The organism is Micromonospora sp. NBC_00821 (assembly GCF_036347035.1).
Classification (GTDB): Bacteria; Actinomycetota; Actinomycetes; order Mycobacteriales; family Micromonosporaceae; genus Micromonospora; species Micromonospora hortensis.
This window is the reverse complement of sequence record NZ_CP108880.1, coordinates 6,394,619-6,451,470: the sequence shown is the minus strand read 5'-3', so window position 1 is coordinate 6,451,470 and position 56,852 is coordinate 6,394,619. Positions and strand designations below refer to the sequence as shown.

General features: G+C 72.0%; 49 protein-coding genes and 2 tRNA genes (2 of these 51 running past the window's edge). 29 read left to right on the top strand and 22 right to left on the bottom strand.

The features are described 5' to 3' along the window. From OHB44_RS29575 to OHB44_RS29545, 7 genes are all read left to right on the top strand, one after another. On the top strand, positions 1-138 hold the end of the coding sequence (locus OHB44_RS29575; RefSeq protein WP_238686737.1) for a TIGR00730 family Rossman fold protein. Its footprint begins 717 nt before the window's first position; the window shows 138 of its 855 coding nt (coding positions 718-855); its start codon lies beyond the left edge, outside the window; it ends in the stop codon at positions 136-138. Further along, a complete protein-coding gene (locus OHB44_RS29570; RefSeq protein ID WP_112675715.1) occupies positions 138-683 on the top strand; it encodes a TIGR00730 family Rossman fold protein in 546 nt (181 codons plus the stop codon). The genes OHB44_RS29575 and OHB44_RS29570 overlap by 1 nt, the downstream gene beginning before the upstream one ends. Positions 684-881: 198 nt before the next feature. After that, positions 882-4,415 carry an ATP-dependent helicase gene (locus tag OHB44_RS29565; protein WP_330438922.1) on the top strand — a complete coding sequence of 1,178 codons (3,534 nt, stop codon included), beginning with the start codon at positions 882-884 and terminating at the stop codon, positions 4,413-4,415. Positions 4,416-4,562: 147 nt separating this feature from the next. Next, positions 4,563-8,069 (top strand): ATP-dependent helicase, encoded by a 3,507-nt coding sequence (locus OHB44_RS29560; protein ID WP_330438921.1) that lies wholly within the window; start codon positions 4,563-4,565, stop codon positions 8,067-8,069. Positions 8,070-8,295: 226 nt separating this feature from the next. After that, complete coding sequence (gene cspE / locus OHB44_RS29555; RefSeq protein WP_007464836.1) at positions 8,296-8,499, top strand: transcription antiterminator/RNA stability regulator CspE; 204 nt, start codon at positions 8,296-8,298, stop codon at positions 8,497-8,499. 224 nt (positions 8,500-8,723) lie between these two features. Next, positions 8,724-10,037, top strand: coding sequence for a DEAD/DEAH box helicase (locus OHB44_RS29550; RefSeq protein ID WP_330438920.1), 1,314 nt, complete (start codon positions 8,724-8,726; stop codon positions 10,035-10,037). 245 nt (positions 10,038-10,282) lie between these two features. Beyond that, positions 10,283-10,483 carry a hypothetical protein gene (locus OHB44_RS29545; RefSeq protein ID WP_238687469.1) on the top strand — a complete coding sequence of 67 codons (201 nt, stop codon included), beginning with the start codon at positions 10,283-10,285 and terminating at the stop codon, positions 10,481-10,483. Positions 10,484-10,704: 221 nt separating this feature from the next. Here the strand turns inward: OHB44_RS29545 and OHB44_RS29540 are convergent, their stop codons facing one another. Genes OHB44_RS29540 through OHB44_RS29525 form a run of 4 tightly spaced genes read right to left on the bottom strand, consistent with a single transcriptional unit; the run spans position 10,705 to position 13,855 of the window. Continuing rightward, positions 10,705-11,142 carry an RrF2 family transcriptional regulator gene (locus OHB44_RS29540; protein WP_238687468.1) on the bottom strand — a complete coding sequence of 146 codons (438 nt, stop codon included), beginning with the start codon at positions 11,140-11,142 and terminating at the stop codon, positions 10,705-10,707. 1 nt (position 11,143) lies between these two features. Continuing rightward, positions 11,144-12,028, bottom strand: a complete 885-nt coding sequence (locus OHB44_RS29535; RefSeq protein ID WP_266304479.1) for an ABC transporter permease — start codon at positions 12,026-12,028, stop codon at positions 11,144-11,146. Continuing rightward, positions 12,018-12,794: an ABC transporter ATP-binding protein gene (locus OHB44_RS29530; RefSeq protein WP_266304480.1), complete on the bottom strand. Its 777-nt coding sequence runs from the start codon at positions 12,792-12,794 to the stop codon at positions 12,018-12,020. Before OHB44_RS29530 ends, OHB44_RS29535 begins: the two co-directional genes overlap by 11 nt. Beyond that, complete coding sequence (locus OHB44_RS29525; protein ID WP_266304481.1) at positions 12,791-13,855, bottom strand: ABC transporter substrate-binding protein; 1,065 nt, start codon at positions 13,853-13,855, stop codon at positions 12,791-12,793. Before OHB44_RS29525 ends, OHB44_RS29530 begins: the two co-directional genes overlap by 4 nt. Positions 13,856-14,028: 173 nt before the next feature. Here OHB44_RS29525 and OHB44_RS29520 point away from each other — a divergent pair, with 173 nt between their 5' ends. The 4 genes from OHB44_RS29520 to nudC all read left to right on the top strand — a co-directional run bounded on the left by OHB44_RS29520 (position 14,029) and on the right by nudC (position 18,891). After that, on the top strand, positions 14,029-15,144 hold the full coding sequence (locus OHB44_RS29520) for an LLM class flavin-dependent oxidoreductase (protein WP_266304482.1): 1,116 nt from the start codon (positions 14,029-14,031) through the stop codon (positions 15,142-15,144). 10 nt (positions 15,145-15,154) lie between these two features. Then, entirely contained in the window at positions 15,155-16,465 is a 1,311-nt protein-coding gene (locus OHB44_RS29515; protein ID WP_238687463.1) for a M16 family metallopeptidase, read from the top strand. 55 nt (positions 16,466-16,520) lie between these two features. Further along, positions 16,521-17,864: a M16 family metallopeptidase gene (locus tag OHB44_RS29510; protein WP_238687462.1), complete on the top strand. Its 1,344-nt coding sequence runs from the start codon at positions 16,521-16,523 to the stop codon at positions 17,862-17,864. Between the two features lie 67 nt (positions 17,865-17,931). Then, positions 17,932-18,891, top strand: coding sequence for an NAD(+) diphosphatase (nudC, locus tag OHB44_RS29505; RefSeq protein ID WP_330438919.1), 960 nt, complete (start codon positions 17,932-17,934; stop codon positions 18,889-18,891). Positions 18,892-19,018: 127 nt separating this feature from the next. Here nudC and OHB44_RS29500 read toward each other — a convergent pair whose 3' ends face one another. The 3 genes from OHB44_RS29500 to OHB44_RS29490 all read right to left on the bottom strand — a co-directional run bounded on the left by OHB44_RS29500 (position 19,019) and on the right by OHB44_RS29490 (position 20,802). Further along, on the bottom strand, positions 19,019-19,294 hold the full coding sequence (locus OHB44_RS29500) for a hypothetical protein (RefSeq protein ID WP_330438918.1): 276 nt from the start codon (positions 19,292-19,294) through the stop codon (positions 19,019-19,021). Positions 19,295-19,507: 213 nt separating this feature from the next. Continuing rightward, complete coding sequence (locus OHB44_RS29495) at positions 19,508-19,747, bottom strand: DUF397 domain-containing protein (RefSeq protein WP_112583698.1); 240 nt, start codon at positions 19,745-19,747, stop codon at positions 19,508-19,510. Positions 19,748-19,821: 74 nt separating this feature from the next. Continuing rightward, positions 19,822-20,802, bottom strand: coding sequence for a helix-turn-helix domain-containing protein (locus tag OHB44_RS29490; protein WP_238687460.1), 981 nt, complete (start codon positions 20,800-20,802; stop codon positions 19,822-19,824). 213 nt (positions 20,803-21,015) lie between these two features. Between OHB44_RS29490 and OHB44_RS29485 the strand changes: the two genes are divergently transcribed. After that, complete coding sequence (locus tag OHB44_RS29485) at positions 21,016-22,383, top strand: MFS transporter (protein WP_266304485.1); 1,368 nt, start codon at positions 21,016-21,018, stop codon at positions 22,381-22,383. On the opposite strand, the gene OHB44_RS29480 is transcribed toward OHB44_RS29485, so the two are convergent. Then, a complete protein-coding gene (locus tag OHB44_RS29480; protein WP_112681335.1) occupies positions 22,373-22,615 on the bottom strand; it encodes a mycoredoxin in 243 nt (80 codons plus the stop codon). The two genes, OHB44_RS29485 and OHB44_RS29480, sit on opposite strands and share 11 nt — an antisense overlap. A gap of 92 nt (positions 22,616-22,707) precedes the next feature. On the opposite strand from OHB44_RS29480, the gene OHB44_RS29475 reads away from it, so the two are divergent. From OHB44_RS29475 to OHB44_RS29465, 3 genes are all read left to right on the top strand, one after another. Then, positions 22,708-24,873: an ATP-dependent DNA helicase UvrD2 gene (locus tag OHB44_RS29475; protein WP_238687458.1), complete on the top strand. Its 2,166-nt coding sequence runs from the start codon at positions 22,708-22,710 to the stop codon at positions 24,871-24,873. 155 nt (positions 24,874-25,028) lie between these two features. Further along, positions 25,029-25,244, top strand: coding sequence for a hypothetical protein (locus OHB44_RS29470; protein WP_181518366.1), 216 nt, complete (start codon positions 25,029-25,031; stop codon positions 25,242-25,244). A 130-nt stretch (positions 25,245-25,374) separates the two neighbouring features. Next, positions 25,375-25,740 (top strand): WhiB family transcriptional regulator, encoded by a 366-nt coding sequence (locus tag OHB44_RS29465; protein WP_030490434.1) that lies wholly within the window; start codon positions 25,375-25,377, stop codon positions 25,738-25,740. A gap of 338 nt (positions 25,741-26,078) precedes the next feature. Here OHB44_RS29465 and OHB44_RS29460 read toward each other — a convergent pair whose 3' ends face one another. The 3 genes from OHB44_RS29460 to OHB44_RS29450 form a co-directional block, all read right to left on the bottom strand. Continuing rightward, entirely contained in the window at positions 26,079-27,425 is a 1,347-nt protein-coding gene (locus tag OHB44_RS29460; protein ID WP_266304486.1) for an ABC1 kinase family protein, read from the bottom strand. Continuing rightward, positions 27,422-28,534: a TOMM precursor leader peptide-binding protein gene (locus OHB44_RS29455; RefSeq protein WP_266304487.1), complete on the bottom strand. Its 1,113-nt coding sequence runs from the start codon at positions 28,532-28,534 to the stop codon at positions 27,422-27,424. The genes OHB44_RS29460 and OHB44_RS29455 overlap by 4 nt, the downstream gene beginning before the upstream one ends. 220 nt (positions 28,535-28,754) lie before the next feature. Beyond that, positions 28,755-28,925, bottom strand: a complete 171-nt coding sequence (locus OHB44_RS29450; protein ID WP_167457767.1) for a DUF5679 domain-containing protein — start codon at positions 28,923-28,925, stop codon at positions 28,755-28,757. A 513-nt stretch (positions 28,926-29,438) separates the two neighbouring features. Here OHB44_RS29450 and OHB44_RS29445 point away from each other — a divergent pair. Together OHB44_RS29445 and OHB44_RS29440 are read left to right on the top strand one after the other, a co-directional pair. Beyond that, positions 29,439-29,972 (top strand): M48 metallopeptidase family protein, encoded by a 534-nt coding sequence (locus tag OHB44_RS29445; RefSeq protein ID WP_266304488.1) that lies wholly within the window; start codon positions 29,439-29,441, stop codon positions 29,970-29,972. 337 nt (positions 29,973-30,309) lie between these two features. Continuing rightward, a complete protein-coding gene (locus OHB44_RS29440) occupies positions 30,310-30,918 on the top strand; it encodes a hypothetical protein (protein ID WP_091406135.1) in 609 nt (202 codons plus the stop codon). Between the two features lie 81 nt (positions 30,919-30,999). Here OHB44_RS29440 and OHB44_RS29435 read toward each other — a convergent pair whose 3' ends face one another. Beyond that, on the bottom strand, positions 31,000-32,334 hold the full coding sequence (locus tag OHB44_RS29435) for a zinc-dependent metalloprotease (protein ID WP_238687454.1): 1,335 nt from the start codon (positions 32,332-32,334) through the stop codon (positions 31,000-31,002). A 115-nt stretch (positions 32,335-32,449) separates the two neighbouring features. Here OHB44_RS29435 and OHB44_RS29430 point away from each other — a divergent pair, with 115 nt between their 5' ends. The 6 genes from OHB44_RS29430 to OHB44_RS29405 all read left to right on the top strand — a co-directional run bounded on the left by OHB44_RS29430 (position 32,450) and on the right by OHB44_RS29405 (position 38,555). Further along, on the top strand, positions 32,450-33,463 hold the full coding sequence (locus OHB44_RS29430) for a YlbL family protein (RefSeq protein ID WP_238687453.1): 1,014 nt from the start codon (positions 32,450-32,452) through the stop codon (positions 33,461-33,463). Positions 33,464-33,559: 96 nt separating this feature from the next. After that, positions 33,560-36,544 (top strand): UPF0182 family membrane protein, encoded by a 2,985-nt coding sequence (locus tag OHB44_RS29425; protein WP_330438917.1) that lies wholly within the window; start codon positions 33,560-33,562, stop codon positions 36,542-36,544. 191 nt (positions 36,545-36,735) lie between these two features. Beyond that, entirely contained in the window at positions 36,736-37,245 is a 510-nt protein-coding gene (locus OHB44_RS29420; protein WP_238687451.1) for a SigE family RNA polymerase sigma factor, read from the top strand. Continuing rightward, a complete protein-coding gene (locus tag OHB44_RS29415) occupies positions 37,235-38,173 on the top strand; it encodes a hypothetical protein (RefSeq protein ID WP_330438916.1) in 939 nt (312 codons plus the stop codon). The genes OHB44_RS29420 and OHB44_RS29415 overlap by 11 nt, the downstream gene beginning before the upstream one ends. Before the next feature lie 88 nt (positions 38,174-38,261). Continuing rightward, positions 38,262-38,335: transfer RNA gene (locus tag OHB44_RS29410), tRNA-Met, on the top strand. 143 nt (positions 38,336-38,478) lie between these two features. Continuing rightward, a tRNA-Met gene (locus OHB44_RS29405) sits at positions 38,479-38,555 on the top strand. Positions 38,556-38,672: 117 nt separating this feature from the next. Here the strand turns inward: OHB44_RS29405 and OHB44_RS29400 are convergent. Then, positions 38,673-42,446, bottom strand: a complete 3,774-nt coding sequence (locus OHB44_RS29400; RefSeq protein WP_330438915.1) for a S8 family serine peptidase — start codon at positions 42,444-42,446, stop codon at positions 38,673-38,675. Positions 42,447-42,609: 163 nt separating this feature from the next. Between OHB44_RS29400 and OHB44_RS29395 the strand changes: the two genes are divergently transcribed. Then, complete coding sequence (locus OHB44_RS29395; RefSeq protein ID WP_030336617.1) at positions 42,610-42,858, top strand: hypothetical protein; 249 nt, start codon at positions 42,610-42,612, stop codon at positions 42,856-42,858. Between the two features lie 58 nt (positions 42,859-42,916). On the opposite strand, the gene OHB44_RS29390 is transcribed toward OHB44_RS29395, so the two are convergent. After that, on the bottom strand, positions 42,917-44,236 hold the full coding sequence (locus OHB44_RS29390; RefSeq protein WP_266304493.1) for an ABC transporter substrate-binding protein: 1,320 nt from the start codon (positions 44,234-44,236) through the stop codon (positions 42,917-42,919). Positions 44,237-44,374: 138 nt separating this feature from the next. Between OHB44_RS29390 and OHB44_RS29385 the strand changes: the two genes are divergently transcribed. Then, a complete protein-coding gene (locus OHB44_RS29385) occupies positions 44,375-45,208 on the top strand; it encodes a phosphoribosylaminoimidazolesuccinocarboxamide synthase (RefSeq protein ID WP_238687447.1) in 834 nt (277 codons plus the stop codon). Positions 45,209-45,223: 15 nt separating this feature from the next. Here the strand turns inward: OHB44_RS29385 and glpK are convergent, their stop codons facing one another. Further along, positions 45,224-46,708, bottom strand: a complete 1,485-nt coding sequence (glpK, locus tag OHB44_RS29380) for a glycerol kinase GlpK (protein ID WP_330438914.1) — start codon at positions 46,706-46,708, stop codon at positions 45,224-45,226. Between the two features lie 101 nt (positions 46,709-46,809). Here glpK and OHB44_RS29375 point away from each other — a divergent pair, with 101 nt between their 5' ends. After that, positions 46,810-47,748 (top strand): ribose-phosphate diphosphokinase, encoded by a 939-nt coding sequence (locus OHB44_RS29375; protein WP_238687445.1) that lies wholly within the window; start codon positions 46,810-46,812, stop codon positions 47,746-47,748. A 120-nt stretch (positions 47,749-47,868) separates the two neighbouring features. On the opposite strand, the gene OHB44_RS29370 is transcribed toward OHB44_RS29375, so the two are convergent. Then, positions 47,869-48,324: an ATP-binding protein gene (locus OHB44_RS29370; RefSeq protein ID WP_238687444.1), complete on the bottom strand. Its 456-nt coding sequence runs from the start codon at positions 48,322-48,324 to the stop codon at positions 47,869-47,871. A 119-nt stretch (positions 48,325-48,443) separates the two neighbouring features. Between OHB44_RS29370 and macS the strand changes: the two genes are divergently transcribed. Together macS and OHB44_RS29360 are read left to right on the top strand one after the other, a co-directional pair. Next, entirely contained in the window at positions 48,444-49,568 is a 1,125-nt protein-coding gene (gene macS, locus OHB44_RS29365) for a MacS family sensor histidine kinase (RefSeq protein ID WP_238687443.1), read from the top strand. 23 nt (positions 49,569-49,591) lie between these two features. Further along, positions 49,592-50,245, top strand: a complete 654-nt coding sequence (locus tag OHB44_RS29360; RefSeq protein ID WP_196924633.1) for a response regulator — start codon at positions 49,592-49,594, stop codon at positions 50,243-50,245. A gap of 7 nt (positions 50,246-50,252) precedes the next feature. On the opposite strand, the gene OHB44_RS29355 is transcribed toward OHB44_RS29360, so the two are convergent. The 3 genes from OHB44_RS29355 to OHB44_RS29345 form a co-directional block, all read right to left on the bottom strand. Further along, positions 50,253-50,825 carry a DUF5709 domain-containing protein gene (locus OHB44_RS29355; protein ID WP_091406114.1) on the bottom strand — a complete coding sequence of 191 codons (573 nt, stop codon included), beginning with the start codon at positions 50,823-50,825 and terminating at the stop codon, positions 50,253-50,255. Positions 50,826-50,913: 88 nt separating this feature from the next. Next, positions 50,914-51,705 carry an ATP-binding protein gene (locus OHB44_RS29350; RefSeq protein ID WP_330438913.1) on the bottom strand — a complete coding sequence of 264 codons (792 nt, stop codon included), beginning with the start codon at positions 51,703-51,705 and terminating at the stop codon, positions 50,914-50,916. After that, positions 51,705-52,703 carry an SDR family oxidoreductase gene (locus tag OHB44_RS29345; protein WP_330438912.1) on the bottom strand — a complete coding sequence of 333 codons (999 nt, stop codon included), beginning with the start codon at positions 52,701-52,703 and terminating at the stop codon, positions 51,705-51,707. The genes OHB44_RS29350 and OHB44_RS29345 overlap by 1 nt, the downstream gene beginning before the upstream one ends. 224 nt (positions 52,704-52,927) lie before the next feature. Between OHB44_RS29345 and OHB44_RS29340 the strand changes: the two genes are divergently transcribed. After that, on the top strand, positions 52,928-54,127 hold the full coding sequence (locus OHB44_RS29340) for a glycosyltransferase (protein WP_238687440.1): 1,200 nt from the start codon (positions 52,928-52,930) through the stop codon (positions 54,125-54,127). 34 nt (positions 54,128-54,161) lie between these two features. On the opposite strand, the gene OHB44_RS29335 is transcribed toward OHB44_RS29340, so the two are convergent. The 3 genes in view from OHB44_RS29335 to rsgA are tightly spaced (at most 59 nt apart) and all read right to left on the bottom strand, a layout consistent with a single transcriptional unit that may run on beyond the window. Beyond that, positions 54,162-55,016, bottom strand: coding sequence for a hypothetical protein (locus OHB44_RS29335; protein ID WP_238687482.1), 855 nt, complete (start codon positions 55,014-55,016; stop codon positions 54,162-54,164). Positions 55,017-55,075: 59 nt separating this feature from the next. Further along, entirely contained in the window at positions 55,076-55,894 is an 819-nt protein-coding gene (gene hisN, locus OHB44_RS29330) for a histidinol-phosphatase (RefSeq protein WP_266304497.1), read from the bottom strand. A gap of 28 nt (positions 55,895-55,922) precedes the next feature. After that, positions 55,923-56,852, bottom strand: the 3' portion of a protein-coding gene (gene rsgA / locus OHB44_RS29325; protein WP_210784616.1) for a ribosome small subunit-dependent GTPase A. The gene runs 147 nt beyond the window's last position; the window shows 930 of its 1,077 coding nt (coding positions 148-1,077); its start codon lies off the right edge, out of view — the gene reads right to left on this strand; its stop codon occupies positions 55,923-55,925.

Here is a 56,852-nt window from a genome sequence, read left to right as displayed (position 1 = left end):
GTCAGCGAGGCGGTCCGGTACATCGTCGAATCGGAGGCCGCGCTCTCCGCCGAGCAGGAGGCCGTTCGCGAGGAGGCTGTCGCGCGCACCGGCGCAGACCAGCAGGCCGCCGCCGAGCAGGCTCGGGACCACGACTGATGGCGGCGATCTGCGTCTTCTGTGCCTCCTCTCGTACCCTCGATCAGCGCTGGTTGGACCTGGCCGCCGAGACCGGCGCGGAGCTGGCCCGGCGCGGGCACACGCTGGTCAGCGGTGGTGGCTGCGTCGGCATGATGGGCGCGCTGGCGGACGGCGCCCGATCCGCCGGTGGGCGCACCGTCGGCGTGATCCCGCAGTCGCTGGTCGATCTGGAGGTCGCCGACCTGGCCTCGGACGAGCTGCTGGTGACCGACTCGATGGCCAGCCGCAAGACCTTGATGATCGACAAGTCGGATGCCTTCCTCACCCTGCCCGGCGGGCTGGGCACCCTGGACGAGTTGTTCGAGGTCTGGACCACCGCCACCCTCGCCCTGCACACCAAGCCGATGGTGCTGATCGACACCGACGGGTTCTACCGCCCCCTGCTGGACTGGCTCGACGCGCTGGCCGACCAGACCTTCCTCAAGCCCGCCGGCCGCGACCTCCTGACGGTCACCACCACCGTCACCGAGGCCCTCGACGTCCTGGAATCCCACCTGACCTGACCACCCCACCCCACCCCACCCCACCCCACCCCACCGCATCCCGGGCCGGTCCCGGCCCGCTCGCGGTGATCATGAAGTTAGCGACGTCGCTCTCGGCGTGTCGCGCCGCTAACTTCATGATCGACGGGGGTGGATGTTGGGGTGAGGGGGAGTGGGTGGGGACTGGGTGGTGTCGTATGGGTCTGATGGGATGAGCTGATGCAGGCGTACCGGTTGGTGCGGCGGCCCGAGAGGCCGGCGCGGGGGGACGGGGCGACGCCTGACACCGCCTCCGGGCCCGCCAGCGGCGGCACGTCCGGGGGCGGCGTCGGCACGTCGAGTCGGTCCGATGGTGTGGCCGGGCCCGAGCTGGTCGTCGGCGACGGCTGGCGGGCCGACCCGGTGCAGGCCGAGGTGGTCGGGCACACCGACGGGCCGATGCTCGTGCTCGGCGGCCCGGGCACCGGCAAGACCAGCACGCTGGTCGAGGCGGTCGCCGCCCGGGTGGCCGAGGGGGTCGACCCCGAACGGATCCTGGTGCTGACCTTCGGCCGCCGAGGCGCCACCGCGCTGCGACAGCGCATCGAGGCCCGGATCGCGCAGGACGGCCACCGGGTGCTGCGCGAGCCGTTGGTTCGCACCTTCCCGGCGTACGCCTTCGGGTTGCTCCGCCGCGCCGCCGCCGAGCGGGGTGAACCGTCGCCCCGGCTGCTCACCGGCCCCGAGCAGGATCTGATCATCCGTGAGCTGCTGGACGTGGTGGGCGAGGAGCCCGAGGACGACCCGGTCGGCTGGCCCACCGACCTGCGTCCCGCCCTGCGCACCCGGGCGTTCGCCGGCCAACTGCGCGACCTGCTCATGCGCGCCGCCGAGCGCGGCGTGGGCCCGATGGACCTGGCCCGGCTGGGTGAGAGGCTCGGTCGCGCCGACTGGCCGGCCGCCGCCCGCTTCCTGCGGGAGTACGTCGCAGTGCTCGCGCTGCGCGACGTCAGCAACCGGGGCTCCATCGCGTACGACCCGGCGGAGCTGGTCCGGGCAACCACCGGGCTGCTGCGCGACGACGAGGAGTTGCTGGCCGCCGAGCGTCGTCGGCTCGCGTACGTCTACCTCGACGAGTTGGCCGACACCGACCCCGCCCAACTGGAGCTGCTCTCGGTCATCGCCGGCGGTGGCAAGTCGCTTGTCGCGTTCGCCGACCCGGATTCCTCCACGTACGCCTTCCGGGGCGCCGACCCGGCCGGGGTGGCGACGTTCCCGCACCGGTTCCGGACGGCATCCGGCGCGCCGGCCGCGCAGGTGCTGCTGACCACGTCGTACCGGGCCGGGCCGGGTCTGCTCGCGGCGATCGCCCGGCTGGGTCGGCGGCTGCGGGGCCCGGCCGCGCACCGTCGGCTGCACCCCCTGCCGGACGCGCCGCCCGGCGTGGTCGAGGTGCACACCTTCCGCTCGGCGACCAGCGAGGCCGCCTGGCTGGCCCACGCGCTGCGCTCGGCCCACCTGCTCGACGGCGTGCCGTGGTCACGGATGGCGGTGCTGGTGCGGTCCACAGCGTTGCAGCTGCCCACCCTGCGACGGGCGCTGCACGCTGCCGGCGTACCCACTGTGGTGCACGGTGAGGATCTGCCCCTGCACCTGCAACCGGCGGTCGCGCCGCTGCTGCTCCTGCTGCGCTGCGCGCTGGAGCCGGAGAGACTCGACGAGGAGGCCGCCGTCGCGCTGCTGCACTCGCCGCTCGGCGGGGCCGACCCGCTGGCCGAGCGACGGCTGCGGCAGGGCCTGCGGGCGCTCGCCCTGGCCGGCGGTGACCGACGGCCCTCCGGGGAGCTGATCGTCGAGGCCCTGCAGGATCCGGAGGAGCTAGCCGGCATCGAGCGGCGCTGGGCGGAGCCGGCGCAGGCGGTGGCCGGGCTGCTGGCCATCGCCCGCGAAGCCGCCGCCCGGCCGGGTGCGACCGCCGAGGACGTGCTCTGGGCCGTCTGGCACGCCAGTGGTCTCGCCGAGCGGTGGGCCGGCGCGATCAACCAGGGGCGTCCGGAGGCCGGCGAGGGCGACCTGGCCCGGCGTCGACGGGCCGAGGCTGCCGACCGCGACCTGGACGCCGTGCTGGTCCTCTTCGACGCGGCGGCCCGGTTCACCGACCGGCTGCCCGGCGCGCGTACCGAGGTCTTCCTCGACCACGTGCTCGCCCAGGACCTGCCGGCCGACACCATCGCCCCGACCGCCGACCGGGGTGCGGCGGTACGCCTGCTCACCGCGCACGCCGCGAAGGGCCTGGAATGGGACCTGGTGGCGGTGGCCGGTGTGCAGGAGGGCATCTGGCCGGACCTGCGGCTGCGCGGCAGCCTGCTGGGCTCCGAGCGCCTGGTCGACGTGCTGGCCGGCCGGTCGGTCGACGGGGCCACAGCGGCGAACGTGGTGGGTCAGACCTCGGCGTTGCTGGACGAGGAGCGTCGACTCTTCCACGTCGCCATCAGTCGGGCCCGGCACCGGCTGCTGGTCAGCGCCGTGGCGTCGGCCGCCGTCGGCGGCGACGACCACGAGGAGCAACCCAGCCGGTTCCTGCACGAGCTGGGCCCGAGCACACCGCCACCGACCCCGCCGAGCACGCCACCGACCCCGCCGAGCACGCCCGGCCCGCCGCCCGGTCCCCGCACCGAGCCGTCCTCCGGCGGCAACGGGGGTGCTGCGGCGAGTGAGACCGGTGACGAGGAGTCGGGCCGTCCCGGAGCACTGCCGGTGACCCGTCCACCACGGGCGCTCACCCTGCCGGCGTTGGTGGCGGAACTGCGTACCGCCATCACCGACCCGGCGGCTCCGGCGGCCCGGCGGCGCGCCGCGGCGGCCGAGTTGGCCCGGCTCGCCGCCGCCGGGGTGCCCGGCGCGCACCCCGACGATTGGTGGGGGTTGCGGGTGCTCTCCGACGACCGGCCGCTCGTCGACGACGGCGACGCGGTGCGGGTCACCCCGTCGGCCATGGAGAGTGCGCTGCGGTGCAGCCTGCGCTGGCTGCTGGAACGGCACGGCGGCAGCGGCCCGACCAGCACCGCGCAGGGGGTGGGCAACCTGGTGCACGCCGCCGCGATGCTCGCCGAGGACGCCAGCGCCGACCGGGGCGCGCTGCTCGACTACGTGGCCGCCCGGTTCGACGCGATCGAGCTGGCGGCCCGCTGGATGGCCGGGCCGGAGCGGGAACGCGCCGAGGCGATGGTCGACAAGCTGCTGCGCTGGCTGGCCACCAACCCGCGCAGGTTGCTCGCCATCGAGCACGAGTTCGCCGTGCGCCTGGACGACCCGAACCGGCCCATCGACCTGACCGGTCGGGTCGATCGGCTGGAGGTCGACGAGGCCGGGCGGCTCGTGGTGATCGACCTGAAGACCGGCAAGTCCACAGCTGTCACCGGCACCGACCTTGCCGAGCACCCGCAGCTCGGCGCCTACCAGGCGGCGGTGGAGGCGGGCGCGTTCGCCGAGTTCGGAGACGAGTCCGGGGGCGCCGCGCTGGTGCAGCTCGGGACCTCCGCCAAGGACGCCAGGGAGCAGAATCAGCCGGCCGCCAGCGAGGGTCCGGCGGCCGGTTGGGCGACCGCGCTGGTCCGGCGGACCGCCGATACGATGGCAGCCGCCACGTTCGCCGCGGTGGCCAACTCGAAGTGCCGGGTCTGCCCGGTGCGCACCAGCTGCCCGGTCTCCGGGCAGGGTCGTCAGGTCGTCGAGCCACCCACCGTCCGACGCGCAGGTGAGGGCGAGGAGTGAGCGTGCGAGCCCCGCAGTCACGAACTGAGACGGCACCCGTGAGGGCGAGGAGTGAGCTTGCGAGCCCCGCAGTCACGAACTGAGACGGCACCCGTGAGGGCGAGGAGTGAGCTTGCGAGCCCCGCAGTCACGAACTGAGACGGCACGGTGAGTCAGCCCACCCTGTTCGGCGCGGGCCCCGCGCCGACGCCCCGACTCGCGGACTCCGGCCCCCGCTACACACCGGTGGAGCTGGCTAAGCTGCTGCGGTTGCCGGCACCCACCCGGGAGCAGGCCGCGATCATCGCCGCCCCGGTGGAGCCGCTGCTGGTGGTCGCGGGCGCCGGGTCGGGCAAGACCGAGACGATGGCCGCGCGGGTGGTCTGGCTGGTGGCCAACTCGTACGTGCGGCCGGAGCAGATCCTCGGGCTGACCTTCACCCGCAAGGCGGCCGGCGAGCTGGCCCATCGGGTACGGACCCGGCTCGACCAGCTGATCCGACGACTCGGTCGGCAGGGGCGGGACCCGCTGGACGATCCGCTCGCTGGTGAGCCCACCGTCTCCACCTACCACTCGTACGCGGGGCGGATCGTCACCGAGCATGGGCTGCGGGCCGGCTACGAGCCGTCCACCCGGCTGCTCACCGAGGCGTCCCGCTGGCAGTTGGTCGACCTGCTGGTGCGTAACTACGACGGCGACATGTCCGAGGTGGACCGGATGCCGAGCACCATCACCGACGCGGTGCTGGCGCTGGCCGGGGAGCTGGACGAGCATCTGGTCGCGCCGGACGACCTGGCGGCCTGGACCGGTCGGTTCTTCGCCGAGGTGCAGTCCCGGCCGGGTCGGGTGTACGCGGACGTGCGCAAGGCGCTCACCCTCCAGCAGACCCGGTTGCGCCTGTTGCCGCTGGTGCGGGCGTACGCCCGGCGCAAGGAGGACTTCGAGGCGATGGACTTCGCCGACCAGCTCGCCCGGGCGGCCCGGGTGGCCCGGGACCACCCGGGGGTCGGCGTGATCGAGCGGGACCGCTTCCGGGTGGTGCTGCTCGACGAGTACCAGGACACCAGCCATGCCCAGGTGGTGTTGCTCAACGCGCTGTTCGGTGGCGGGCACCCGGTGACCGCGGTGGGCGACCCGTGCCAGTCGATCTACGGCTGGCGGGGGGCCAGCGCGGGCACCCTGGACCGGTTCCCCACCGAGTTCGCCCGCGCCAACGGTGAACCGGCCCCGGCGCTGGGGCTCACCACGAGCTGGCGCAACCGCCCGGAGATCCTCCGGGTGGCGAACGCGCTCTCCACCCCGCTGCGGGCGGCGGGTGCCCGGGTGCCGGAGCTGCGCTCCGCGCTGACCGTCCGGGACCCGATCCCGCACCGCAGCCCGGGCGGCGCGGCCGGCGGCACCGTGCACTGCGCGATGCTGCCCACGTACGCCGACGAGGCCGACTGGATCGCCGACAGCGTGCTGGCCGCCTGGCGTGGGGCGGCCGGGATGCCGGGCGCGACCCCGGAACACATCCCGGTGGACCGCCGCCCGACGACCGCCGTGCTGGTCCGGGTGCGCAGCCAGATCCCGGCGATCGAGTCGGCGTTGCGCGAGCGGGGCCTACCGGTCGAGGTGGTCGGGCTGGGTGGCCTGCTGGACACCCCCGAGGTGCGCGACGTGGTCTGCACGCTGCGGGTCCTGGCCGACCCGACCGATGGCGCCGCGCTGCTGCGGTTGCTCACCGGTGCCCGTTGGCGGATCGGGCCACGTGACCTGGTGGCGTTGCACCGACGAGCGCGGGCCATCGCGAACGCCCGGCGACAGGTGGCCGCCGACGAGGCCTCGGAGATCAGCCCCGACCTGTTGGACGAGGCGACCCTGGTGGAGGCGTTGGCCGACCTCGGGCCGGCGCAGGCGTACTCGGCCGAGGGGTTCGCGCGGCTGCGCGCGTACGGCCGGGAACTGGCGCTGCTGCGCTACCGGCTGGACCAGGCGCTGCCGGACCTGATCGCGGACATCGAGCGGACCATCGGCCTGGACGTGGAGGTCGCGGTGCGGGCCGGCCGGGACGGCGCCGGCGACGCGGGCCTGGCCCGGGGGCATCTGGACGCGCTCGGCGACGTGGCGGCCCGGTTCAGCGGGGAGACGCCCGGCGCGACCCTGTCCGGCTTCCTGTCCTACCTGGCCGCCGCCGAGGACGAGGAGCGCGGTCTGGCGCCGGGCGAGGTCGAGGTGGTGGAGGGCGCGGTGCAGGTGGTCACCGCGCATGCCGCCAAGGGCCTGGAGTGGGACGTCGTCGCGGTGGCCGGGCTCAGTCGTGGTCTGTGGCCGGGGCCGGTGCGCAACTCCGACCACTGGCTGGGTGGGCTGGGCGTGCTGCCGTTCCCGCTGCGCGGCGACGCCGACGGGCTGCCCGAGTTGGCACTCGACGAGGCGGGGGACCAGCGGGCCGTGGCGCGGGCGGTGACCGACTTCACCGACGCGTGGCGGGCCCACGACGAGCGGGAGGAACGCCGGCTGACGTATGTGGCGGTCACCCGGCCGCGTCGGCTGCTGCTCTGCTCCGGTTACTGGTGGGGGGAGGGCACGAAGCGACCGCGAGGTCCGTCGGTCTTCCTGCGTGAGGTGTACGACGCCTGCCTCGACGGCGGGCCGGGGCACCTGATCGACGCGTGGGCGCCGGAGCCGACTCCCGACGCGACGAACCCCACTGCCGAGGTGGTGCTCCGCGCGGAGTGGCCGGCCGACCCGCTGGGCGGTCGACGGCCGGCGTTGGCCGAGGCGGCCGGGCTGGTGCGTCGCCTGATGGCCGACGGCCCGACGGCGGCGCTCCCCGGGCCGGTCGGGCCGGTGCTCCCCGGGCCGGTGCTCGCCGGGCCGGTCGGGCCGGTGTCGCCGGTCGGGCCGGTGTCGCCGGTCGGGTCGGAGGTCGGGCCGGTGTTTGCCGGGCCGGTGCCGTCGATCGAGGCCGAAACGGTCGAGCCGGAGGTGGATCCGGAGGTGGCGCGCTGGCAGCGCGAGGCGGACCTGCTGTTGGCGGAGCGCGCCGAGCTGACCCGGCTCTCCGGTGCGGTCGAGGTGGCGCTGCCCGGGGCGCTGAGCGTCACCCAACTGGTCGCGCTGCGGCGCGATCCGGCGGCGCTGGCCCGTACGCTGCGTCGCCCGGTGCCGGCCGAACCCAACCCGTACGCCCGTCGAGGCACCGCCTTCCACGCCTGGCTGGAGCAGCGCTTCGGCGCCGACCGCCTGTTGGACCTGGACGAGCTGCCCGGCGCGGCCGACGCCGATGCCGCACCCGACGAGGCGCTGATCGAGCTTCAGGAGCGGTTCCTGGCCAGCGAGTGGGCCGACCGGTCACCGGTGGAGGTGGAGGTGCCCTTCGCCACTGTGATCGCCGGAGTGGTGGTGCGGGGCCGGATGGACGCGGTCTTCGCCCGGCCGGGTGGCCGGTTCGACGTGGTCGACTGGAAGACCGGCGCGCAGCCCACCGGGCCGGCGGCCGACGTGGCCGCCGTGCAGCTGGCGGTGTACCGGCTGGCCTGGGCGGAGTTGGCCGGCGTGCCGGTCGATCGGGTGGGCGCGGCGTTCCACTACGTCCGCCATGGGGTGACCGTACGGCCCGCCGACCTGCTGGATGTGACGGGCCTCACCGCCATGATCGCCCAGTTGCCCGAGGATTCTGCCCAACATTGACCATGGCGGGGAAAACCGTGGTAGGTTGACCGGGTTGCAGTTTTGGTTACCAGAGACTCTGTGTGCGCCTGGCGGGATTGTGGCCCCAGGCGCTCTTTGTTGTGTCCGGAGTTCTCCGGGCGGGGCGACCAGAAGCGACAGGCGATTCGCGCATCCCCGCGCGGAGCGCTCCTCTTCGGGCACGCAACAAGTGCGCGTCCGACGTTCCGTCAAGGAGACGAAACACATGGCTATTGGCACCGTGAAGTGGTTCAACGCTGACAAGGGCTTCGGCTTCATCACCCCCGACGGCGGCGGCGCCGACGTTTTCGCCCACTTCTCGGCGATCCAGTCCTCCGGCTACCGGAGCCTGGACGAGAACCAGCGGGTCGAGTTCGAGGTGACCCAGGGCCAGAAGGGCCCGCAGGCGGAGAACATCCGCCCGCTCTGATCTTCGGATCGGTCAGCATTACCTGTCGCGCCCTCCGGGTGTGACGGTGACGGGACCGGCCCGCCCCGCTGCCACCTGCCTACGCAGGCGGCGGCCCGGCGGCGGGCCGGCCTGTACTCCCTTTCGGTTCGTGCTTGTGAGTCCTGGCTGCCTTGCGCCGCCGGTTGACAGCGCCGACTTCGGCGCCCTCCCTCGACACGTGCCGCGTCGAGGAAGGCTTTCGCATGACCACAGTTATTCCGTCGTTCGCTCATACCGGTCTGGCACCGGCGCTGCTCACCGCGCTGACCGCGCAGGGCATCACCGAGCCGTTCCCGATCCAGACGGCGACGCTGCCCGACTCGCTCGCCGGCCGGGACGTGCTGGGCCGCGGTCGTACCGGCTCCGGCAAGACTCTCGCCTTCGGGCTTCCGCTGCTGTCCCGTACCGCTGGCCGTAAGGCCCGGCCGGGTCGCCCGCTGGCCCTGGTGCTGGTGCCGACCCGCGAGCTGGCTCAGCAGGTCACCACCGCGCTGGCCCCGTACGCCCGCGCCGTCGGGCTGCGCTGCGCCACCGTCGTGGGCGGGCTGTCGTTGCAGCGGCAGGCGGACGCCCTGCGCGCCGGCACCGAGGTTGTCGTCGCCACCCCCGGTCGCCTGCACGACCTGATCAACCGTGGCGACGCCCGGCTCGACCAGGTCGAGATCACAGTGCTCGACGAGGCCGACCAGATGGCCGACATGGGCTTCCTGCCGCAGGTCACCAAGCTGCTGGAGCAGGTCGCGCCGCAGGGGCAGCGGATGCTCTTCTCCGCGACCCTGGACGGCGGCGTGGACCGGCTGGTCCGCCGTTTCCTGAGCAACCCGGTCACCCACTCGGTCGACCCGGGCACCGCGACGGTCACCGCTATGACCCACCACGTGCTGCACGTCGCCGCTGCGGACAAGCCCGACGCGTTGACCCGGATCGCCGCCCGTGAGGGCCGCACCATCCTGTTCATGGGCACCAAGCACCGCGCCGACCGGCTGGCCCGCCAACTGCTCTCCAAGGGCGTACGCGCGGCAGCGCTGCACGGCGGCAAGTCCCAGCCGCAGCGCACCCGGATCCTGGAGCAGTTCCGCAACGGTCAGGTGACCGCCCTGGTCGCCACCGACGTGGCGGCCCGTGGCATCCACGTGGACGGCCTGGACATGGTGGTCAACGTGGACCCGCCGACCGAGGCGAAGGACTACCTGCACCGGGGCGGCCGTACCGCCCGGGCCGGCGAGTCCGGTTCCGTGGTCACCCTGGTCCTGCCGGAGCAGCGCCGGGACGTGTCCCGGCTGATGGCCACCGCCGGTATCCGGCCCGAGTCGGTCCAGGTCCGCGCGGGTGACGGATCGCTGGCCCGGGTGACCGGCGCTCGCGAGCCGTCCGGCGTGCCGGTGACCATCGTCGCTCCGCCGGCGCCCGTCTCTCGGGCCCGTACCTCCGGCGGCTCGGCCGCCGATGGTGGCGCCCGTCCGGCGCACCGCGCGTCGGGCCGGTCCCGTCGGCCGCGTCGTCCCCGTACCGTCTGATCTTCTGCGCGTCGACCGACCCGTCCCGCTTCGGCGGGGCGGGTCGGTTTTGTCTGCGCGGTGTTCCGGGCCGGTCGGCTGTCCGTGCGGCCCGACCGGTCAGCCGACCGCGCCGTGCGGCCCGCTCTGCTGAGTCGGTAATCAGCCTTCGCTGGGTCGGCTGGCCGACTGCGCCCCGGCCGGACGTGGTCGAGGCTGACCGACGGGGGATGTCGGGCGGGGGGCCCGGCACGGGAGGGGTGACCATGGCGGGCGAAGCCGGCTCGGGCGCACTGCGTGAACTGATCCTGGTGGTCGCGGTCGCGCTCGCTGGGTTGTTGCTCGCCATGGTCGCGGCCTTCGCGCCCTGGCATGCCACCCCGGCGGGTAACGCTCCCGCCGGTCTGGTGGAGCTGCACAGTCCCGGCGACCCGGGCCTCGCCCCGGCGACCGCACACGTGGGCTGAGCAGCGACCGGCCTACCGGTGCCGGCGGAGGGGCAGGCCCGGTCAGGATCGGTGCGAGATGTGGTCGGGTCGGCGGGGCACCGGCCCGGCCACATCGCCTCACGCCCCCGCAGCCCCTCCCGACGCGCCGATCTTGCACTTTCGGATGTCGATATGATCGAAATGTCTCTTATGCGGGGACAGTAAGTGCAAGATCGCGGAGCTCGGGGTGTGACCGGGACTCACCTTGTGGTGGGGGCGTGGGTGAGCAGGTCGGTCAGGGTGGTGCTGTCGACCACGGTGGCGATCGCCCCGTGTACCGCCAGCCAGACGTCGGTGAGCCCGGCGGCCACTCCGTGATAGCCGGCCCGCTCGGCCGGCAGGCCGCGCACCGTGGTGAGCGAGCCGCCGACCGCACGCAGCACGTCTCCGACGGTGATCTCGTCGGCTGGGCGGGTCAGCGCGTACCCGCCGTCGGCGCCACGATGGCTGTGCAGCAGACCGGCCCGGCGCAGGTCGAGCAGGATGCCCTGCAGGAAGCTGAGCGGGATGTCCTGCACCTCGGCCAGGCTGGCCGCCTTCACCAACTCCCCGACCCGGTCGCCGTCGCCGCCACCACCGGCGGCAGCGACGGCGAGCATCGCCCGGAGCGCGTAGTCGCTGCGCGCGGAGACGAACACGTCACTGACCGGCCTGGTCCAGTACACCCCAGCGGCGCCTGATCGCCTTGTCCGCAGCGCCGAACGCGGCGTCCACGACGAGGCCGACGACCAGGATGACGATCATCGTGGAGAGCAGCCAGGGTGAGTCGGACAACTCGCGGGAGTAGGTGAGCTGGGCGCCGAGCGAGGTCTGCGAGATGCCGACCACGAGCAGCTCACCCGCCATCAGGCTGCGCCAGGAGAACGCCCAGCCCTGCTTGAGGCCGGCGACGATCGCCGGAAGGGCGGCCGGTGCGATGACGTAACGGTAGAGGTTGAGCCCTCGGGCGCCCAGGTTGCGGCCCGCACGTAGCAGCAGCGGCGGCACGTAGTCCACTCCGGAGATCACCCCGTTGGCAATGGACGGTGCCGCGCCGAGCACCACCACGAAGAAGATCGCCTTCTCGCTCAGCTCGAAGAGCAGGATGGCCAGCGGGAACCAGGCGATCGACGGCATGGTCTGCAACGCGGTGATCATCGAGCCGATGGCGGCGCGCAGCACCGTGGACCGGGCTACCGCGAGGCCCAGCAGCAGGCCCACGGCTACCGAGAAGACGTACCCGACGGCGGCCCGGCGCAACGTGGTGGCTATGCCTTCCCAGAGCTGCGGGCCCTGGGCCTGGGTCAGCAACTCGCGGCCGACCTCCAGCGGCCCCGGCAACGAGTAAGGCGGCTTCCAACCCGTCCAGACCACGAACTGCCAGGCGGCGATGGTGATGGCCAGGGCGGCGAGCTTGGGCCAGGTGGCCGCCCAGATCCGGGCGCCCCGGGAGACCTCCTTGTCCCGACCGGCGATCTCCAGCGCGTCGAGGCCGGTGATCTCCGCGTCGGTACGCGCCGAACTGGTCAGGGTGTCACTGGCCATGGCGGCCCACCTCCGTACGGAGCCGCTCGGTGACCTCGGCGGCGATGGCGGCGACCTCGGGGGAGTCGATCCGGCGAGGGCGCGGGATGTTCACCTCGGTGGAGTAGATGATCCGGCCGGGTCGGCTGGAGAGCAGGATGATCCGGTCGGCCAGCCGGGCCGCCTCGCGGACGTTGTGCGTCACGAAGAGCACCGAGAGTTTGCGCTCGGACCAGATCCGTTCCAGCTCGTCGTGCAGGATGTCCCGGGTCATCGCGTCCAGCGCGCCGAACGGCTCGTCCATCAGCAGCACCGGAGTGTCCAGGGCCAGCGTGCGGGCGAGCGCGACCCGCTGCCGCATTCCGCCGGAGAGCTCGTGCGGGCGCTTGCGGCCGAAGTCGGCAAGGTGCACCGTCCGCAGCAGCTCGGCCACCCGCTCACGGCGTTGGGCCCGGGGGAGCCGACGCAGCTTGAGCGGCACCTCCACATTGGCGTCGACGGTCAGCCACGGAAAAAGCGCCGGCTCCTGGAACATCAGGCCCGGGTTGGCGTCGCCGGCCAGGGTGATCTGCCCACCGCTGACCCGGTCCAGCCCGGCCACCAGGTTGAGCAGGGTGCTCTTGCCGCAGCCGGACGCGCCGACCAGGCAGACGAACTCGCCGGGCGCGACGTTCAGCGACACACCGTCCAGGGCCAGGACGGCGTTCGCCCCGCGCCCGTACACCTTGGTCACACCGGAGAGCGCGACCGCTGTGGTCGCGCTCCGCGGCGTCGTCGTCGACGTCATGGCTGGACGACCTCGGACTTGCCCTGCGCCTTGAGCGCGTTGTTGAGGTACTTCAGGTCGTACAGGCCCTTGAGGTCCACCGGCTCGGTCAGGTCCACGTCGACGGCGTGGTCGAGCCCTGCCTTCAGGGAGGACGAGATCGGGTCGTTAGTGAACTCCAACGTCGGCCACGCCTGCTTGATCAGCTTCAGGTCCAGCGGCTTTCCGGTGATCTTGCCGATGGCGTCGGAGATGGCCTGCTGCGCCTCCTCCGGTTTGGTGTTGACGAACTCGTTGGCGGCCACCTGACCGTCGACCAGCCTCTGCACCACGTCCGGGTGCGCCTTGAGGAACTTGGTGCTGACCAGCAGGTTGGTGATGACGAACTTCTTGTCCGGCCACAGGTCGCGCTCGTCGACGAGCACCTTGCCGCCAGCGTTGATCAGGCGGGAGACGAACGGCTCGGGCACCCAGGCACCGTCGATCGCGCCGCTGTTGAACGTCTCGATGGTCTGGGCGTTTTCCTGCGGCACGATCTTGACGTCGCCTCCACCTTCCTTGGTGGTGGTGAGGCCCTGCTGCTTGAGCCAGTAACGGATCGCCACGTCCTGGGTGTTGCCCAGCTGCGGGGTGGCGATCTTCTTGCCCTTCAGGTCCTGCGCCCCGGTGATGCCGGGCTTGACGACCAGTGCCACGCCGCCGGAGGCCGCGCCGGAGATGACCCGGACGGCTTCGCCCTTTGACTTGGAGAAGGCGTTCACCGTCGGGTTCGGACCGATGTAGGTGGCGTCCAGCGCGCCGGAGAAGACCGCCTCGATGGCGGCCGGACCGGCGTTGAAGGTCTTCGGGTCCAGCTTGACGTCGGTGCCGAGCTTCTCCGCGAAGATGCCCTTCTCCACGCCGACGACCGCCGGCGCGTGGGTGATGTTGGGGAAGTAGCCGAGGCGCAGCGTCACCGGGCCGGAGCTGCCGCCCGCGCCATCGCTGTCGTCGCCGCACGCGGCGGTGCTGCCCAGGGTCGCCGCGCCGAGGGCGGCGAGGGTGGCCAGGGTGACCAACCGGCGCAGGGGGAGCCGTCTCATCGTCCATCCAATCCGCAGTATTCCTACTTAGTTGGTAGGAAGAGTGGGCCAGGCTGCGGTCAGCGTCAAGGCTCATCCACATGGCGGGATGGCGCGTCTCAGTTATGTCGGTATTTCCTACCAGCTTGCTAGGGTAACCGTCATTCGGTCACCGGCAGAGAGGCGACTTCGCGATGACCTTCCACTGGTTCCTGCCCACCTCCGGCGACGGCGACCAGGTCGGTGCCGCCACAGTCACCGCGGGCGCCGCGAGGCACGACCGGGCCGCGACGGTGGCCTACCTGGCCGAGGTTGGCCGGGCCGCCGAGACCAACGGGTTCACCGCCGTTCTCACACCGGTGGGCGCCGGCTGCCCCGACCCGTGGATCGTCTGCGCGGCGGTCGCCCAGCACACCGAGCGGCTCGGCATGCTGGTCGCGGTCCGGGCCGGTTTCGCGCTGCCCACCCTGATCGCCCAGCAGGCCGAGGCGTTCCAGGCCGTCTCGGGTGGCCGGCTGTCGCTCAACATCGTGACCGGGGGCGACCCGGCCGAGCAGCGGGCGTACGGCGACTTCCTCGGGCACGACGACCGTTACGCGCGCACCGGCGAGTTCGTCGAGGTGCTTCGCCGTGCCTGGGCCGGCGGGCCGTTCGACTACGCCGGAAAGCACTACCGGGTCGACGGTGGCGGCCTGGCCACCCCGCTCGCCGCGCCGCCGCCGGTCTACTTCGGCGGCGCGTCCCCGGCTGCCGAGACGGTGGCCGCCCGGCAGGCCGACGTGTACCTGATGTGGGGTGAACCACCGACGTCCATCGCGGCCCGGGTCGCCCGGGTCCGGGCGCTCGCCGCCGAGCACTGCCGCACAGTGCGCACGGGCCTCCGCCTGCACGTCATCGCCCGTCCGACCAGTGCGCAGGCGTGGGCCGAGGCGGACCGGCTGCTGGCCGGGATGAGCCCGGAGCGGATCGCCGCCGCCCAGGCCCGGTTCCGCCGGATGGACTCGGTGGGTCAGGCCCGGATGGCCGCGCTGAACGCCGGCCGCAGCGACGGACTCACCGTCGCACCGAACCTCTGGGCCGGCGTCGGCCTGGTCCGCGAGGGCGCCGGCACCGCGCTGGTCGGCAGCTACGCCGAGGTCGCGGCCCGAATCGACGAGTACGCCGCGCTCGGCGTCGACGAGTTCATCCTCTCCGGCTGGCCGCACCGCGAGGAGGCCGAGCGGGTCGGCGCCGAGGTGCTGCCCCTGGTGACAGCCCCGGTCGCGGCGGCTCCGGGAAGGTCGCGGGTGGCGGAGGTGTCGACGCGCTAGGGTCGACTCCGTGGCGGCGCGGAGATCCAGAATTCCAGCGACGAAGTATCCGGTCGAGCGGTTCACCCTCGACAACGGCCTGCGGGTGGTGCTCACCCCCGATCGCAGTGCCCCGGTGATCGGGGTGGCGGTGGTCTACGACGTCGGCATCCGCTCGGAACCGGAGGGGCGTACCGGCTTCGCCCACCTCTTCGAGCACCTGATGTTCCAGGGCTCGGAGAACCTGGAGAAGCTGGCCCACTTCCGGCACGTGCAGGGCGCGGGTGGCACCTTCAACGGTTCCACCCACCTGGACTACACCGACTACTTCGAGACGCTGCCGAGCAACGCGCTGGAGCGCGCGCTGTTCCTGGAGGCGGACCGGATGCGTGGGCCCCGGCTGACCGAGGAGAACCTGCGCAACCAGGTCGACGTGGTCAAGGAGGAGATCCGGGTCAACGTCCTCAACAGGCCGTACGGCGGCTTCCCCTGGCTCACTCTGCCGCCGGTCATGTTCGACACCTTCCCGAACGCCCACGACGGCTACGGCTCCTTCGACGACCTGGAGTCGGCGACCGTCGCCGACGCCGCGGACTTCTTCCGCCGCTACTACGCCAGCGGCAACGCCGTGCTGGCCGTCAGCGGCGACATCGACGTGGCCGAGGCGACCGAACTGGTCACCCGGCACTTCGGCGACGTGCCGGCCCGACCGGCACCGCAACGGCCGGACTTCACCGAGCCCGACCTGAGTGCCGAGCGGCGCACCTCGTACACCGATGCATTGGCGCCGCTGCCGGCGGTGGCCGGCGCCTGGCGCGTGCCCGACCCGGTCACCGACTTCGCCGGCTACCTGCCGTACGTGGTGCTGGCCGAGGTGCTCACCGACGGCGACGCGTCGCGACTGGTCGAACGACTGGTGCAGCGGGACCGCACGGTGACCAGCCTCGGCGGATACATCGGTTTCATGGGCGACCCGTTCGACGTCCGCGACCCCACCGCGCTGCTGTTGCAGGCGCACCTGCCGCCCGGTGGCGACGTGGACAAGGTGCTGCGCACCATCGACGAGGAACTGGACCGGCTGGCCACCGACGGGCTGACCGACGGTGAACTGGCCCGCACCCAGGCCCGGATGGCGACCCACCTGCTACGGGACACCGACGCGGTGCTCGGTCGGGCGCTGCGGATGGCCGTGCTGGAGCAGCAACGCGGCGAACCGGGTCTGCTCAACGAACTGCCCCGGCTGGTCGGCGAGGTCACCGAGGAGCAGGTCCGGGCCGCCGCGGCCACAGTGCGCCCGGAGCGCCGGGCCGCCATCGAGGTCATCGCCGGAGGCGTTCGGTGAGCGCGAGGAGCGAGCCGGTTTTGCGAGCCCCACAGTCGCGAACGAAGGTGACACAGTGAGTATCGCTACTTCTCCTGCCGGTCCGCGTACGCTGCCGCCGCTCGGGCCGACCCGCAAGCTCAAGGTGCCCAAGCAGGCCGAGCGCACACTGCGCAACGGGCTCACAGTGATCGCCGTACGCCGGCCCGCCGTACCCCTCGTCGAACTGCGGCTCTGGGTGCCGTTCGGTCGGGTCCACCTGGCCCGCGGCGCGATGCTCTCGCAGACGATGCTCTCCGGCACCGAGTCGATGACCAGCGTGCAGATCGCCGCCGAGTTGCAGAAGGTGGGCGGCGGGCTGTCCGCGGGCGTCGACCCGGACCGGCTGATGCTCTCCGGCGCCGGGCTGGTCACCGGTCTGGACCGGATGCTGGAGCTGCTGGCCGAGGTGCTGACCGGTGCCAGCTACCCCAGCGACGAGGTGGCCACCGAACGGGACCGGCTGGTCGACCGGATCCAGGTGGCGCAGAGCCAGCCTTCGCACCTGGCCCGGGAGGCGCTGCTGAAGCGGATCTACGGCCGGCACCCGTACGCGACGCAGACGCCGGAGCCCGGCCAGATCCGTGCCGTCCGACCGGCGGCGCTGCGCACCCTGCACTCGGAGCGGGTCCACCCGACCGGCGCGCAGTTGGTGCTGGTCGGTGACGTGCAGCCGGAGAAGGCACTGGACGCGGCCGAGCGGGCGCTCGGCGGCTGGTCGGGTGCCGGGCGGGTGGCCGAGCTGCCGGCGACCCCGCCGCTGGAGCCGGGGCCACTGCTGCTGGTCGACCGGCCGGGCTCGGTGCAGTCCTCGCTGCGGATCGCGCTGCCAGCGGTGTCGCGCACCGAACCGGACCACGCCCCGCTGCAACTGGCCAACCTGATCTTCGGCGGCTACTTCTCCTCCCGGTGGGTGGAGAACATCCGCGAGGACAAGGGCTACACGTACGGCCCGCACTCGGTGATCGAGCACTCGGTCGCCGGGTCGGTGCTGGTCGCCGCCGCCGACGTGGCCACCGAGGTCACCGGCCCGGCGCTGCTGGAGACGACGTACGAGCTGGGTCGGTTGGCGTCGCTGCCGCCGAAGCCAGAGGAGTTGGAGCAGGCCCGGCAGTACGCCCTGGGCACCCTCCAGCTCGGCATGTCCACCCAGGCCGGATTGGCGGCGTTGACCAGCGCGTACGCCGGCAACGGTCTGCGCCTGGACTTCCTCGCCGAGTACGCGGCGAGGTTGGCGAAGGCGAGCATCGACGACGTCGCGCAGGCGGCAGCCCGCTACCTGGCCCCGGCTCGGGCGGCGATAGTGGTGCTCGGCGACGCGGAGCGGATCACCCCCGGGCTGGCCGCGCTGACCACTGTTCACACCGAGCAGAAGGCGTGAGCGAGCGGAGCGCTGGCGTGAGCGAGCGAAGTGAGCGAACCATGGGGCTCAGCAGCGGAGCGGCGGCGTGAGCGGGGAGGCGGCGCCGCCGTTGGCGCGGTCCACGCTGGATCGGGCCGCGCACCGGCGGGGTGACTCGCAGTGGTTGACCGAGGCGTGGTTGCGCGCCCGGGTGCTGCTGCTCGATTCGACCGACGAGGGTCGGACCCTGGCCCGGACCGAGACGTCGCCTCCGACGTTGGTGTTGTTCGGGTCGGCTGACGTGCCCGCCGGGTCGGAGTCGATGGCGATGTTCCTGGGTGTCGAGCCGGACGGGGTGCCGGTCTTCGCTGTCGACGCGCCGCTGCCGGCGATCCCGGGGACCCGGGCGGTCCACCTCCGGGAGGTGGGTCACCTGCTCGCCGACCGCGAGGCCGGCATCTTCACCACCGCGTTGGCGCTGGTCAACTGGCACACCCGACACGGTTACTCGACGAGCACCGGCGCGCCGACCGCCATGGACGAGGCGGGTTGGTCCCGGGTGGACCGCAACGGTGGGCGGATCTGGCCGCGTACCGACCCGGCGATGATCGTGCTCGTCCACGACGGCGTGGACGGCCCGGACGGCCGCTGCCTGCTCGGCAACAACGCCGGCTGGCAGGGCACCCCGGGTGGTCGCCGCTACTCCTGCCTGGCCGGCTACGTGGAGCCGGGGGAGTCGGCGGAGGCCGCCGTGCTGCGCGAGGTCCGCGAGGAGGTGGGCATCGGGGTCGAGCGCATCGGGTACGTGGGCAGCCAGGCCTGGCCGTTCCCCGGCTCGCTGATGCTGGGCTTCCTGGCCACCGCGAACCCGAACGAGCCGGTGCGGGTCGACCCGTCCGAGATCGCGTACGCCAGGTGGTTCTCCCGCGGGGAGATCGGGTCGGCGTTGGCCGGGCAGACGGTGGACGTGGGCGACGGGGCCCGGCTGATTCTGCCGCCTCCGTCGTCGATAGCGCTGTTCCTCATCCACCGCTGGCTGGACGGCTGGGTGGACGCCGACAGCTGAGCACGGTCCCGGCCCGTGGCCGCCGTTGCCGCGGCGGTCACGGGCCGGGAACACGGGCCGTCGTGGTCGGCGGGTGCGAGTAACGCGGCGGGGGAGCCGGTCCGACCACGACGGACGACCTGTGGAGTCAGGTGCCGGTGCGGCCCGCTCTGTGTCGGAAGGCGGGCCGCGACTCGATCAGCGGGAGGACCTTGACCCGTTGCTTGCCGGCGCGGACCGCGCCGACGGTGGCCAGGGCGCGGGCCAGCAGCAGCGCGGCGTCCCGGTCCTCGGCGTGCACGATCTGCCGGCGCGGCTCGGGCGTGGTCGTCTCGTCGCGAAGTCGGTGGCCGTCCGCCCAGGCGGCGGCGATGTCCCCGTCAGCGACGGCGCGGATGTCGGTGCGAACGATCAGGAACCGCATGAGGGTCTCCGGATGAACCGCGACGGATGAGCCAGTGTGGAAGTTCCACGTACTCGAGGGCCATGTTACGCCCCGTGTTCGTCCCAGCAACTGAAACGCGCCTATCGGTTTCGAGCCTCGTCCGATCGGCGGATGGCTGCTCAGCAGGGTCGCCGGGTCGCACAGCGACGGGGCCGCCGGCAGTGCGCCGACGGCCCCGTACCAGTCACCGAATCAGTTCAGATCGAACTGGCCCTTCTTCGCCCCGGTGATGAAACCGAGCCATCCCGCGCGGTTGAACAGCAGGACCGGGCCGCCCCGGTCCTTGCTGTCGCGCAGGGCGACCGCCGACGGGCCGGTGGCCAGTGGGGCGACCTCCACGCAGTTGGAGGTCTGGCTGCGTGTGCTGGTACGCCACGGGGCGTCCGCCAACGAGTGGGCGGAGACGGACGGCGTGTTGCGGATTTCGTTCATGGCTCTGCTCCTGATGTGCAGCGATCCGATGGGACGAGTGGTGCCGCACGTCCCGACGGAGGGTCCCCCGTGGATCACCGGTCCGTCAGTCGCCCTGATTCCCTGCGGCGTTGGGTCGGCGCCGTTGCCGGCCCGAACGCCACTGTGGATGGGGGCGTCGCCTCGGTCAGCCGTCCCGTCGCCTCGATCAGCCAGGAGAGGGTGTCCGAGGCGTTAAGTGCCGCCGTGCATAGCCACTCGAACACCACTTTATAGCGATTTAGCGTGATTGACTCGGTCGACATGACGTCGGTGAAGCCACCTTCGATGGCCAATGTCTCCGGATCGAGGGGATCGGCGAACCGATAGACCGAGAAGGCGGTCGGCGGAAGGTACCAATTGCCGATCTGGGTGTCCCGGGGGAGCACGTGCAGGGCCACGTTGGGCAGCAGCGCCAACTCGCAGAGCTGGAGCAGTTGTTCGTGCAGCACCTCCGGCGGCCCGGCCCGGCGGCCGAGAGCCGCCTCCTCCAACACGGCGGTGTAGCGGGGAGCGTGCGGCTCGCGGGTCAGCAGCGACTGGCGGGCCAGCCGCGCCTGCACCTCGGTCTCCGGCTCGTCGCCGGGCTCCGGCTCGCCCGCGCCCGCGTTCACCTGTCGGGCCGACATGATCCGGAGCTGGGCGTACCCGGGGGTCTGCAACAGGCCCGGCACCAGCACCGGGTTGTACTCGGAGATCTCCGCGCAGCCCGCCTCCAACTCGGCCCAACCGCGCTGTTGCTGCGTCATCACCGGGAAGTTCTTCAACCAGCCGCGCATGTCGCCGGCCTCGTTGGTGATGCCCAGCAGCTCGTCGTGCAGCGCCTGGTCGGCGCCGTAGAGGTCGAGCAGGTCGCCGACGTCCTGCGGGTCCGGTCGGCTGCGGCCGTTCTCCAAGCGGGACAGTTTGGACGCGGAGGCCCAACCGATACGCTCGATGACCTGATCGCCGGTGAGGCCCGCGGCCTCACGAAGGCGGCGCAGCTCGACGCCCAACCGGCGACGACGCAGGATCGGGCTGGGTGCGGCAGGAGGCACAGTGTCCTCTTTCCCGTCGACCGCCGCAGACGCGACGGTAACTGTATGAAATTCGCCCCCCACGGTCAGTATGGACGGCGCGACCGGTGTCGGAGGTTCCGGCGAGGGCGTGTCTTGCGAAAATCGCACCACGGGAATGCCGGATGACGACGGACCCGCGGTCGCGGCCCGTCGACCTCGCCCACCTGGGCAGCCATCCCGCCGGAGGGACCCATGCGCACGATCCTGCGCCGACCCGACTTCCGCCTGCTCTTCGGCGGCCTGCTGGCCAGCATGACCGCCGAGTCGATCCTGCTGCTCGCACTCGCCATCTGGGTCAAGGATCTGACCGGCTCGAACGGGTTGGCCGGTGCCACGATCTTCGCGGTCATCGCGCCGATGACGCTGGCGCCGCTGGTCGGCTGGGTTGTCGACCGCTACCCGCGCCGACCGTTCTTCGTGGCCGCGAACGTGCTGACCGCGGCCCTGCTCGCCCCGTTGTTCACAGTCCGCGACGCTGGCGACGTCTGGGTCGTCTATCTGGTGGCCGCCCTGTACGGACTCTCGTCGATCACGCTCGGCGCGGCGCTCAGTGGGCTCATCCGCGAGATGGTGCCGGTCGAGTTGCTGGCCGACGCGAACGGCGTGCTGCAGACCGTACGTCAGGGGATCCGGCTGGTCGGACCGCTGGTGGGCGCGGCGCTCTACGCGGCGCTCGGTGGGTGGGTTCTGGCCGGAATCGGCATGGTCGGATTTCTGACCGCGGCGGCGGTGGTCACCGCGCTGCCCACCCCGCAACGGCTGCCACCGCCAGTACGGCTACGGTGGCCGGCCGAACTGGGCGCCGGTCTGCGGCACCTGGCCGGTGAGCCGGCCCTGCGACGGGCCCTGCTCGGCTACGGGCTCGGGTCACTGGTGATGGGCTTCAGCGAGTCGCTCATCTTCGCCTACGTCGACCAGGGGCTGCACCGGGATGCCGCGTTCGTGGGGGTGCTGGTCACCGTGCAGGGCGTCGGTGGGTTGCTCGGTGGGCTCTGCTCACCGACGCTGGTCCGCCGGCTCGGAGAGGTCGGCACGCTGGCCGCCGGAGTCGCCTTCTTCTCTCCGGCCGCGCTCGCGCTCGCGTTCCCCGATCTGTGGCTCGGGTTCGCCGCGGTGCTGCTGGCCGGGGTCTCGCTCCCGCTGACGATGGTGGGTTTGCACACGCTGATCCAGCGCCGCACGCCGCCGTCGCTGGTCGGTCGGGTCGCCGCGGCCACCCAGGCGATGGTCAGCGGGCCGCAGGCGGTCTCCATCGGGGCGGGTGCCCTGCTGGTCGGGTTCGTGGACTACCGGCTGCTGTTCGCGCTGGTCGGGGTGGCCACCCTCGCCGCTGGCAGCTACCTGTGGCGGGGCCGCCACCTGAGCGCGCCGGGCGGGGCCCGCCCGCCGACGCCGCCCACCCGCCCGACGCTTCCGGCACCTCGCCGTCCGGCCGAGGACGCCGACCGATCCGGGCTTCCGGCACCCACCGACAGCGGCCACCCGTTCCCGAACACGACGAGCGGCCGCCCCGGGTGGGGCGGCCGCGCACCGAGAATGAACCGGAAGATCAGGCGTTGAGCGTCTCCAGGTGCTGCTTCACCTGGGTGATCGAGGGATTCGTCAGGGCACTGCCGTCGGCGAAGCGCAGCGTCGGCACCGTCTGGTTGCCGCCGTTGACGCTCATCACGAAGTCCGCGGCCTTCGGGTCCTGCTCGATGTCGACCACCTCGTACCCGATGCCCTCCCGGTCGAGCTGCGACTTCAGCCGGTGGCAGTAGCCGCACCAGGGGGTGGAATACATCGTCAGCATCCTCGGATCCTCCAACTCCTCCGGCCGCGGCTTGCGGATCAAGCCGAGCCTGTTCGCTGCAACGCTGGGAGGAGCTGAGATGATTCCTGGTTGTGGTGGTTCACTCAGCGTCGGAACAGGTGCTCGCCGGGCTGGACCCGGAGCAGCGCTCCGCCGTGACCGCACCCGCCGGCCCGGTCTGCATCCTGGCCGGCGCCGGCACCGGCAAGACCCGGGCGATCACCTCCCGAATCGCCCACCGGGCGCTCTCCGGGGAGATCTCTCCCCGGCACGTGCTCGCGGTCACCTTCACCGCCCGCGCCGCCGCCGAGATGCGACACCGCCTCACTCTGCTCGGGGCGAGCGGTGTCCAGGCCCGGACGTTTCACGCCGCCGCGCTGCGCCAGGTGCGGTACTTCGCGCCCCGGCTGCTGGCCGGCCGCGCCATGCCCGAACTGCTGGACAGCAAGGTACGACTGGTCACCCTCGCCGCCGCCCGGGTCGGCCTGCGTACCGACCGGGCCGCCGCCCGCGACCTGGCCGGCGAGATCGAGTGGGCGAAGTCGTCGCTGGTCGAGCCGACGGACTACGTGGTGGCCGCGGCCCGGGCACTGCGCGACACACCGCACGAGCCGACGAAGGTCGCCGACGTGTTCACCGCGTACGAGCAGCTCAAGCGCTCGAACGGCGTGATCGACTTCGAGGACATGCTGCGGGCCGCGGTGTGGGGCATCGAGGAGCACCCGGACGTCGGCGAGCAGATCCGCACCCAGTACCGGCACTTCGTGGTCGACGAGTACCAGGACGTCAACCCACTCCAGCAGCGGTTGCTGGACGCCTGGCTGGCCGGCCGCAACGACCTGACAGTGGTCGGCGACGCCAGCCAGACGATCTACTCGTTCACCGGGGCGACCTCGGCGTACCTGGTCGACTTCCCCCGCCGGCACCGCAACGCCACAGTGGTCCGGCTGGTCCGCGACTACCGCTCGACACCGCAGGTGGTCGGGCTGGCCAACGCGGTGATCTCCCAGGCCCGCGGCACCGAGGCGCGCCTGCGGCTGGAGTTGAGCGGGCAACGCCCACCCGGCCCCGAGCCGGACCTGCGGATCTTCACCGATGAGCCGGCCGAGGCGAACGCGGTGGCCGCGCGCTGCCGGTCGCTGATCGACGCGGGCACGCCGGCGAAGGAGATCGCCGTGCTGTTCCGCGTCAACGCGCAGTCCGAGGCGTACGAGAAGGCGCTCACGGAGGCCGCGGTGCCGTACGTCGTGCAGGGCGCGGAGCGGTTTTTCGAACGGACCGAGGTGCGCCAGGCGATGGTCGCGCTGCGTGCGGCCACCCGCTCGATCCCGGGGGAGACACCGCTGCCGGCCGCCGTCGTCGAGGCGCTCACCGCCGTCGGCTGGGCCCCGGACGCGCCCCCGGCCGGCGGCGCCGCCCGCGAGCGATGGGAGGCGCTGTCCGCGTTGGTCCAGCTCGCCGAGGAGTACGCGGCCACTCCCGAGGTCGTGCCGATCGGCGAGGCCGCCTCGGTGGAGCGCCCGGTCACCCTCACCGACTTCACCGAGGAGTTGGCGCGCCGGGCCGCCCAGCAGCACGTGCCGACGGTGGACGGCGTGACGCTGGCGTCCCTGCACTCGGCCAAGGGGTTGGAGTGGGACGCGGTCTTCCTGGTCGGCCTCGCCGAGGGCACCCTGCCCACCATCTACGCCAAGACCGTCGAACAGGTCGAGGAGGAGCGTCGGCTGCTCTACGTCGGGATCACCCGCGCCCGGGAGTGGCTGTGGCTGTCGTACGCCGCCGCGCGCTCGCCGGGCGGACGGGCCCGGCGGCCGTCGCGGTTCCTGCCGCAGCTGGACCGCTCCGGCGGCACCGAACGGGCGACCGGCGGCGCCGCTCCGGCCCGCAGTCCCGAACGACGGCGGACCCAGATCGTCTCCTGCCGGATCTGCGGCGCCACCCTGCTCGCCGGCCCGGACCGCAAGCTCGGCCGCTGCCCCACCTGCCCGTCCGACATAGACGATGAGCTGCACGAACGGCTGCGCGAGTGGCGGCAGCGGGTGGCCGGTGCGCAGAAGGTCCCGGCGTACGTGGTCTTCACCGACGCGACGCTTGTCGCGTTGGCCGAGCGACGTCCGGGCCGGTCGGAAGAGTTGATCGCCATCGCCGGTATCGGCCCGCGCAAGCTGGGCCTCTACGGGGAGTCGGTGCTGGCCCTCGTGGCCGGTGCCGGGGTGGACGATGTCTGCCCGGAGAAAACTTTCGAAATCTCGTCGTAAATTCGTTTGCCCTCGCCCCGGCGCGAGGAATAGCCTCAGGACACACCACGCGAGCGGCGCCATTCCGGCTGCTCACGGGGTGCGGTCCAGTCGATTCGAGGAACGTGAGGGAGGTGGTTCCCGTGAAGATCTTCACCTATGAGCGTCTGGCGGCGATGCCGTCTGTCTGCGCTCCGCTGTCGGCTGTCCGGGTGGCCCTTGCGGCTGCACGACCGTCGGTTCCACAGGTGCACCAGGTTCAGGCCGAGCTGATCCTGACCGTCGCGCCCGCTGGAGTCGAGGGGACCAGTGGCTTCACGGGCAATGGCATCCAGGTCGCCAAGAAGCGCATGGATGTCCGCGGCGTTCCACCTCGAGGTAAACCGGTCTGACCATCAGACTCCGGCTCACCTCGAGGCCGCGGAACCCGCTTACCGGGATCCGCGGCCTCAGTTTTTTGCCCGCCGTAAGTACGTCGGAATGCGATCCACGAGATCGAAGTGAGAGAGAGGTGACCGGGAGATGAGTCTGGCGTTGGCCCCCCTCGACATGAGCGTCGAGATGGAGGCGAACCTGCCCTGCCGGAAGTTCGACCCCGACCTGTGGTTCTCCGACTCGCCCACCGAGCTCGAGCTGGCCAAGTCACTCTGCGGGGACTGCCCGCTGCGTGTCGAATGCCTGGCCGGAGCCGTTGAGCGAGCGGAGCCGTGGGGCGTCTGGGGCGGCGAGATCTTCGAGCGTGGCGCGGTTGTCCCGCGTAAGCGGCCTCGTGGCCGCCCGCGTAAGGAGGACGTCGCCCGTGACGCCGAGCTTCGGGTCGAGGCCGAGGCGCGCCTGGCGGCCAGTGGGCTGTCCGAGGTGCGTGGCGCGGTCCGGCTGGCAGCCTGACATGTTCCCGACCCGTTCCAACTACGCCGGTGGCACACCGGCAGTGAGTGAGAAAACGATGTTGAACGTTCCGAGTGGAGCCTTCGAGATGCAACTACTTCACGAAGCGTTGACCCGGGCTCGAATGCGCCGGCCTCAGGCCGGTCGTACCACCACGAGCACTGAGGCAACCCGATCCGCCCGTACCGTCGCCATGACCGGCCGCAACCAGGCGGCCCGCGACCTGGGCGTTCTCTGATACCACCTCACGCAGAAGGGCGGGTGCCGGTCGGCACCCGCCCTTCCCCATGTCCTCAGGCGCCGGGTTTTCGAGTGTTCAGGCGCCGGGGCCTCGATGGTCAGGCGACTGGGGCGAAGCCGGGAAGCCAGCGCTCCAGGATGCTCCGGTAGGGGGCTTTCGCCTCCAACTGGCAGAGCACCCCGATCGACCCGAGCGTCACCCGGTGGATCAGCAGGTACGACGGTGGAAGGTTGAGCCGCTTGCTCAGCTGGTACGTGGGAGAGCGAGGGCTGGCCAGTCGACCCGCCTCGGCCCGTAGCCAGGCTCGGGTGAACCGGAAACCGTCCGCCGCGATGGGCTCCAACATGGGGCGGATGAAGTCGAGCACCCCCTCGGCGTCGATCTCCTCGGCCGAGCCGATGAACCCCTCCGACCGCAGCCCCGCCACCACCTCGTCGGCATCGCCGCGCAGGGCCGTCGCGGCGATACGACCGATCGGCTCCGGAGTGCCCTCCGGCATCCGGGCCACCGCACCGAAGTCGATCACCCCGAGCCGACCGTCGGGCAGAAGCCGGAAGTTTCCCGGGTGCGGGTCGGCGTGCAGCAGCCCGGCCCGCTGCGGCGCGGAGAGGTGCAGGGTGGCCATCAATCGGCCCGCCTCGTCCCGATCCTCCTCGGTGCCCTCGCGGATGATGTCGGCCAGCGGGGTGCCGGTCACCCATTCGGTGACCAGCACCCGGGGCGAGGCATTGATCACTTCCGGGATGTAGATCTCCGGGTCGTCGGCGTACGCGGCGGCGAAGGTGCGCTGCGACTCGGCCTCCAACTCGTAGTCCAACTCCTCGGTGATCCGTTCGCGCAGCTCGGCCAGGAGCGGCTTGACGTCCAGGCCGGGCTGGATGGCCCGGAACATTCCGCCGAGTCGGGAGAGCTGCTTGAGGTCGGCGAGCAGGGCGTCACCGGCCCCCGGATACTGGATCTTGACCGCCACGTCGCGGCTGTTCGGTTCGCCCGACTCGTCGAAGCCCGGCTCGCGCCAGCGCGCCCGGTGTACCTGGCCGATGCTCGCGGCGGCGGCCGGGACGTCGTTGAACTCGACGAACAGGTCCCGCCAGTCGGGGCCGAGCTGCTCGGCCAGCACCTTGTGCACGCTGGCGGCCGGCAGCGGTGGCGCAGCCTCCTGCAACTTCGTCAGCGCCTGCCGGTAGGGCGCGGCGATCTCCTCCGGCAACGCGGCCTCGAAGACCGACAGCGCCTGACCGAACTTCATCGCCCCACCCTTGAGCTGGCCCAGCACGCTGAACAACTGCTCGGCGGTGCGCTGCTGAATCTCCGCGGAGATCACGTCGGAGGCCAGCCCGGTGACGCGCTTTCCCATTCCCAGAACGGTCCGGCCGGCGAAGCCGAGCGGCAGGGCGGCGAGCTTGGCGGTGCGGGACACGGCGCGGCGCGGGATGTCGGTCACCCGGTCATTGTTACCGACCGGAGGGCCCCGCTGCTGCTCTGCGGCCGGGCTGGTGCGGACACTCGGCCTCGTGAGCACCCACACGCCGGGTGTGGCGGCCAACCCCGACGACGAAAACGGCCGGCGCCGGTGATCTCCATGGCACTGCCCAGCGTCTCCGGCTGGCCGCCGTCCAGCTGCGTCAGCGCCTCGGTCAGGGCGTACCCGCAGGCGACGAGCAGCGCGCCGGTCGTTGCGGCGGCCACCGGGTCGGCGGCGGCGAGTTGCGCGGCGAGCCTCGGCCAGTCCGGGTCGCGGTCCGCCCGGTGCAGCTCGACGCAGTGCAGGCAGGGGCCGGCGGGTGGACGGACCAACGGCCCGATCACCGGTACGCCTTCGCGCAGTGTGACCAGCAGGTGCGGCTGCCGGCGCTGGGCGAGACCGGCGGCGAGCAGCGCGGGAGGCCGATCCGTGCCGAGCTGGATCACCAGGTCGATCCGTACGGCGCGGCTCGGGCGGGTGCCGGTGCCCGGTGCGACGCGGTTGACCGCAGCCCGCACCGCCGGTGCGAGCGGCTGACCCAGTTCGGCGGCGGGGATGCCGGTGCCGATCAGGTCGACGGGGCGTACCGAGCCGGTGAGCTGGGGAATCACCTGCCCGACGCCGGACTGGGCCAACGCCACGGTCAGCGGCCCGCCGAGCGCCCCGGGGCCGGTGAGCAGGACGCGGGCCGCACGTCGCCTCCGCAGGACCTGCGCGGGGGTGCCGGGCAGTCGGGCGGCGGCCAGGGCCAGCGCGCCGGCCTCCGCCGCGAGCCGGGCGCGGACCGGACCGGCCAGGTCGCGGGGGAGCAGGCTGTGCGCGGGCACCAACAGGCCGGCGGCCCGCAGGGTGTCGAGCAGGGTACGCGCGTCGTCAGCGCTGACCTGGACGGATGCCGCCTGGGTCAGCACGGTCCGCTCGCTGCGGGTGCCGTCGAGCAGGTCGAGCAGGTGGGCGGCGCGGGGGTTGGCCAGCTCCAGCAGGGCGGCCGGCCCAGGGCCGACGCCGAGTTGGAGGGTGTGCCGGTCCCGCCAGAGCCGGTTGAGGCCGGGCAGCAGGGTGGGGCGGGGCAGTACGGTGCGGCTCATGGTCACGAATCGTGACCGCATCTTCGCTTTCAGTCGATCGTTGTCCACAGGCGGTCAGGCCGCTGTCCAGCGCTATCCACAGGATTTGACGGGTTTTCCACAGCCCCTCGCGCCTGTTGTCGGTCACCCGACAGGGCTGGCAGCGGTGGCACGCGCTCCCGATCCGGCGACGGGGGTGGGGCGGCCACCCGGCCACCCCACCCCCGTCCACCCGTTCGGGTCAGACCTTGGCCTTGCCCAGGATGCGGTTCACTGTTGTGCCGCACACCGGACACTTGCCCTTGGCCATGTTCATTCCGGTCTTCGAGACCTCGACGTGCCCCTCGAAGTCCCGCTTCTCCTTGCACTTCACGCAGTAACCGTTGTAGGTCGTCTGGGCCTGGTCGGCCACGGTGCCCTCCTCGTCTCGTCCGCCGGTCAATGCCGTTCCGGCGGGGTGCCCGGCGGCGGGCCACACGGGGCGCCGGCGCTGGGTCTCACTCCGCGGCCACCTTCGTGACCGCTGGTCCGCGGACCCTACCCAGGTCTGGGCGGTTCCATGTCAGCTGTGCATCGACACTGTGAGCAAGTCGACGTCGAGAGTGTGCATGGCGAAATAGGTCGGATAAGTCAGTTTGGCGGGGACACGCCGACCAAACCCTGACAGCCACCCGTGCGAGTGCCCCCGCAGCGGCATCCGGGGCCGTGATCACCTACGGTGGAGACGTGCCGCGCGCCGGTGCCATCGGGGTTCACCAAGGGTGACGAGATGGCGCGATGACGCCGTGGTCAAGAAATTTTCGGGACGGCTGGCGACCAATCACCATTTTCCGGGCGCGTGTCGTGCGGTTGACTCTTGCGGACCCCTGGTCAGTGGGCATTAGCTTGCCTTCGTGACACGTAGTCGAGGCTGCGCGGGCCAGTGATGGCGGGGACGCGCAAGCCGGTCGTCGAGGTGCGGCGCAGTCAGCGTCGACGACGCACGGTGTCCGCGTACCGTGACGGTGAGCGAGTGGTTGTCCTCATCCCCGACCAGTTCTCCCGTGCCGAGGAGAGCGAGTGGGTCGACCGGATGCTCGCCCGGCTCGCCGCCCGGGAGGGGCGCCTCGCCCGGTCCGACGACGAGTTGCTGGCCCGGGCCAATCGGCTCATCGACCTCTACCTCCCCGGATACGCCACGAAGGCGGTGCCGGCCAGCGTCCGATGGGTCACCAACCAGAACGGCCGGTGGGGCTCCTGCACGCCGGCGGACCGCAGCATCCGCATCTCGCACCGCGTCCAGGAGATGCCCGACTGGGTGATCGACTACGTGTTGCTGCACGAGTTGGCGCACCTCATCGTGCCCAGCCACAACGCCCGGTTCTGGGCGTTGGTCGGTCGCTACCCCAAGGCGGAACGCGCCCGCGGCTACCTCGAAGGGGTCGCCGCAGCCTCCTCCTGCCCGCCGCTCCCCACCTGACCCACGCCCCCGAGGCGCTGGCGCAGCCCGTCGAATCCCTTCGGACACCGCGCCGCGCTCTTCGGGCGCCGGGTCGAGACCCTGCGGCGCCGCGCCGAGCTCCGACCGCTGTCTGACGCGCGATCGGCCTAGATCCACTCGCCTTCCTGAAAAACGCGCTGTCCAGGCTGCCGGGACACCCCGACTTCAATGAGGCCGAGTCGATCATGTTGCGGAGCGAGCCGAGCCGAGCGGGCCGAGCGGGCCGAGCGGGCCGAGCGGGCCGAGCGGGCCGGGTGGGCCGAGCGGGCCGGGTGGGGTGGGTGGGGTGGGTGGGGTGGGGCGCTAGGGTCGGGGCATGGCGCGACGGGTGGTGGTGGCGTTGCTCGGGCCGGTGCACTGGTCGCCGCCCGGCGTCGACCTGGCGCAGTGGCGAGCGGCGCTCGCGGAAGACGTCATCGACCTGTTCGCCACGCTCAACGAGGTGGAGGTCGCGGTCGCGGTGACCCCGGCCGACCGGGCCCTGGCCGATGCGCTGGTGTGGCCCGGCACGGCGGTGTACGAGGTGGCCGAGCCGACGCCGAACGCCGTGTTCGCCGCGCTCGAGGGGTACGACCAAGCGGCAGTGCTGGTCAGTGACGTGCCTGACCTGCCCGCCCTGACCGTCGGCAAGCTGCTCCGCCCACTCACCAGCCGGCCGGTCGCTGTGGCGCCGGTCGAGGGCGGCGGCCCGGGTCTGCTCGGGGTCGCGGTACGACTGCCCGCGCCGGACTGGCTGCCGACGCTGGAACTGGACACGGCGACGCCGGCTGAGGCGCGCGCCAACGCCCCGCGCCCGGGTGACGTGGCGGTCACCACCGGTTGGCGACGACTGCGCGGCCCGGCTGACCTGGCCACGCTGGACCCGGCATTCGAGGGTTGGGAAGCGACCCGCGCCCTGCTCTCCGGGTCGGGCCGACCCACCTGAACCGACGCACCTGACGAACGCGCCCGGGTGCCCGCCGTCGATCTGCGGGCACCCGGGGCGCAGGCCATCGATGCGCGGGCGTCAGGACTTGGCGTCGTCCTCGCCGTCGGTCTCATCGGACGGACCGGGCTGCCCCGACTGACCCGACGGACCCGGCTGCCCCGACTGGCCGGGGGCCTTCTCCTCCACCCCGCCGGGGGCGGAGAAATCGAAGCTGTCCAGCTCGCTGAGGTCCATGTCGTTCATCGCGAAGGCGACCGGGTCGGCGAAGTCGTCGTCCGACGGGAGTAGGTCCGGGTGGCCCCAGACGGCGTCGCGGCCCTCGATGCCACGGTGCTGGGTGAGCGCGGCCCAGAGCGCCGCGGCCTCGCGCAGTCGGCGGGGGCGCAGTTCCAGACCGACCAGCGCGGCGAAGGTCTGCTCGGCGGGACCACCGGCGGCCCGGCGACGGCGGAACGCCTCGCCCAGCCGGACGACATTGGGCAGCCGGTCGCTGGCGGCGCTGTCGACGACGTGGCACACCCAGCCCTCGACCAGGGCGAGCGCGGTCTCCAGGCGGGCCAGTGAGGCCTTCTGCGCCGGAGTGTCCTCCGGGGTGAAGATGCCCTCCAGGGCGATCGCCTGCATCGACTCGGGGTCGGTCGGGTCGACCCGACCCATCGCCTCCTCGATCGCCTCCCGGTTGACGCGGATGCCCGAGGCGTACATCTCGACAGCGCTGAGCACATGCCCACGCAGCCACGGGACGTGCTGGAACAGCCGCTGGTGGGCAGCCTCGCGCAGCGCCACGTAGAGGCGGACCTCGTCCTCGGGCAGCTCCAGGCCCTCGCCGTACGCCCGGATGTTGGCCGGGATCAGCGCGGCCGTGCCGGCCGGGCCGAGCGGCAGCCCGATGTCGCCGGCGGAGAGCACCTCCGCGGCGAGCGAGCCGAGGGCCTGGCCCAGCTGACCGCCGAACAGCGCGCCGCCGAGGGAGGCCACCATCGACTGCATCGGGCCGAGCTGGGCGCGCGCCTCGGGTGGCACCAGGTCGCCCATCGCACCGACCATCCGGCTGGCGACGGGATCGCACAGCTTGCGCCACACGTCCAGCGTCTTGAAGATCCACTCGTTGCGGTTCCACGCAACGGGGTTCTGGATGCCGGAGGGCCACGCCGAGGCGGGCTCCAACCACAGGTCGGCGAGGCGCAGCGCCTCCTCGACCGCGTTGCGCTCGTACATCGACACCGCCGGGTCACCGGCGGCCGCGAGCTGGCTGGCTGCTACCTGCCGGGCCAGGTCCCAGTTGACCGGCCCGCTGCCCGGCGCGGAGAGCAGGTGCTGCAACTGCGACATGAACTGCTGCATCTGCGCGGGATCGTTGGGGTCTGGTGGTTGCCCACCCGGGAGCGCGAAACCGAACGGAATATCAGGCACGACATCTACGGTACGCGGACCGCGCCCCAGGTAGCCGCCGCTGGCGTTGCGCTGAGGGCGAAGTCGCGCGCCGCATCCGGCGGGTGGCCCGCAACCGATCGGTACGCTCTGCGGCATGAGACGTCGTGGCCTGACGGTCCTGCTCGGTGCCCTGTTCACCGCCCTGCTGAGCATCGGGGTGCTCAGGGTGCCGATTCCATACGTGGTGCTGGGCCCGGGGCCGACTGTCAACACCCTCGGTACGACCGACGGTAAGGAGGTCATCCAGGTCTCCGGTCGGGAGACCTCGACCTCGGCCGGCCAGTTGCGGCTGACCACGGTGGGGGTGCAGCCCACCGTGCGGTTGCGGGGGGCGATCGCTGGCTGGTTCTCCGACGACGAGGCGGTGGTGCCACGTGAGCTGGTCTACCCGCCGGGGGAGTCGACGGAGCAGGTCGAGCAGCGCAACGCCGAGGACTTCAAGGCGTCGCAGACCAGCGCGGAAACCGCCGCGCTGCGGGAGTTGGGCTTTGCGGTGCAGGTGGTGATCAAGACGGTGGCCGGGGACGGCCCGGCGGCCGGGGCGCTGAAGGCCGGCGATGTGATCACCTCGGTGGACGGCCAGCCGGTGCCGGTGGCCGCGAAGGTCACCGAGCTGGTCCGGGCCAAGCCGGCGGGCACGGCGTTGACCATCGGCTACACCCGTGGCGGCGTGCCGGCCACCGCGACGGTGACCAGTCAGGAGCAGGACGGCCGACCGCGGATCGGTGTCGAGATCGATCAGCAGCAGCCCCACCCGTTCACGCTCGGCATCGACCTGGGGGACATCGGTGGGCCGAGCGCCGGTCTGATGTTCGCCCTGGGGATCGTGGACAAGTTGACCCCGGCCGACCTCACCGGCGGCCAGATCATCGCCGGTACCGGCACCATCGACGACGAGGGCGCCGTCGGCCCGATCGGCGGGATCGCCCAGAAGCTGGTCGGCGCCAAGCGCGCCGGGGCGAAGGTCTTCCTGGTGCCGGCGGACAACTGCGCCGAGGCGGTCCGCAATCCGCAGCCCGATCTGCCGCTGTTGCGGGTGGGCTCGTTGGACGAGGCGATGACCGCTCTGGAGACGTTGCGGGCGGGTGGTCAGCCGACGCGTTGCTGACCGGTGTGACCGTGCCCCGCCACGCTCAGGAACACCCCGTACTCTGGGTGCCTGGTCGGAGCCGATCATATCGAGCGTGCGGAGCCAACAGTGGTCATGCGTAGCAGCAGCCCCCTCCCGAGGATGAGCCGGCGCGGGCGCGTCACCATCGCGGTCCTGGTCGGGGTGTTCGTGCTCTTCACCCTGCTCGGCTGGGGTGTCCAGGCGTGGACCGACTGGCTCTGGTTCGACGAGGTTCGCTACACCGAGGTCTTCACCGGCGTCCTGCTCACCCGGCTGGTGCTCTTCCTCGCCATCGGCCTCGGCATGGCGCTGATCGTCGGCGGCAACCTCTGGCTGGCCTACCGGTTGCGCCCGCGACTGCGTCCGCACTCGGTGGAGCAGGCGACGCTGGAGCGCTACCGCATGGTGCTCAGCCCGCGTCTCGGCACCTGGATCTCGCTGACCGCCGCTGTGGTCGGGCTCTTCGCCGGTCTCTCCGCGCAGAACCGGTGGAACCAGTGGCTGCTGTTCCGCAACGGCGGTGACTTCGGCATCAAGGACCCGGAGTTCGGTGTCGACATCGGCTTCTACGTCTTCCAACTGCCGTTCTGGCGTTACCTGCTCGGGGTCGCCTTCACCGCTGTGGTGCTGGCCGTGATCGGCGCGCTGGCGGTGCACTACCTCTTCGGCGGGGTCCGCCTGCAGGGCGTCGGCGACCGGATGAGCAACGCGGCCCGCGCGCACCTGAGCACGCTGGTCGCGGTCTTCGTGCTGTTGAAGGCGATCGCGTACGTGTTGGACCGGCGGGCCATGCTGCTGGAGTACAACGAGGGCGCCAAGTTGTACGGCGCCGGCTACGCCGACGTCAACGCGTTGCTGCCGGCGAAGGAGATCCTCGCCTACATCTCGATCGTGGTCGCCATCGCGATCCTCGTGTTCTCCAACGCCTGGATGCGGAACCTGGTCTGGCCGGGGATCTCGCTGGCGCTGCTCGGCGTGTCCGCGGTGGCCATCGGCGGCATCTACCCCTGGGCGGTGCAGACCTTCGAGGTCAAGCCGAGCGCCAAGGACAAGGAAGCGCCGTACATCCAGCGCAGCATCGACGCGACGCGGGCGGCGTTCGGGTTGGGGGCCACCGAGACGACCCCGTACGCGGCGAACAATCTCACCCCACCGGGGAACCTGGCGACCGACACCTCGGTGGTGTCGAACGTGCGGCTGCTCGACCCGCAGCTGGTCAGCGAGACGTACACCCAGCTCCAGCAGGTGCGTGGCTTCTACGACTTCGGTCCGAAGCTGGACATCGACAGGTACGGGGTGAACGGCAAGGTCTCCGACTACGTGGTGGGCGTCCGGGAAATCAACTACGGCGAGCTGACCGACCAGCAGAACACCTGGATCAACAGGCACACCGTCTACACCCACGGGTACGGGCTGGTGGCCGCCCCGGCCAACCAGGTGGTCTGCGGCGGGCAGCCGTTCTTCGTCTCCGGCTTCCTCGGCGAGAAGACCCAGGAGGCGTGCTCCTCGCAGACCGAGCAGATCCCGGCCAAGCAGCCGCGCATCTACTACGGCGAGCGGATGGCGGCCGACGACTACGCCATCGTCGGGCAGTCCGACCCGAACAAGAAGGCCGAGTTCGACAGGCCGGTCGGTGAGGGTGGCGGCGAGTCCTACACCTACACCGGTGAGGGCGGCGTGGAGATCGGCTCCTTCACCCGGCGACTGCTGTACTCCATCAAGGAGCAGGAGTCGAACTTCCTGCTCTCCGAGGCGGTCAACAAGGACTCCAAGCTGCTCTACGTGCGCAACCCGCGCGACCGGGTGGAGAAGGTGGCGCCGTTCCTCACCCTGGACGGCGACCCGTACCCGGCGGTGGTCGACGGTCGGGTGCAGTGGATCGTGGACGGCTACACCACGGCGGCCTCCTACCCGTACGCGGAGAGGGTCAACCTGCAGACCGAGACCACCGACGAGTTGACCAACCGGGGCACCTTCCAGCTCGCCCGGGAAGACGTCAACTACATGCGCAACTCGGTGAAGGCCACCGTCGACGCGTACGACGGCACTGTGAAGCTCTACGAGTACGACGACACCGACCCGGTGCTCAAGGCGTGGAACAAGGCGTTCGGCGGTGACCTGGTGCTGCCGAAGGCGGAGATCCCGGTCGAGCTGACCGAGCACCTGCGCTACCCGGCGGACATGTTCAAGGTGCAGCGCAACCTGCTCACCAAGTTCCACGTGACCAACCCGGGTGACTTCTACTCCGCACAGGACTTCTGGCAGGTGCCCAACGTGCCGGACGCCCCGGACAGCGGCCAGAAGCAGCCTCCGTACTACCTGTTCACCCAGTTCCCCGGGCAGGAGAGCCCCCGGTTCCAGCTCACCTCGGCGGTCACCCCGAACGGCCGGCAGAACCTCGCCGCGCTGATCTCCGGGTCGTACGTCGAGGGGAAGCCCCGGCTGGAGGTGCTGGAGTTGCCGGATCAGACCCGGATCTCCGGCCCGGTGCAGGTGCACCAGCAGATGACGAACAACGCGAACATCCGTCAGCAGCTCAACCTGCTCTCCAGCAACCAGGCTCAGGTGCAGTACGGCAACCTGCTGTCGTTGCCCTTCGCCGACGGCATGCTCTACGTCGAGCCGGTCTACGTGAAGAGCAACCAGCAGGACGCGTACCCGCTGTTGCAGAAGGTGCTGCTCTCGTACGGTGACGGCGGCTCGTTCGTGGCGCTCGCCGACAACATCAACGACGGCATCAAGCAGTTGGTCGAGCAGGGTAAGAAGGCCGGGCAGGGCACGTCGCCGCCACCGACGACCGGGGGCAACCCGACGACGCCGACGCCGACGCCTTCGGGTACGGCGACGCCAGCGCCGACGGCGACCCCGAGCCCGGGCACCCCACCGCCGACCGGTGACCTGGCTGCCGCCGCGGACCGGGTGCAGACCGCGATCACCGAGGTCCGGGCCGCGCAGGCGTCCGGCGACTTCGAGCGGTACGGGCGGGCGCTGAAGGCCCTCGACGAGGCGCTCACCGCGTTCCAGCAGGCGCAGCAGGCCGCTGGTGCGCCTGGTGCCAGTCCGAGTGCCGGAGGCTGATCCGCCACCGCACGCAGTTCCTTCCCGAGCCCCCGTCGTTCGGACCGCATCAGGTCCGAACGGCGGGGGCTCGACCGTTGTCCTGATCTGTGCGTATCTGTCACGTCACCGACAGCACCCTCCACCTCCGCAACCTGCGACGCCGGTCCGCCGTCCTCAATGCAACGGGGTGGGGACGAGGGGGAACAGTCGTGCGGGACGCGCAGAGCTTCGATGACTTCTACCGCAGCACCGCCCGGCGGACGCTGCGGTACGGCTATGCGGTCGCTGGCGACCACAGTGAGGCGCAGGACCTCGTGCAGGAGGCGTACACCCGGGCCTGGCGGCAGTGGGGGCGACTGTCGTCGCATCCGGCGCCGGAGGCGTGGCTGCGGCTCGTGGTGGCCCGGCTGGCCACCGACCGCTGGCGGCGCCTGCACCGTTGGCGGGTGGTGCTGAGCCGTACCGGACCGCCTGCGGTCGCACCCCCGCCCAGCGAGGACGGGGTGCTCCTGGTCGGGGCGCTCCGGCAGTTGCCCGCCACGCACCGCCAGGCGCTGGCCCTGCACTACCTCTTCGACATGTCCGTCGAGGAGATCGCCCGGGAGACCGACGTCCCGGTCGGCACCGTGAAGTCCTGGCTGTCCCGAGGCCGGTCCCGGCTGGCCGCGCTGCTGCCCGACCTCAGCACAGTGGAGTTGGAGGCGAACGATGTCAGTTGAACTCTCTGACCTGTACCGGTCGCTCAGCACCGTCGCGGACGGGCACGAGCTGACCCACCCCGAGTCACTTCGACGGTTCGCCGACCGGAGGGCCCGAGCCCGAGTAGCCGGTTCGACGCTCGCGGTGGCGCTGCTCGTGGGCGGGGTCGCCGTCGGTGGCCGACTGGCGTACCCGGCGGACGGCTCCGCACCGCTGCCGCCGCCCGCCGACACCCCTGGCCCGCTGCCGACCGGGGCGACTGCGACCTCCCGGCCGTCACCCACGCCGACCCCGGCGTCGACACCCTCGTTCCCGCCACCGTCGCGGACCACCCCGAGCGGTACGCCGTCCCAGCCAGCCACCGGACCGGCGGCACCTCGGCCGCCCACCTCGATCCCGGACCGCGCCTTCTTCGTGCTGGCGGCCCCGAACCGGACCGGACTGGAATCCTCGGGGGAGGGTCCGGCCCTGCCGACGCTGTGCGGGACGCGCCTGCCCAGCGACGCGGCAATGGTCCAACGCCGTGGTCGCTACCTGGCCTACAAGTTGCCGGGGACGCCGACGGGGCACGTTCCGGACGGCAGCTACCGGCACACCATCACCATCTACCGGGCCGGCCGGGCCGACGACGCGTTGCGGGAGCTGCGGCAGGCCGTGCGCGGTTGCCCCGACCAGAAGCTGTCCGACGACAACAGGACGTGGCGGCAGCGGCTGCTGGCCTCGGGGGCGTACGGGGACGGGTCGGTGCTGTTCGAGATGCGAGCCCCGATGCCGGACGGGATGGGCGAGCCGGGTGCGGAGGAGGTTCGGCTGGTCCGGGCGGTCCGTGTCGGCGACGTCGTGACGGTGCTCTGGGAGCAGGGTTGGGAGCACACGGCGGCCGTTCGGTCCCAGGTCGATGCTGACAGTCGACGGGCGGTCGCGGCGATCGAGAACTGGCTCGACTGACAACGGCCCAGGTCAGGGGTGTCGGCGAGTGCGGTATCGGCGTCGCTTTGCGGTGTCCCGGGTCGGTGCGCTACGGTTATCGAGCCGACGCGGGGTGGAGCAGCTCGGTAGCTCGCTGGGCTCATAACCCAGAGGTCGCAGGTTCAAATCCTGTCCCCGCTACGAGAGAAAGCCCGTCCCGGGAAACCGGGGCGGGCTTTCGGCATTGTCCGGCACGTCGGGCATCGTCGAGTACGGGCCCCCGTAGCGGTTGGTGACCCCGGTGATCATTGCCCGGAACGGGTGAGTTAGTCTTAACCAGTCGACGCGGGGTGGAGCAGCTCGGTAGCTCGCTGGGCTCATAACCCAGAGGTCGCAGGTTCAAATCCTGTCCCCGCTACCACTGAAAGTGATGTGAGTCCGGCCCCCACAGTGTGGGGGCCGGACTTGTTTGGTGTCGCTGTCAGAACTGAGGGCCCGCGGGGGCCGGCACCTCTTCGGCACCGGCCCCCGGCGGGTCCTACCGCAGGCCGAAGGCCCGGGTGACGGTCTGGGTGACGCCGCCGCCGTTGCGCTGCTTGGCGGTGACCCGGATCGACACGAAGTCGGTCCGGTGCGGCGCGTTCAGCGACGCCTGCCAGGTGCCCTTCTTCTCCCGCAGGGCCTGCCGCTGCCAGGTCGCCCCGTCGTCGTAGGAGATCTCCAGCTGAAGTGACGACACGGCGTCCCGAGCCGCGGTGCTGCCCACCACCACGGGCGTGATCGAGAAGTCGGTTCGGCGCTTCGTCCGACCCGCGACGTCCACGTCCGTTCCGTAGTCCAGTTGGACCAGCGGGATGGCCTGCACCTCGGTGCTGCCGCCGGAGACGAAGCTCCACTCGGTGTGCGTGGCGGTCGAGTACGGGCTGAACTCGGGCTTGCCAGTGGTCTCGACGACCAGTCGGTACGGCAGCTTCTCCGGCGACAGGTCACCAGCGCCGACCTCCGGCCAGCCGTCGAACCGGGTCAGCTGCTTGTCGCCCTGATAGAACGTGGCGATCTGCGACATGCTGGCCCCGCCGCTGTGCGCCGCGCCCGCGTCGCCGAACCCCTGGATGTAGGCGCTCATGGCGGTCTCACCACGGAACGGGATCTCGGTGCTGAGCAGCCGAGGCCGGGTGATGGGCCCGAACCAGCGGTCCTTCTGGACGCTGCCCGGCCGGTACGCGATGGCCTCCGTGTTGGACCGCGCCCAGTCGGCGACGTCGGCGTACTGCATCCACTTGATGCCGCCACCCGCGGAGACCCAGTCGGTACGCGGTCCCGGCGCGACCGGCTCGAACGGGAACGGCCGTGCCGCCGCGTACTCGTACGGCGGGAAGTCCATCCGCGTCTCGCTGGACTGCTTTCCGGGGGGCGGGGAGAAGGTGAGATCGATCCGGGCGAGGCTGCGCGGGTCGGTGGTGGCGGACGGGTCCTTCGGCACCCCGCCATCGTGGTAGTCCACCAGGTCGTACAGGTACGTCGCCCTGGGGTGGGCGACCGCCACCAGTCGTACCGGCCCGCGGCCCGCGGCGGTGATCTTCTGGATCAACGCCTCGCCCTCGTCAGTGGTCACCGAGGTCACCGGGATCGGTCCGGGCGTCACGGCGTCGGGGTTGCCGTACCAGTCGCTCTTGCGACCCGCGCGGTCGTTGACCACGACGAGCATCGCCGCACCGGCGGTGTGTGCCGCCGCTGCCTGGTCAGTGGGGGTCACCGAGTCGTCGCCGCGGACGACCACCGCCCTGCCACGGGCGGAGACGCCGGCGTAGTCGGCGGTGCCGCCGACGCCCGCGAAGACGGCGTCCAGGCGCGAGGTGCCGTCGGGCAGCGGCGGGGAACCGGGCTGCGCGAGCGGGTCGCTGAGGTGCCGGCCGTGGTAGCTGATCGCCAGTGGCGTCTGCGCGGCGCGGATCCGGGTGGTGAAGACGAAGCTGCCCTTGCGCACCTTGTCCCCGGTCGGCAGGGCCCACAGGCTGTCGTAGGCGGCGCCCGGCCAGAACGTCTCGCGCAGGGCGCTCCAGTCGGTGGGCGTCGGCTCGCTCGAGGTGAAGGAGCGGTAGACGTCGATTCTGCTGTTGACGACGGCGGTCGGCTGGGGCGTCGCCACCTTCACCTGGCGGGCCCGTGCGGCGTCGAGGTCCACGACCCGGTTGGTCGTCAGGTCGACCTCGGGAGCGGTCAGCATCGCGAGCCCGAGGGAGCGGGGCCCGTGCAGACCCTCCACGTCCGCCGCCGTGACGACTGTGTAGGAGCCGGGCGCCAGGCGGGCGGTGAGCTTTCCGTCCGGCACCCACAGGAAGGCGGATCCGGTCTCGGCGTTGACGACCTCGACCTCGCCGCTCATGGGCCGGCCGGCGCGGTCCTTCAGGTGGATGGTGAGGTCGTGCTTCTTGGACTCGACGGCGGCCCCGACGGCCGTGTGCACCTCGCCGGCGGCGAAGCGGGCCGTGACCTGGGCGGAGTACCTGCCGGCGGGAAGGCCGGCCGGGGCCACCACGACGTCGACAGTCGCGCTGGCCCGAGCGGGCACCGTGACGCTGTCGGCGGTTGCCGTGAACGTCTGTGCGGGGGCGGTGCCGTGGTCGACGGAGAGCTCCAACGCGATCGGGCTGTCAGTGGTGTTGGTGTAGGTGATCGTCCGCTTGACGGGCTGGGGCGTGGTGCCCCAGCCGACGAGTCCGGCGTCCACCGACCCGGACGCGATGACCTGGTCCTGGTGGTAGGCGGCGGCGACGTTCAGTCGACCGCTGCCGGCCTGGTAGGCGTCGTAGTCGGGCGTGCGGACGCTGGTGCTCATCAGGGCGTCCTTGATCTGCCGCGCGCTCCAGGTCGGGTGCTTCTGCACCAGCAGGGCGGCCGCCCCGGCGACGTGCGGCGCCGCCATCGAGGTGCCACTGTCGGCGTAGTAGTAGCCCTCGCCCCAGGAGATGTGCTGCGAGCGCGCCGCCAGCACGTCCACCCCGGGAGCGGTCATGTCGGGCTTGAGGGCCTCGTCGTTCATCCGGGGTCCGACGCTGGAGAAGCCCGCCAGGTGGTCGGAGGTGTCCACCGCGCCGATGGTCAGCGCGGCGTCAGCGGTGCCCGGCGCACCGAGGGTGTACGGGTCTGGTCCGCTGTTGCCGGCGGCCACGACGAAGAGCGCACCCGTCTCGTCGGTCAGCTGGTTGACGGCCTGGCTCAGCGGGTCGTCCTGGGTGTGCCAGGCGCTCACGCCGAGGCTCATGTTGATCACTTTGGCGTGCTCGGCCCGTGCCGCCCACTCCATGCCCGCGATGATCCCGGAGATGGACCCGCTGCCGTACTCGTCGAGGACCTTGCCGATCACCAGGTCGGCGTCGGGGGCCACGCCCCGTTCCTTGCCGCCGGAGGCGGCGCCCGTTCCGGCGACGGTGGAGGCGGTGTGGGTGCCGTGCCCGTTCCGGTCGATCACGTCCTGGCCGGGGATGAAGCTCCGGGAGGCCACCACCTGGTCGGCGAGATCCGGGTGGGTGGTGTCCACCCCGCTGTCCAGGACGGCGACCCGGACACCGCTGCCGGTGCCACCAGCGGCCCACGCCGCGGGCGCGCCGATCTGGGCGGTGGTGTCGGCCAGGGTGGCCTTCGCCTTGCCGTCGAGCCACACCTTGTCGACGCCGGCCGCGAAGGAGGGTGCCGGGGTGACGGCGCTGCGGCCGGTCGGCGACTGTCCACTGGTGAGCGCCGACCAGAAGTCCGCAGCCTGCGATCGGCGGGCGCGGATCGCCTCACCACTGACGGAGGGAAGCTCCAGCGTGGTCCGCGCGCCCGGCAGCGTGGTGCCGGTCCTGAGCTTCGCCGCACCCGTCGTGCGGGTGACGATCAGGGGGAGTTCGGCGGTCCGCGCGTCGTCGTAGCCCTGGGCGATGAGCTGGGTGACGTCGAACAATTGCTTGTCGAGTCGACCGGTGGCGAGGTACGGCATCGCCTCGTCCGGGTACACGTAGGTGTCCCGGCCCTCAGTGGAGACGCGTACGGAGCCGGTGGCGCCCGGGGCGCGCTTGACGTCCACCGAATCGGTTGCGCCGTGGACGCCCGGGGTCACCGTCACCCGGTCGCCGGTGATCAGCGTGACAGTGACGGGTGTGCGGTCCGCGTTGCCGTTCGGAGCGGGTCTCGTCGGCGGCGGCTGGGGTGGCGGGGCGCCGTGCGCCGCCGTGGGGGTGAGGAGAGCGGCGACGAGGGTGACGCCGACCGCTGCCGCCGCAGATCTTCGGGTGCGAGAGATCCGCGCACTGTCTACAGAGTTGAGCATGAGGCGAATCCGATCACCTCGAGAGATTCATGTAAAGATCATCATCTTTGCCGGGATGTTGCGAGCGCGTTGCGCACCGCCCGGAGAGCTTTCGGACCATCCGGTCCCGTGATTCGGCGTGGACCGACGTGCCGAGGTTGCGCGCTTCGGCGAGGATGGGCACATGTCTTCATTCGGAAAGTGGTGGGGCCGCCTGAGCGCGGTCTTCGGTGCGGTCGTACTGGCGGTCTTCGTGCCCGTCGCGGCTTGGGCGTCCACGGGCACCGGCGAACTCGTGGTGGAGGCCGCCCGGCGGCGAGGCCGCAGCGGCTTCGGGGTGCTCCCGCTGCTCTGCTGCCTGGTGGTGGTCGCGATCGTCGTGTTCCTGGTGTTGCGTCTGATGCGCAACCGCCGGGGTGGCCCGCCGCGCTGACCGGACCCGAGGCGTCGGCGGGTCACCAGCGGCCGGCTCCGGGGCCGGCCGCCGGTGCTCACACAGCCAGGGCCGCGATCGCCTGGGACAGGAAGCGCGCGGTGGCCTCGCGGGTGCCGTCGCGCTTGACGCGGATGCGCTCGGCGGCGGTGACCAGCAGGGTGCGCACCTTGGCGTGCCCCCTGGGCGGCGGCGCCGGCGCCGGCCCGAGCAGGTCGGCGATGCTGGCGCCGAACTCGGCGGCACGTCGCTGGGCCGGGTCGGTGATGCTGCCCTCGGCGTAGCGGCGCACCGCCGCACTGGCGTTCAGCCCGCGCTCGTGGCCCAGAACCGCGCCAACCTCACCATTGGTGGTCAGAAAGTTGATCACGTCGGCGACCGTGTCCGGGTGGCGGGTGCCCCGGAACGCCGCCCAGTACATCGACGCTCGTGCCCACTGAGCCCCCGTCGGGCCGGGAACGCCGACGATGCCCAACTCGGAATCGGTGAGCCGTTGCAGCTCCGGTAGCTGGTGCGACCAGGCGAAGGACGCCGCCGTCACCCCGCTCACCACGAGTTGCCGGGCCGGCTCGCCGCTGTCGGCCTGCTCGACCAGGGCGGCGCTCGGCGTGGCTCGGCCCCGGCGGGCCCGCTGCCACAACTCGAACCACGCGATCAGCTCGTCCGCGCCGAAGCCGAGTTGGTTGCCCCGGTAGAACTCGCCGCCCTGCGACCGCAGCCAGAGCCAGAGCGCCCGGTAGTCGCCCGACCCGTCCATCGTGCCGGCCACCCGGCGGTTGCTGGCCTCGGTGACCTGCGTGGCCCAGGAGATGTAGTCGGCCCAGGTCATCCCGCCGCGGGGCTCTGGCATCTCCAGTTCCCGCAGCAGGTCCCGGTTGAACACCACAACGGCGTGGGTCTGCCCGGCGGCCACCGCCATCGTCCGCCCCTCCACGGTGCCGTAGCGGATCAGACCCTCCGGCAGGCCCCGAAGATCCAGGTGGTGGTCGGTGAGGTCGAGGATGACCTGACGTTGGGTGTACTCGGTCAGCATGGCGTCGTCGATCTGGATCAGGTCCGGTACGTTCCCGCCGCCCGCCTGGGTGGCCAGCCGGTCGTAGTAGCCGTCGGCGCCCTGCCAGGTGACCCGGAAGGTGACCCGGGGGTTGCGATCCGAGTAGAGCCGCAGCGCCTTCTCGGTGAGCTCGGCCCGCTTGGTGCCACCCCACCAGAAGACCGACAGTTCGACGGGCCCGTCCTGGGTCGAGGTGGCGGCGCCGTCGCTGCACCCCGCCAGCCCGCCGGACGCGAGCAGAGGTGCGCCGAGCAGCGCGCCGAGCAGTCGGCGTCGGCCCGGGTCGGCGCCGAGGCGGTCCAGCGGGGGTCGAACAACGGGCACGGGGCTCTCCTGGACCTACGGGGGTGGCGGTCGGACCATTCACGCAGGCAGCACACGAAGGTGTCAACGTCCGTCCGGTCACCCTCGGCTGGGTGGTCGAATCAGGGGCTTCCCATATCGCGTGGTGTACTAGGGCGCGTGGAACTTCTGCACTCGGGCAAGGTCCGGGACGTCTACGCCGACGGCGACGACCTGATCCTGGTGGCCTCGGATCGCATCTCGATCTACGACGTGGCGCTGCCGACGCCGATCCCGGACAAGGGCCGTCTGCTCACCGCGCTCTCGCTCTGGTGGTTCGAGCAGCTCGCCGACCTCGTGCCGAACCACGTCATCTCGGCCACCGACGTGCCCGCCGAGTTCGCCGGGCGGGCCATCCGCTGCCAGCGGCTGGACATGGTCCCGGTCGAGTGTGTCGCCCGCGGTTACCTGACCGGCGGCGGCCTGCGGGAGTACGAGCAGACCGGCGCGGTCTCCGGTGTACCACTGCCGCGAGGGCTCGGCGAGGCGTCGATCCTGCCCGAGCCGATCTTCACGCCGTCGAGCAAGGCCCCGGCGGGCGAGCACGACGAGCCGATCACGTACGACGACGTGGTGGACAAGGTGGGTCAGGCCACCGCCGAGCGGCTCCGGCAGATCACCATCGACATCTACCGGCGCGGCGCCGAACTGGCCGCCGACCGGGGCATCCTGGTCGCCGACACCAAGATCGAGCTGGGTTGGGCGCCGGACGGCACCCTGGTCCTCGCCGACGAGTTGCTCACCTCCGACTCGTCGCGGTTCTGGCCGGCCGAGTCGTACCAGCCGGGCCGGGTGCAGTTCTCCTACGACAAGCAGTACGTGCGGGACTGGGCCACCGGCAGCGGCTGGAACAAGCAGGCCCCCGCCCCGGACATGCCGGCCGAGGTGGTCGAGGCGACCCGGGCTCGCTACATCGACGTCTACGAGAAGCTCACCGGCAACCGCTGGGAGTGACCGCCGCGGCGGCGCTCACTCCACCCAGTCGAGGGTGCGCCGCACTGCCTTGCGCCACTGGCGCAGCTCCGTCTCGCGCAGATCCGGGGCCATGGCCGGCTCCCACTGCGCGTCGGAGCGCCACTGCGCCCGCAGGGTGGCCAGGTCCGGCCAGAAGCCGACCGCCAGACCGGCCGCGTACGCGGCGCCCAGGCAGGTGGTCTCGGTGATCCGGGAACGGACCACCGGCACGTCGAGCACATCGGCGAGGAACTGCATGAGCAGGCCGTTCGCTGTCATCCCGCCGTCCACCCGGAGACGGCGCAACGCCACATCCGAGTCGGCGTTCATCGCGTCGACCACCTCGCGGGTCTGCCACGCCGACGCCTCCAGCACCGCCCGCGCCAGGTGCCCCTTCGTGATGTAACCGGTCAGGCCGGCGATCACCCCGCGGGCGTCGCTGCGCCAGTGCGGGGCGAACAGCCCCGAGAACGCCGGCACCACGTAGCAGCCGCCGTTGTCGTCCACGGTGCGGGCCAACTCCTCCACCTCGGCGGCCGTGGAGATCAACCCGAGGTTGTCGCGCAGCCACTGCACCAGCGATCCGGTGACCGCGATGGCGCCTTCGAGGGCGTACGCCGGTGGTTGGTCCTTGATCCGGTAGGCGACCGTGGTGAGCAGGCCGTGTGTCGACGGGACCGGGCTGGCGCCGGTGTTGAGCAGCAGGAAACTGCCGGTGCCGTAGGTGCACTTCGCCTCACCCGGCTGAAAGCAGGTCTGCCCGAACAGGGCGGCCTGCTGGTCGCCGAGCGCACTGGCCACCGGCACCCCGTCGAGCACCCCGCCGGCAGTGCCGTACACCTCGGCGGAGCAGCGGATCTCCGGCAGCATCGCCGCCGGAACACCCATCGCGTCCAGCAGCTCCGGGGCCCAGTCCAGGGTCGTGAGGTCCATCAGCATCGTCCGGCTGGCGTTCGTCACATCGGTGACGTGCTCGCCGGTCAGCTTCCAGATCAGCCAGCTGTCCATGGTGCCGAAGAGCACCTCGCCGCGCTCGGCGCGCTCGCGCAGGCCGTCGACCTCGTCGAGCAGCCAGCGCAGCTTCGGCCCGGCGAAGTAGGTGGCCAGCGGCAGGCCCGTGCGGGCCCGGAACCGCTCCTCGCCGTACGTTGACGCAAGCTCGCGCAGTAGCGGCCCGGTCCGGGTGTCCTGCCAGACGATGGCGTTGGCCACCGGGCGGCCGGTGGCGCGGTCCCAGACGACCGTGGTCTCCCGCTGGTTGGTGATGCCGACGGCGGCCAGCCCGGCCGCGTCGGTGCCAGCGGCCCGTAGCGCCTCGGCGACCACCTGCTCGACGTTGTCCCAGATCTCCTCGGCGTCGTGCTCCACCCACCCCGGTCGGGGGAAGATCTGCCGGTGCTCGCGCTGAGCCACGGCGACGATGTCCCCGGCCCGGTCGAAGACGATGCACCGCGAGGAGGTGGTGCCCTGGTCGATGGCGGCGACGTACTGGGGGGTCACCGCAGCACCGTACCCGGACGGCGGCGCGGCGCGACAGGCGTCACGGCGGGTTCCGGCCCGCCGCCGTCGGTGGCCGTCGGCTTCCCCTACGATGTGCGAACGTGCGCGACATCGCAGTTTTCAGTGGAACCGCCCATCCCGACCTGGCTGCCGAGATCTGCGCCCACCTGGGGGTGCCGCTGCACCCGGTGCGGGTCTCCCGGTTTGCGAACGACTGTCTGGAAGTCCAGTTGCAGGCCAACTGCCGGGAGCGGGACGTCTTCCTGATCCAGCCGTTGGTGCCGCCGGTGCAGGAGCACCTGGTCGAGCTGCTGCTGATGATCGACGCCGCCCGGGGCGCCTCCGCCGGTCGGATCACCGTGGTGCTCCCGCACTACGCGTACGCCAGATCGGACAAGAAGGACGCGCCACGGATCTCGATCGGCGCGCGACTCGTCGCCGACCTGCTCACCTCGGCCGGGGCGGACCGGGTGCTCGCGATGACCCTGCACTCGCCGCAGGTGCACGGCTTCTTCAGCGTCCCGGTGGATCACCTGCACGCGCTGCGGGAGCTGGCCACCCACTTCCGGCGCTACGACCTCAGCAACACTGTGGTGGTGTCGCCCGACCTGGGCAACGCCAAGGAGGCCGCGGCCTTCGCCCGGCTGCTCGGCACGCCGGTCGCGGCCGGGGCGAAGCAGCGGTTCAGCGACGACCTGGTCAAGATCAGCGCGGTGATCGGCGACGTGACCGACCGGGACGTCATCGTGCTGGACGACGAGATCGCCAAGGGCAGCACAGTGGTCGAGTTGATGGAGCATCTGCGCGGCCTGAAGGTCCGGTCGATCCGGCTCGCCTGCACGCACGGCCTCTTCTCGGGCGACGCGTTGCAGCGGCTCAGCGACCAGGACGGCGTCCTGGAGATCGTCTGCACCAACACGGTGCCCATCCCGGCCGACAAGCGGGTCCCCAAGTTGCAGGTCCTGTCGGTGGCCCCCGCCCTGGCCGAGGCGACGCGCCGAATCCACAACGGGGAATCCGTCTCAGCCCTCTTCGCCTGATCCACCCCCGCGCCCTTACCGCGCGATCTTGCACTTTGTGTCGTCGGGATGAGTGGTTTCGGGCGATTCGTCGGGACAGTAAGTGCAAGATCGCGCGCTGAGGGGGAGGGGTGCTCGGGGTTAGCGCGGGGTGGGGTTCTGGGTGGTGACGCCGGTGGTGATACGGACGGTGGTGCCGGCGGTGCCGGTGACGACCTCCATCGCGTCGGTCAACTCGCGGGCCAGCCAGAGACCCCAGCCGCCGGCGGTGTCCGGGGCGGGTCGGCTGCGGTCGCCCAGACGTTGCGGGCTGATCCCGTGCCCGTGATCGGCGACCTCGCAGACCAGCACACCCGACTCGTGCCAGAGCCGCAGCCAGCCGCGCCCGCCGCCGTGGCGCACCGCGTTGGTGATCAATTCGTTGATCGCGAGCACGAAATCGTCCAGCCGTTGGCCGCTGAGACCCGAGGCATGCGCGCAGGAGGTGACCGAGTGTCGAATCTCGGTCACCTGGGCCTGGTCAAAGGCTTCGGCGATCAGGAGGGCAGGTTCGATGGGCACAACCGTACGCGGTGCGTGCGGATCTGCGTTCGTCATGGGCCCGTCCCGGCGGCGCATCTCGGAGTATTTCGCGGCTTTTCCACCGTACGTCAGGGTTTCCCGAACCGCACTCGCTGCTCGCCGTGCGCCGGCCCGGTTGTGGCATCCTGACCGCCATGCCGTCGCCGCCGGGTGGGTTCGAGGTGCCGCTGTGGCGTGCGCTGACCGTGTTCAGGCTGGCCTCCCTGGCGTACGTCTGCGCGCTCGCGGTGCGCGACGCCGACCGGTACGCCCACCCGTACGCCGTCGGCGCCCTGATCCTGCTGATGATCGCCTGGACCGGCGCGACAGCGATCGGGTACGCCCGACCGGCCTGGCGGCGTTGGCCGCTGCTGTTGGCCGACCTCGGAGTGGTGATGGCCATCGTGCTGGCCACCCCGTGGGTGGTCGGCCGGACGGCGCTCACCCACGGCGTACCCACCCTGGGGGTGGCCTGGATGGCCGGCCCGGTGCTGGCCTGGGCCGTCTCCGGCGGCCGGCGGCGGGGCACTGTCGCCGCGCTGCTGGTGGCCGGCGCGGACCTGGCCACCCGGGAGCGGATCGGCCAGTCCTCGTTCACCGGGGTCATCCTGATGCTGCTCGCCGGAGTGGTGGTCGGGCACGTGGCCCGGCTCGCGGCGAGCGCCGAGGAGCGGTTGCAGCGCGCTGTGGAGTTGGAGGCCGCCACCCGGGAGCGGGAGCGGCTGGCCCGGGACATCCACGACTCGGTGCTCCAGGTGCTGGCGCTGGTCCAGCGGCGCGGCGCCGACCTGCCCGGGGAGGCCGGCGAGCTGGCCCGGCTGGCTGGCGAGCAGGAGGTTGCCCTGCGGGCGCTGATCGCCGGCGCCGGCCCGACCGCCGCGAGCCTCCCGGACGGCGGCGAGGCGGTGGACCTGCGGACCCTGCTCGGCCGGTACGCCTCGGCGGCGGTGGCGCTCTCCGCCCCGGCCACCCCGGTGCCGCTGCCCCGACGGGTGGCCGGAGAGTTGGCCGCCGCGACCGGCGCGGCGCTGGACAACGTGGGGCGGCACGCCGGCGGACGGGCCTGGGTGCTGATCGAGGACGAGGGGGCGACGGTGACCGTGTCGATCCGCGACGAGGGGCCGGGCATCCCGGACGGTCGACTGGACGAGGCGGCCGCCCAGGGCCGGCTCGGCGTGACCCAGTCGATCCGGGGTCGGGTGGCCGACGTGGGCGGCACGGTTCGGATCGTGTCCGCCCCCGAGGCAGGCACCGAGATCGAGCTGAGCGTGCCGAGGTGACAGCGGCGAACCCGATCCGAGTGATGGTGGTGGACGACCATCCGATGTGGCGGGAGGGTGTGGCCCGCGACCTGACCGAGGCCGGTTTCCTGGTGGTGGCGACCAGCGGCGAGGGACGACAGGCCATCCGGGTGGCCGCCGCCGCCCGGCCCGACGTCGTCGTCCTCGACCTGCAACTACCCGACATCTCCGGCGTCGAGGTGATCCTGGGGTTGCGCGCGGCACTGCCCGCCGTACGGGTGCTGATGCTCAGCGCCAGCGGCGAACAGCAGAGCGTGCTGGATGCGGTGAAGGCCGGGGCCACCGGTTACCTGGTGAAGTCGACAGCGCCCGCCGAGTTCCTGGAGGCGGTGCACCGCACCGCTGCCGGCGACGCGGTCTTCACCCCCGGCCTGGCCGGCCTGGTGCTCGGCGAGTACCGCCGGCTGGCCGCCGGCCCGGGGCGGGGGACCGGCCCGGCCGGCGCTGCCGAACCCGCGACCCCCCAGCTCACCGAACGGGAGACGGAGGTGCTGCGGCTGGTGGCGAAGGGGATGTCGTACAAGCAGATCGCCCAGCGGCTCGGCCTGTCGCACCGCACGGTGCAGAACCACGTGCAGAACACCCTGGGCAAGCTGCAACTGCACAACCGGGTCGAGCTGACCCGGTACGCCATCGAACGCGGCCTGGACGACTGAGCGGACGTCAGACCGAGCGCGGCGGCTCCGTCTCGTGGATGGCCAACTCCTCGGCTGTCGCTCCGCCCCCGGCCGATCCGGCGTCGTACGCCACCGAGTCGGTCTCCTGGTCGGTGTGCGATCCCTCGTCCGGTTCCACCAGTCGGCCCACAGTGGCGTCGGCCACCGTGCCGAGCTGACCGTGGTCGTAGAGGGAGACCGGTGAGTTCGGATCCGAGGTCGGCCCGGGATCCATCACGTCGGCGTCCAACTGAGCCTCCGCCGCGGCTTCCAGGTTGTCCGCCTCGAAGGCGATCTTCGGGTCGATGGTGCCGGCCAGCGGGTCGTCCGCCGGGCGCTCGTAGACCTCGCGGTCGAGCTTGTAGTCCAACGACTCACCGTCGAGCTGCTCCTCGGCGGTCGTTCCGAACCGGTCCACCGCCACCGGCGTCCGATCGCCGGGCAGTTGGGCCGGGTCCGGACCGTCCGCCTCGCGCCCGGTGAGGACGTCGTCGTTGGCGGTCGAGTCGTCATCGGCGGTGTCGGGCAGCCCTTGCGCCTCGGTGTCGGACAGGGGGGTCGGGTACTCGTTGTCGCGCATGTCTGATCACTACCCGCTGCCCTGCCGCCATAACCGGGCGGGCTCCGGCGGTACGTCGCCGAACCGTGCGCCGATGGCGAAAGCCCCGTCAGGCGGCCTCGTCGTCGGGGTGCAGCACACACCAGACGACCTTGCCGTCCGGTACGGCGCTGCTGCCCCAGCGACGGGTCACCGTGTCGATCAGCAGCAGGCCCCGGCCGCCGGCACGGTTCGGCGGGGAGATCCCGGCGAAGGTCGGCTGACGCGGGGAGTGGTCGCGAACCGCCAGGTGAAGGGTGGCCTCCTGCGGCGCCAGCCGAACGGTCATCGGGGTCCGGGCGTGTGCCACCACGTTGTTGACCATCTCGGTGATCGCGATGCACGCCGGGTCGGTGAGCGTCGGCATGCCCCAGCGCTCGCAACCGGTGGCGACCAGCTCGCGCGCCTGCCTGGCCGCTCCCACCGCCGGAGCCAGGTCGGCGGTGAGCACCGCCGCCAGTGGTGTCGCCGCCACAGCGGCCAGCGCCCCGTCGAGCGTCGGCCAGGCCGGCACCCCGGCGAGCGCGGCGTCCGGGTGGGCGGGCCCGTCGACCGCCGGGTCACACAGCAGCAGGTCCGCGGCGGGCCAGTCGGCGACCTCCCGGCGTACGTCGGCGAAGACGCCGCGCCCGGCCGGGTCGACGACCCGCAGGCCGGTCACGTCGGCCACCACCGGGCCGGGCCGGGCCAGCAGACGGGCGAGCAGCGCGCCGCGTACCGCCTCGGCGCCGGCGGCATCGAGCACACCGGTCAGCCGGACCACCGCTGACGACTCGTCGATTTCCACGAGACAGCTCGACATGATCGCCCCATTGTGCGCGCCGGTGACGGTCAGCGCATTCGGGCGCTCGACATCGGCCATCAGCGGTCCGACCGGGAGCGGCGGTTGATGGCCGCCAGGGTGCCGACAGCGGTGCCGGCGGCGGCCAGACCGAACGCGGCGGTCATCCGCACCAACTGTCGCCGCCGACCGTGCCAGTCACCGTCCTGACGCGCCCGAGCATCGGGGTGGAACACGTTGCCGCTGCTGTCCACCCGGGCGCCCGGGCCGAACTGGGTGCGGTGGGCGTACCAGCCGAGGGTGCGCTCGACCAGCGCGGGCGCCAGCCGCCACTGCAGGCCGATCAGCCGGGCCGCGCCGCCGGCGTACGCCTCGCGGCGGGGTCGGCGCAGCAGCCGGACGATGGTCTCGGCGACCACCTCCGGCGGGTAGATCGGAGGAGGCGGCATCAGCTCCCGACCGCTGTGATTGCCGGTGTGCCGGAAGAACGGGGTGTCGATAGTGGCCGGCAGCACCGTGCAGACGGAGATGTGACCGCGACCGGTGACCCGCAGCTCCTGTCGGACGGTGTCGGCCAGCCCGCGGATGCCGTGCTTGGAGGCGTTGTACGCCGACTGGTACGGCATGGCCACCTCGGCCAGCACCGAGGCGTTGTTGATCAGCACACCACCACCGGCGGCGCCCAGGTAGGGCAGGGCAGCCTTGATGCCGTGCACCGCCCCGAGCAGGTTGACCTCCAGCACCCGGCGGAACTCGGCGACCGGGATCTCGTCGAACAGGCCCACGGCGCTCACCGCGGCGTTGTTCACCCAGGCGTCGATGCGGCCGAACTCGGCCGCCGCCTGCTCGGCCAGCCGCCGCACCGACTCCAACTCGGTGACGTCGGTCGGGACGACGAGCGCCCGGCCGCCCAACTCCCGGCAGCGCTGCGCGACCTGTATCAGCGCCGGCTCGCTGCGGGCGGCCAGCACGACGGCGGAGCCCCGGCGGGCCAACGCGTACGCGGTCGCCGTGCCGATCCCGCTGGACGCGCCGGTGATCACCACGGTCGAATCGTCGAGACTGCGGGTCAGCGGCATTCCTGATCGGTACCCCGGGCCGGGCCTGGTCACACCGACGACGGCTTGTCGATCATCGTCGAAGCGTGCCGCCACGTGTCGCGTGTGCTTGCCGTGGCGCAAGTGTCGGTGGCACTCGCGCTGACTCTTCCTGATCTGCCAGGTTTCGGCTCAGCGTCGCGGGGTTAATGGGACGCTCTGACCGGGAGGACCACCGCCGAGGAAAGATCGCAGGGAGGTGACCCATGCGCGTCGGCCTCGTCTGCGCGCACGCCAGTTCCTACCGCCACGCCGACGGCCCGCCGGTCGGCACCCGACAGCACACAGCGAGGGTCGCCGCCGAGTTGGCCGAGCGAGGCCATGACGTCCGGCTCTACGTGCGCCGGGACGACCCGGCGCTGCCGGCGACGATGAACGTCGACGGCTACCAGGTGCACCAGGTGCCCGCCGGCCCGCCCACCCCACTACCGACCGTCGAGCTGATCCCGCACGTGACGGAGGTCGGCCGCTGGCTGGCCGACGAGTGGTCGGGTTCCTGGCGGCCCGAGGTGGTGCACGGGCACTACTGGGTCGGTGGCCTGGCCGCCGCGCACGCCGTTCGGGAGACCGACATTCCGGTGGTGCAGACGTTCCACTCGCTCGGCATCGAGCAGTTGCGTCACCTGGGAGGCCACTACGACGGGCCGGGTCAGCGGATCACGCTGGAGCGCGCGTTGACCCGGGCGGTCGACATCGCCGTGGCCCAGTCCAACGACGAGGTCGACGAGCTGACCCGGATGGGTCTGCAACGCAGCTCGGTAGCGTTGGTGCCGGCCGGCGTCGACATCGACCTGTTCCATCCCGACGGCGAGGCAGCACCGCGCGAACAGCGGCCGCGCATCCTCTCGGTGGGCTCGCTGGCCGCCGGGCACGGCCAGGAGGACCTGATCCGGGCGATGCGGCTGGTCGGTGACGCCGAGCTGGTGATCGCCGGTGGGCCGCCGGCCGACCAGTTGACCAACCACGCCGAGGCGCGACGGCTACGCGAACTGGCCGAACAGCTCGGCGTCGTCGACCAGGTACGGCTCGTCGGGGCGGTGCCGCACGACCAGATGGCCACCTGGTACCGGTCGGCGGACGTGGTCGCCTGCACGCCGCACTACTCCTCGGCCGGGCGGGTCTCGCTGGAGGCGATGGCCTGCGGGGTGCCGGTGATCGGCTACGCGATGGGTGGGCTGGCGGACGCCGTCGTCGACGAGGTCACCGGCCGCCTGGTGCCCCCCGGTGACGTACGGGCACTCGGAGTGTCGCTGCGCCGGCTGCTCGCCGACAACGCCGGTCGGTTCGCGTACGGGCACGCCGCTGTGGACCGGGTGCGCAGCAGCTACACCTGGGAGCGGACCGCCGGTGCGCTGGAGCGCCTCTACGAACGTGTGGTGAGTCGCCGCAAGCCGGTCGAGGCCTAAGCCGGCAGCTCTGTTGTGGTGCCGTGCCGGACGGTCAGCCCGGCCGGCCGGCACCGACCATGGCAGGGTCCCGACGGCGTGCCACCGAACGGTGCTGCTGCGGTTCGGCATACCGGGTCAGGCCGATCACCGCGGCCAGGGTCACCAGGAAGCCGACGGCGGCCAGCCACTCCCGCCCCGGCCAGATCTTGTCGTTGAGCAGCAGCAGGCCGACGATCGCGGCCGGCACCGCGCCGGCGGCGTCCATCGCGGCGACAGCGGCTGTCGTCGAGCCGCGCTGCATGGCCAGACCGAGCAGCAGCTGACCCACTATCGAGTGGGCGATCAGCAGGTAGAACAGCGGGTCGGCGAGGAACGCCTCCGCGGACGGCGCGGATGCCAGTGGTCGGGCGGCGACCGCGGCCGAGCTGAACGCCAGCCCGGCCAGTGAGCCGAGGGCCACCGAACCCGGCGCCCCGTGCAGTCGGACGGCGAAGAAGCCGAGCACCGCTATCAGGCCCAACGCCACCAGCAGGGCGATCGAGCCGGCGGTGCCGAGCTGCTTCGACGGCGCCGGCCGGGCGGACAGCACCAGCGCGGTGATCCCCGCGAAGAGCAGCGCCAGCAGCACCACCTCCGCCGCCGGCAGCCGCCACTTCAGCACCAACACGCCGAGAATGGCGGTCACCCCGAGCCCGGCGGCCACGCTGGCCTGCACGAGGAACAGCGGCAGGTCCCGCCGGGCCAGGAAGGCGAGCACGAAACCGGCGATCTGACAGCCCAGACCGACCAGATACGTCCGGTGCCCGGCGAGGCGCAGCAGCAGACCCGGATCGAAGGTGTGGTGGACGGTGGTGCGGGCCGCCGCCACCGACTGGAGCAGGTTGGCGAAGCCGTACGCGACGATCATCGCCGCGAGAAAGCACCAACCGGAGGAGACCACCTGGCGAGGATAGAGGTTGCCGGGGGTCAGCGCTCGGCTGGTCGATTGAGGCGGGCGAGGATGTCGGCGTGCAGCACACCGTTGGTGGCCACCACGCTGCTGTCGGTGCCCGGAGCGCCGGCGGGGGCCGGTTGTCCGGCCAGATCCGTGACCGTGCCACCCGCCTCCGTGATGATCGGTACCAGCGCCGCCACGTCCCACAGTGACAACTCCGGCTCGGCCATCACGTCCAGTGCCCCCTCGGCCAACAGCATGTAGCCGTAGAAGTCGCCGTACGCCCGGTTGCGCCAGGTGTCCCGCATCAGGTCGAGCACAGCGTCGAGCCGCCCGGCTTCCTCCCACCCGTTCAGTGACGAGTAGCAGAAGCTGGCGTCCGCGATCCCCCGCACCGCTGACACGCCGATCCGCTCGCCGGCCGCGGGGCCCGGCCCGGCGTACGCGCCCGCACCCGCGCTGGCCCACCAGCGTCGCCCGAGCGCTGGTGCGGACACCACGCCGACCGCGGGCTGGTCGCCGTCGTAGAGCGCGATCAGGGTGGCCCAGATCGGCACGCCACGGACGAAGTTCTTGGTGCCGTCGATCGGATCGATGATCCACCGGCGGCCGTTCGGGTCGGCGGGCGGCTGCGCGCCGTACTCCTCGCCGAGCAGGCCGTCGGTCGGTCGGTGCTCGGCCAGCAGGGCCCGGATGTCCCGCTCCACCGCGGTGTCCGCATCGGAGACCGGGGTCAGGTCGGGCTTCGCCTCGACGCGCAGGTCGAGCGCGCGGAACCGGGCCGTGGCAATGGCGTCCGCCCGGTCGGCGAGCAGGTGGGCGAGGGCGAGGTCGTCGGCGTACCCGGTCATGCCGGCAACCTAGCCCACGCCCTTCGGGTCACTCGTCGGGGCCGCGCCGGTCACCCTCGCCGGGGCCGCGCTGGTCGCTGTCGCCGCGCGAGTCGCCCTCGCCGGCCCGGGAGGCGAGCAACCGACGGTACGAGGCCAACCGGCGCGGGTCGGCCTTACCGGCGGCCACCCAGGCGTCCAGCCCACAGTCGGCCTCGTCGGCAGTGTGGGGGCAGTTCGGTGGGCAGTCGACGGTGCCCTCGACCAGGTCCGGAAAGCCGTGCAGCAGGCTGTCGGCCGAGACGTGCGCCAACCCGAAGCTGCGGATGCCGGGGGTGTCGATGATCCAGCCCGGATCGGTGTCTATCCCGGGCACCGGTGGCAGTCGCAGCGCCACCGCGCTGGTCGAGGTGTGCCGGCCCCGGCCGATCGCGCTGACCACGCCGACCGCGCGCAGCGCGTCCGGAACGAGGCGGTTGACAAGCGTCGACTTGCCCACCCCGGAGTGCCCGACCAGCACCGACACCTTGCCGCTGAGCAGCGCGCGGAGCGCGTCGAGGTCGGAGTCGGGGCGGTTGAGCACGTACGGCAGCTCCAGCTCGGTGTAGTAGCCGAGCACCTCCTCCGGCCCGGCCAGGTCGGCCTTCGTGAGGCAGAGCAGCGGCTCGACGTCCGCGTCGTACGCGGCCACCAGGCAGCGGTCGATGAACCCGGTGCGCGGCGGTGGGTCGGCCAACGCGCTGACGATCACCAACTGGTCCGCGTTGGCCACCACGACCCGTTCCAGCCGCCCCTCGGCGGTGGTCTCGTCGTCGTCGGCGGTACGGCGCAGCACCGAACGACGTTCGGCGATCCGGACGATGCGGGCGAGCGCGCCCTCCGCGCCGGACGTGTCGCCGACCAGGCTGACCCGGTCACCGACCACCACCGACTTGCGGCCCAACTCGCGGGCCCGCATGGCGGTGACAGTGGGCAGCTC

Excerpts from the sequence above, each read along its gene's own strand:
- OHB44_RS29550 (WP_330438920.1), top strand. The coding sequence starts at position 8,724 with ATGACCACAGTTATTCCGTCGTTCGCTCATACCGGTCTGGCACCGGCG.
- OHB44_RS29355 (WP_091406114.1), bottom strand. The coding sequence starts at position 50,825 with ATGCGCGACAACGAGTACCCGACCCCCCTGTCCGACACCGAGGCGCAA.
- OHB44_RS29400 (WP_330438915.1), bottom strand. The coding sequence starts at position 42,446 with ATGCTCAACTCTGTAGACAGTGCGCGGATCTCTCGCACCCGAAGATCT.
- OHB44_RS29545 (WP_238687469.1), top strand. The coding sequence starts at position 10,283 with ATGGCGGGCGAAGCCGGCTCGGGCGCACTGCGTGAACTGATCCTGGTG.
- OHB44_RS29530 (WP_266304480.1), bottom strand. The coding sequence starts at position 12,794 with ATGACGTCGACGACGACGCCGCGGAGCGCGACCACAGCGGTCGCGCTC.
- cspE (WP_007464836.1), top strand. The coding sequence starts at position 8,296 with ATGGCTATTGGCACCGTGAAGTGGTTCAACGCTGACAAGGGCTTCGGC.
- OHB44_RS29415 (WP_330438916.1), top strand. The coding sequence starts at position 37,235 with ATGTCAGTTGAACTCTCTGACCTGTACCGGTCGCTCAGCACCGTCGCG.
- OHB44_RS29495 (WP_112583698.1), bottom strand. The coding sequence starts at position 19,747 with ATGAACGAAATCCGCAACACGCCGTCCGTCTCCGCCCACTCGTTGGCG.
- OHB44_RS29535 (WP_266304479.1), bottom strand. The coding sequence starts at position 12,028 with ATGGCCAGTGACACCCTGACCAGTTCGGCGCGTACCGACGCGGAGATC.
- OHB44_RS29455 (WP_266304487.1), bottom strand. The coding sequence starts at position 28,534 with ATGAGCCGCACCGTACTGCCCCGCCCCACCCTGCTGCCCGGCCTCAAC.
- OHB44_RS29370 (WP_238687444.1), bottom strand. The coding sequence starts at position 48,324 with ATGACGAACGCAGATCCGCACGCACCGCGTACGGTTGTGCCCATCGAA.
- OHB44_RS29480 (WP_112681335.1), bottom strand. The coding sequence starts at position 22,615 with ATGCTGACGATGTATTCCACCCCCTGGTGCGGCTACTGCCACCGGCTG.
- OHB44_RS29485 (WP_266304485.1), top strand. The coding sequence starts at position 21,016 with ATGCGCACGATCCTGCGCCGACCCGACTTCCGCCTGCTCTTCGGCGGC.
- OHB44_RS29500 (WP_330438918.1), bottom strand. The coding sequence starts at position 19,294 with ATGCGGTTCCTGATCGTTCGCACCGACATCCGCGCCGTCGCTGACGGG.
- OHB44_RS29350 (WP_330438913.1), bottom strand. The coding sequence starts at position 51,705 with ATGGCCGATGTCGAGCGCCCGAATGCGCTGACCGTCACCGGCGCGCAC.
- OHB44_RS29340 (WP_238687440.1), top strand. The coding sequence starts at position 52,928 with ATGCGCGTCGGCCTCGTCTGCGCGCACGCCAGTTCCTACCGCCACGCC.
- OHB44_RS29520 (WP_266304482.1), top strand. The coding sequence starts at position 14,029 with ATGACCTTCCACTGGTTCCTGCCCACCTCCGGCGACGGCGACCAGGTC.
- OHB44_RS29465 (WP_030490434.1), top strand. The coding sequence starts at position 25,375 with ATGAGTCTGGCGTTGGCCCCCCTCGACATGAGCGTCGAGATGGAGGCG.
- OHB44_RS29430 (WP_238687453.1), top strand. The coding sequence starts at position 32,450 with ATGAGACGTCGTGGCCTGACGGTCCTGCTCGGTGCCCTGTTCACCGCC.
- OHB44_RS29425 (WP_330438917.1), top strand. The coding sequence starts at position 33,560 with ATGCGTAGCAGCAGCCCCCTCCCGAGGATGAGCCGGCGCGGGCGCGTC.
- OHB44_RS29345 (WP_330438912.1), bottom strand. The coding sequence starts at position 52,703 with ATGCCGCTGACCCGCAGTCTCGACGATTCGACCGTGGTGATCACCGGC.
- OHB44_RS29470 (WP_181518366.1), top strand. The coding sequence starts at position 25,029 with ATGCCGTCTGTCTGCGCTCCGCTGTCGGCTGTCCGGGTGGCCCTTGCG.
- OHB44_RS29445 (WP_266304488.1), top strand. The coding sequence starts at position 29,439 with ATGGCGGGGACGCGCAAGCCGGTCGTCGAGGTGCGGCGCAGTCAGCGT.
- OHB44_RS29570 (WP_112675715.1), top strand. The coding sequence starts at position 138 with ATGGCGGCGATCTGCGTCTTCTGTGCCTCCTCTCGTACCCTCGATCAG.
- OHB44_RS29565 (WP_330438922.1), top strand. The coding sequence starts at position 882 with ATGCAGGCGTACCGGTTGGTGCGGCGGCCCGAGAGGCCGGCGCGGGGG.
- OHB44_RS29360 (WP_196924633.1), top strand. The coding sequence starts at position 49,592 with ATGGTGGTGGACGACCATCCGATGTGGCGGGAGGGTGTGGCCCGCGAC.
- OHB44_RS29525 (WP_266304481.1), bottom strand. The coding sequence starts at position 13,855 with ATGAGACGGCTCCCCCTGCGCCGGTTGGTCACCCTGGCCACCCTCGCC.
- OHB44_RS29335 (WP_238687482.1), bottom strand. The coding sequence starts at position 55,016 with ATGATCGTCGCGTACGGCTTCGCCAACCTGCTCCAGTCGGTGGCGGCG.
- OHB44_RS29395 (WP_030336617.1), top strand. The coding sequence starts at position 42,610 with ATGTCTTCATTCGGAAAGTGGTGGGGCCGCCTGAGCGCGGTCTTCGGT.
- OHB44_RS29440 (WP_091406135.1), top strand. The coding sequence starts at position 30,310 with ATGGCGCGACGGGTGGTGGTGGCGTTGCTCGGGCCGGTGCACTGGTCG.
- macS (WP_238687443.1), top strand. The coding sequence starts at position 48,444 with ATGCCGTCGCCGCCGGGTGGGTTCGAGGTGCCGCTGTGGCGTGCGCTG.
- hisN (WP_266304497.1), bottom strand. The coding sequence starts at position 55,894 with ATGACCGGGTACGCCGACGACCTCGCCCTCGCCCACCTGCTCGCCGAC.